At 57.9% G+C, this 56941-nt stretch carries 54 protein-coding genes, 1 tRNA gene and 1 pseudogene (2 of these 56 cut by a window edge); 28 read left to right on the top strand and 28 right to left on the bottom strand.

All coding sequences use genetic code 11. The features are described from left to right. From fdhF to N1037_05800, 4 genes are all read right to left on the bottom strand, one after another. Positions 1-2003, bottom strand: the 5' portion of a protein-coding gene (gene fdhF, locus N1037_05815; GenBank protein UWS80539.1) for a formate dehydrogenase subunit alpha. 772 nt of this gene lie to the left of the window's left edge; 2003 of the gene's 2775 nt are visible here — the first part of the coding sequence; its start codon is at positions 2001-2003; its stop codon lies beyond the left edge, outside the window. A gap of 3 nt (positions 2004-2006) precedes the next feature. Further along, entirely contained in the window at positions 2007-2144 is a 138-nt protein-coding gene (locus N1037_05810; GenBank protein ID UWS80538.1) for a hypothetical protein, read from the bottom strand. A gap of 1 nt (position 2145) precedes the next feature. Next, positions 2146-3834, bottom strand: coding sequence for an NAD(P)H-dependent oxidoreductase subunit E (locus N1037_05805; GenBank protein UWS80537.1), 1689 nt, complete (start codon positions 3832-3834; stop codon positions 2146-2148). 98 nt (positions 3835-3932) lie between these two features. Further along, a complete protein-coding gene (locus N1037_05800) occupies positions 3933-4832 on the bottom strand; it encodes a LysR family transcriptional regulator (GenBank protein UWS80536.1) in 900 nt (299 codons plus the stop codon). A 568-nt stretch (positions 4833-5400) separates the two neighbouring features. Between N1037_05800 and N1037_05795 the strand changes: the two genes are divergently transcribed. From N1037_05795 to N1037_05785, 3 genes are all read left to right on the top strand, one after another. Then, a complete protein-coding gene (locus N1037_05795) occupies positions 5401-5970 on the top strand; it encodes a hypothetical protein (GenBank protein ID UWS80535.1) in 570 nt (189 codons plus the stop codon). Between the two features lie 49 nt (positions 5971-6019). Further along, complete coding sequence (locus N1037_05790; GenBank protein UWS80534.1) at positions 6020-7864, top strand: methyl-accepting chemotaxis protein; 1845 nt, start codon at positions 6020-6022, stop codon at positions 7862-7864. A 246-nt stretch (positions 7865-8110) separates the two neighbouring features. After that, a complete protein-coding gene (locus tag N1037_05785) occupies positions 8111-8800 on the top strand; it encodes a DsbA family oxidoreductase (protein ID UWS80533.1) in 690 nt (229 codons plus the stop codon). 41 nt (positions 8801-8841) lie between these two features. Here the strand turns inward: N1037_05785 and N1037_05780 are convergent, their stop codons facing one another. Then, on the bottom strand, positions 8842-9735 hold the full coding sequence (locus tag N1037_05780; protein ID UWS80532.1) for a LysR substrate-binding domain-containing protein: 894 nt from the start codon (positions 9733-9735) through the stop codon (positions 8842-8844). Positions 9736-9832: 97 nt separating this feature from the next. Between N1037_05780 and N1037_05775 the strand changes: the two genes are divergently transcribed. Both N1037_05775 and N1037_05770 read left to right on the top strand, forming a co-directional pair. Continuing rightward, complete coding sequence (locus N1037_05775; protein ID UWS80531.1) at positions 9833-10537, top strand: SDR family oxidoreductase; 705 nt, start codon at positions 9833-9835, stop codon at positions 10535-10537. A 180-nt stretch (positions 10538-10717) separates the two neighbouring features. Further along, a complete protein-coding gene (locus tag N1037_05770; protein ID UWS80530.1) occupies positions 10718-11107 on the top strand; it encodes a hypothetical protein in 390 nt (129 codons plus the stop codon). Here the strand turns inward: N1037_05770 and N1037_05765 are convergent. Further along, positions 11091-11630, bottom strand: a complete 540-nt coding sequence (locus N1037_05765) for a YdcF family protein (GenBank protein ID UWS80529.1) — start codon at positions 11628-11630, stop codon at positions 11091-11093. The two genes, N1037_05770 and N1037_05765, sit on opposite strands and share 17 nt — an antisense overlap. Further along, positions 11627-13852 carry an excinuclease ABC subunit UvrB gene (uvrB, locus tag N1037_05760; GenBank protein UWS80528.1) on the bottom strand — a complete coding sequence of 742 codons (2226 nt, stop codon included), beginning with the start codon at positions 13850-13852 and terminating at the stop codon, positions 11627-11629. The genes N1037_05765 and uvrB overlap by 4 nt, the downstream gene beginning before the upstream one ends. A gap of 188 nt (positions 13853-14040) precedes the next feature. Between uvrB and N1037_05755 the strand changes: the two genes are divergently transcribed. The 4 genes from N1037_05755 (at position 14041) to N1037_05740 (ending at position 16324) form a co-directional block, all read left to right on the top strand. Continuing rightward, the gene (locus N1037_05755) at positions 14041-14352 is read left to right on the top strand and encodes an ETC complex I subunit (GenBank protein ID UWS80527.1); all 312 of its coding nucleotides are present in this window, start codon (positions 14041-14043) and stop codon (positions 14350-14352) included. A gap of 15 nt (positions 14353-14367) precedes the next feature. Continuing rightward, positions 14368-14841 (top strand): GNAT family N-acetyltransferase, encoded by a 474-nt coding sequence (locus tag N1037_05750; GenBank protein UWS80526.1) that lies wholly within the window; start codon positions 14368-14370, stop codon positions 14839-14841. Positions 14842-15151: 310 nt separating this feature from the next. Beyond that, positions 15152-15688, top strand: a complete 537-nt coding sequence (locus N1037_05745; GenBank protein ID UWS80525.1) for a sigma-70 family RNA polymerase sigma factor — start codon at positions 15152-15154, stop codon at positions 15686-15688. After that, positions 15689-16324, top strand: coding sequence for a ChrR family anti-sigma-E factor (locus N1037_05740; GenBank protein UWS80524.1), 636 nt, complete (start codon positions 15689-15691; stop codon positions 16322-16324). Between the two features lie 172 nt (positions 16325-16496). Here N1037_05740 and N1037_05735 read toward each other — a convergent pair whose 3' ends face one another. Beyond that, positions 16497-17222 carry an SDR family NAD(P)-dependent oxidoreductase gene (locus N1037_05735; protein ID UWS80523.1) on the bottom strand — a complete coding sequence of 242 codons (726 nt, stop codon included), beginning with the start codon at positions 17220-17222 and terminating at the stop codon, positions 16497-16499. After that, positions 17222-17986: a DUF1365 domain-containing protein gene (locus N1037_05730; GenBank protein ID UWS80522.1), complete on the bottom strand. Its 765-nt coding sequence runs from the start codon at positions 17984-17986 to the stop codon at positions 17222-17224. The genes N1037_05735 and N1037_05730 overlap by 1 nt, the downstream gene beginning before the upstream one ends. A gap of 120 nt (positions 17987-18106) precedes the next feature. Between N1037_05730 and N1037_05725 the strand changes: the two genes are divergently transcribed. From N1037_05725 to N1037_05700, 6 genes are all read left to right on the top strand, one after another. After that, positions 18107-19456 carry an FAD-dependent oxidoreductase gene (locus tag N1037_05725; GenBank protein UWS80521.1) on the top strand — a complete coding sequence of 450 codons (1350 nt, stop codon included), beginning with the start codon at positions 18107-18109 and terminating at the stop codon, positions 19454-19456. After that, complete coding sequence (locus tag N1037_05720; protein UWS80520.1) at positions 19395-20552, top strand: cyclopropane-fatty-acyl-phospholipid synthase family protein; 1158 nt, start codon at positions 19395-19397, stop codon at positions 20550-20552. Before N1037_05725 ends, N1037_05720 begins: the two co-directional genes overlap by 62 nt. Continuing rightward, positions 20545-21039, top strand: a complete 495-nt coding sequence (locus N1037_05715) for a hypothetical protein (GenBank protein ID UWS80519.1) — start codon at positions 20545-20547, stop codon at positions 21037-21039. The genes N1037_05720 and N1037_05715 overlap by 8 nt, the downstream gene beginning before the upstream one ends. Then, complete coding sequence (locus tag N1037_05710; GenBank protein UWS80518.1) at positions 21039-22262, top strand: MFS transporter; 1224 nt, start codon at positions 21039-21041, stop codon at positions 22260-22262. Before N1037_05715 ends, N1037_05710 begins: the two co-directional genes overlap by 1 nt. Beyond that, a complete protein-coding gene (locus tag N1037_05705; protein ID UWS80517.1) occupies positions 22262-22807 on the top strand; it encodes a DUF3833 domain-containing protein in 546 nt (181 codons plus the stop codon). Before N1037_05710 ends, N1037_05705 begins: the two co-directional genes overlap by 1 nt. A gap of 219 nt (positions 22808-23026) precedes the next feature. Further along, a tRNA-Arg gene (locus N1037_05700) sits at positions 23027-23104 on the top strand. A gap of 10 nt (positions 23105-23114) precedes the next feature. Here N1037_05700 and N1037_05695 read toward each other — a convergent pair. Then, the gene (locus N1037_05695) at positions 23115-23408 is read right to left on the bottom strand and encodes a site-specific integrase (protein ID UWS80516.1); all 294 of its coding nucleotides are present in this window, start codon (positions 23406-23408) and stop codon (positions 23115-23117) included. A gap of 1232 nt (positions 23409-24640) precedes the next feature. Between N1037_05695 and N1037_05690 the strand changes: the two genes are divergently transcribed. The 3 genes and pseudogenes from N1037_05690 to N1037_05680 all read left to right on the top strand — a co-directional run bounded on the left by N1037_05690 (position 24641) and on the right by N1037_05680 (position 31392). Continuing rightward, on the top strand, positions 24641-25822 hold the full coding sequence (locus N1037_05690) for a hypothetical protein (GenBank protein ID UWS80515.1): 1182 nt from the start codon (positions 24641-24643) through the stop codon (positions 25820-25822). Next, entirely contained in the window at positions 25815-30938 is a 5124-nt protein-coding gene (locus tag N1037_05685) for an AAA domain-containing protein (GenBank protein ID UWS80514.1), read from the top strand. Before N1037_05690 ends, N1037_05685 begins: the two co-directional genes overlap by 8 nt. Before the next feature lie 255 nt (positions 30939-31193). Next, positions 31194-31392: pseudogene (locus N1037_05680) on the top strand (IS3 family transposase). Positions 31393-31437: 45 nt separating this feature from the next. Here the strand turns inward: N1037_05680 and N1037_05675 are convergent. The 4 genes from N1037_05675 to N1037_05660 form a co-directional block, all read right to left on the bottom strand. After that, the gene (locus tag N1037_05675) at positions 31438-31704 is read right to left on the bottom strand and encodes a hypothetical protein (GenBank protein UWS80513.1); all 267 of its coding nucleotides are present in this window, start codon (positions 31702-31704) and stop codon (positions 31438-31440) included. A 249-nt stretch (positions 31705-31953) separates the two neighbouring features. Further along, positions 31954-32241 (bottom strand): hypothetical protein, encoded by a 288-nt coding sequence (locus N1037_05670; GenBank protein UWS80512.1) that lies wholly within the window; start codon positions 32239-32241, stop codon positions 31954-31956. A gap of 27 nt (positions 32242-32268) precedes the next feature. Continuing rightward, positions 32269-33756 carry an NAD(P)/FAD-dependent oxidoreductase gene (locus N1037_05665; protein ID UWS80511.1) on the bottom strand — a complete coding sequence of 496 codons (1488 nt, stop codon included), beginning with the start codon at positions 33754-33756 and terminating at the stop codon, positions 32269-32271. 11 nt (positions 33757-33767) lie between these two features. Next, entirely contained in the window at positions 33768-34229 is a 462-nt protein-coding gene (locus tag N1037_05660; GenBank protein ID UWS80510.1) for a cupin domain-containing protein, read from the bottom strand. 189 nt (positions 34230-34418) lie between these two features. Here N1037_05660 and N1037_05655 point away from each other — a divergent pair, with 189 nt between their 5' ends. Then, a complete protein-coding gene (locus N1037_05655; GenBank protein UWS80509.1) occupies positions 34419-35372 on the top strand; it encodes an AraC family transcriptional regulator in 954 nt (317 codons plus the stop codon). Between the two features lie 48 nt (positions 35373-35420). Here N1037_05655 and N1037_05650 read toward each other — a convergent pair whose 3' ends face one another. From N1037_05650 to phnD, 5 genes are all read right to left on the bottom strand, one after another. Beyond that, positions 35421-36323, bottom strand: coding sequence for an HAD hydrolase-like protein (locus N1037_05650; GenBank protein ID UWS80508.1), 903 nt, complete (start codon positions 36321-36323; stop codon positions 35421-35423). 58 nt (positions 36324-36381) lie between these two features. Further along, positions 36382-37194: a phosphonate ABC transporter, permease protein PhnE gene (gene phnE, locus N1037_05645; GenBank protein UWS80507.1), complete on the bottom strand. Its 813-nt coding sequence runs from the start codon at positions 37192-37194 to the stop codon at positions 36382-36384. After that, the gene (phnE, locus tag N1037_05640; GenBank protein ID UWS80506.1) at positions 37191-37985 is read right to left on the bottom strand and encodes a phosphonate ABC transporter, permease protein PhnE; all 795 of its coding nucleotides are present in this window, start codon (positions 37983-37985) and stop codon (positions 37191-37193) included. The genes phnE (N1037_05645) and phnE (N1037_05640) overlap by 4 nt, the downstream gene beginning before the upstream one ends. Next, the gene (gene phnC, locus N1037_05635; GenBank protein UWS80505.1) at positions 37982-38755 is read right to left on the bottom strand and encodes a phosphonate ABC transporter ATP-binding protein; all 774 of its coding nucleotides are present in this window, start codon (positions 38753-38755) and stop codon (positions 37982-37984) included. The genes phnE (N1037_05640) and phnC overlap by 4 nt, the downstream gene beginning before the upstream one ends. Positions 38756-38878: 123 nt before the next feature. Then, positions 38879-39859, bottom strand: coding sequence for a phosphate/phosphite/phosphonate ABC transporter substrate-binding protein (gene phnD / locus N1037_05630; protein ID UWS80504.1), 981 nt, complete (start codon positions 39857-39859; stop codon positions 38879-38881). A gap of 257 nt (positions 39860-40116) precedes the next feature. Between phnD and N1037_05625 the strand changes: the two genes are divergently transcribed. Together N1037_05625 and N1037_05620 are read left to right on the top strand one after the other, a co-directional pair. Further along, on the top strand, positions 40117-40848 hold the full coding sequence (locus tag N1037_05625; GenBank protein UWS80503.1) for a response regulator transcription factor: 732 nt from the start codon (positions 40117-40119) through the stop codon (positions 40846-40848). Beyond that, entirely contained in the window at positions 40848-43343 is a 2496-nt protein-coding gene (locus N1037_05620; protein UWS80502.1) for an ATP-binding protein, read from the top strand. Before N1037_05625 ends, N1037_05620 begins: the two co-directional genes overlap by 1 nt. Positions 43344-43411: 68 nt before the next feature. Here N1037_05620 and N1037_05615 read toward each other — a convergent pair whose 3' ends face one another. Then, positions 43412-44617 (bottom strand): YbfB/YjiJ family MFS transporter, encoded by a 1206-nt coding sequence (locus tag N1037_05615; protein ID UWS80501.1) that lies wholly within the window; start codon positions 44615-44617, stop codon positions 43412-43414. A 318-nt stretch (positions 44618-44935) separates the two neighbouring features. On the opposite strand from N1037_05615, the gene N1037_05610 reads away from it, so the two are divergent. Next, positions 44936-45442: a rhomboid family intramembrane serine protease gene (locus N1037_05610; GenBank protein ID UWS80500.1), complete on the top strand. Its 507-nt coding sequence runs from the start codon at positions 44936-44938 to the stop codon at positions 45440-45442. A gap of 76 nt (positions 45443-45518) precedes the next feature. Here N1037_05610 and N1037_05605 read toward each other — a convergent pair whose 3' ends face one another. The 3 genes from N1037_05605 to N1037_05595 all read right to left on the bottom strand — a co-directional run bounded on the left by N1037_05605 (position 45519) and on the right by N1037_05595 (position 48593). Beyond that, positions 45519-47033, bottom strand: a complete 1515-nt coding sequence (locus N1037_05605) for a tripartite tricarboxylate transporter permease (protein ID UWS80499.1) — start codon at positions 47031-47033, stop codon at positions 45519-45521. A 1-nt stretch (position 47034) separates the two neighbouring features. Then, a complete protein-coding gene (locus tag N1037_05600) occupies positions 47035-47517 on the bottom strand; it encodes a tripartite tricarboxylate transporter TctB family protein (GenBank protein ID UWS80498.1) in 483 nt (160 codons plus the stop codon). Positions 47518-47594: 77 nt separating this feature from the next. Then, the gene (locus N1037_05595; protein UWS80497.1) at positions 47595-48593 is read right to left on the bottom strand and encodes a tripartite tricarboxylate transporter substrate-binding protein; all 999 of its coding nucleotides are present in this window, start codon (positions 48591-48593) and stop codon (positions 47595-47597) included. 106 nt (positions 48594-48699) lie between these two features. On the opposite strand from N1037_05595, the gene N1037_05590 reads away from it, so the two are divergent. Genes N1037_05590 through N1037_05580 form a run of 3 tightly spaced genes read left to right on the top strand, consistent with a single transcriptional unit; the run spans position 48700 to position 51729 of the window. Continuing rightward, positions 48700-49365, top strand: a complete 666-nt coding sequence (locus tag N1037_05590; GenBank protein ID UWS80496.1) for a response regulator transcription factor — start codon at positions 48700-48702, stop codon at positions 49363-49365. Beyond that, positions 49358-50734 carry a sensor histidine kinase N-terminal domain-containing protein gene (locus N1037_05585; protein ID UWS80495.1) on the top strand — a complete coding sequence of 459 codons (1377 nt, stop codon included), beginning with the start codon at positions 49358-49360 and terminating at the stop codon, positions 50732-50734. Before N1037_05590 ends, N1037_05585 begins: the two co-directional genes overlap by 8 nt. After that, complete coding sequence (locus tag N1037_05580; protein UWS80494.1) at positions 50713-51729, top strand: ABC transporter substrate-binding protein; 1017 nt, start codon at positions 50713-50715, stop codon at positions 51727-51729. Before N1037_05585 ends, N1037_05580 begins: the two co-directional genes overlap by 22 nt. Before the next feature lie 34 nt (positions 51730-51763). Here N1037_05580 and N1037_05575 read toward each other — a convergent pair whose 3' ends face one another. Further along, positions 51764-52648, bottom strand: coding sequence for a LysR family transcriptional regulator (locus N1037_05575; protein ID UWS80493.1), 885 nt, complete (start codon positions 52646-52648; stop codon positions 51764-51766). Between the two features lie 101 nt (positions 52649-52749). On the opposite strand from N1037_05575, the gene N1037_05570 reads away from it, so the two are divergent. Then, a complete protein-coding gene (locus N1037_05570; protein ID UWS80492.1) occupies positions 52750-53820 on the top strand; it encodes an NAD(P)-dependent alcohol dehydrogenase in 1071 nt (356 codons plus the stop codon). Here the strand turns inward: N1037_05570 and comE are convergent. Continuing rightward, positions 53817-54371, bottom strand: a complete 555-nt coding sequence (gene comE / locus N1037_05565) for a sulfopyruvate decarboxylase subunit beta (GenBank protein UWS80491.1) — start codon at positions 54369-54371, stop codon at positions 53817-53819. The genes N1037_05570 and comE overlap by 4 nt on opposite strands. Beyond that, on the bottom strand, positions 54368-54874 hold the full coding sequence (locus tag N1037_05560; protein ID UWS81314.1) for a sulfopyruvate decarboxylase subunit alpha: 507 nt from the start codon (positions 54872-54874) through the stop codon (positions 54368-54370). The genes comE and N1037_05560 overlap by 4 nt, the downstream gene beginning before the upstream one ends. Before the next feature lie 201 nt (positions 54875-55075). Here N1037_05560 and N1037_05555 point away from each other — a divergent pair, with 201 nt between their 5' ends. Next, on the top strand, positions 55076-55678 hold the full coding sequence (locus N1037_05555; protein UWS80490.1) for a hypothetical protein: 603 nt from the start codon (positions 55076-55078) through the stop codon (positions 55676-55678). Positions 55679-55860: 182 nt separating this feature from the next. Here N1037_05555 and N1037_05550 read toward each other — a convergent pair whose 3' ends face one another. Together N1037_05550 and N1037_05545 are read right to left on the bottom strand one after the other, a co-directional pair. Further along, the gene (locus N1037_05550) at positions 55861-56271 is read right to left on the bottom strand and encodes a universal stress protein (GenBank protein UWS80489.1); all 411 of its coding nucleotides are present in this window, start codon (positions 56269-56271) and stop codon (positions 55861-55863) included. A 111-nt stretch (positions 56272-56382) separates the two neighbouring features. Beyond that, complete coding sequence (locus tag N1037_05545) at positions 56383-56709, bottom strand: antibiotic biosynthesis monooxygenase (protein UWS80488.1); 327 nt, start codon at positions 56707-56709, stop codon at positions 56383-56385. Between the two features lie 146 nt (positions 56710-56855). Here N1037_05545 and N1037_05540 point away from each other — a divergent pair, with 146 nt between their 5' ends. After that, a protein-coding gene (locus tag N1037_05540) for a hypothetical protein (GenBank protein UWS80487.1) crosses the window boundary here: on the top strand, positions 56856-56941 show its 5' portion. It continues 616 nt past the right edge of the window; the window shows 86 of its 702 coding nt (coding positions 1-86); it begins with the start codon at positions 56856-56858; its stop codon lies off the right edge, out of view.

The raw sequence follows: 56941 nt of genomic DNA, 5'->3' as shown, positions 1-56941 counted from the left end.
GTTTCCGTCAGGAAGATATCCTGCACGATCATCAGGTCCAGCTTGGCAAAGGCTTCGCGGGCGTGATCGGCATCAGGGTCGGACATGGCCGGGTTTTCACCCTGGATATACATACCCTTGATGTTGCCCGCATAGGCCTGGTCCACGATTTCGGTCACGGTGAGGCCTTTCTCATTGGAGAAATCCCCGCCGCCCCAGACATCGGTAAAGCTTTTGCGGATGCCGTCATCCATAACCGACTGATAATCCGGCAGGAACATCGGAATGAGGCCGGCATCAGAGGCACCCTGCACGTTGTTTTGTCCGCGCAGAGGGTGCAGACCAGCGCCCGGTTTACCGACGTTGCCGGTCATCAGTGCCAGACTGATCAGGCAGCGTGAATTGTCGGTTCCGTGGATATGCTGGGAAACCCCCATGCCCCAGAAAATCATCCCCGCATTCGCCTTGGCAAAGAGACGCGCGGTGCGGCGCAGCTGCTCTGGTTCGATGCCGCAGATTTCGGACATTTTTTCCGGGGTGAAGTCTTTTAGATGGGCCTTCTCGGCCTCCCAGTTTTCGGTGCGCAGCTTGATGTAGTCGGCGTCGTAGAGCTCTTCTTCGACGATGACATGCATGATCGCGTTCAACATCGACACATCCGCGCCGGGGCGGAATTGCAGCATCTCAGCTGCGTGGCGGCGCATGCCGACGCCGCGCGGATCCATCACAATCAGCTTGCCGCCGCGTTTGGTGAACTGTTTGAAGTAGGTCGCCGCGACGGGATGGTTTTCGATCGGGTTGGAGCCGATGATGATCGCCACATCAGCGTTTTCGATCTCGTTGAAGGTCGCGGTCACCGCGCCTGAGCCGACGTTTTCGATCAGCGCCGTCACCGATGAGGCATGGCAGAGCCGGGTACAGTGATCGACGTTGTTGTGCTTGAACCCCTGGCGGATGAACTTCTGGAAGAGATAGGCCTCTTCGTTGGTGCATTTGGCCGAGCCAAACCCCGCAACCGATTTGGGGTCTTCGTCGCGCAGGGCTTTCAGGCGGGTGCCTGCCAGCTCCATGGCTTCTTCCCAGCTGGCTTCGCGGAAATGGGTTGCCAGATCACCGGGGTCGACGTTCAGCCCCTTGGCAGGGGCATCATCGCGGCGGATCAGCGGTTTGGTCAGGCGGTGCGGATGGTGGATATAGTCAAAGCCAAAGCGGCCTTTGACACAAAGGCGGCCTTCATTGGCGGGGCCGTTGATGCCCTCCACATGTTTGACCTTGCCATCCTTGACCTTGAGGCTGACCTTGCAGCCCACCCCACAGAAGGGACAGACGCTTTCGGTTTCAGAATCAAAGTCCTGCAGATCGCCAACGCCCTGATCATCCAGCACGGCGGCGGGCATCAAGGCCCCGGTGGGGCAAGCCTGCACACATTCACCGCAGGCCACGCAGGACGAGCCGCCCATGGGATCCGCAATGTCAAAGGTTGGATAGGCGTCGTGACCCCGGCCGGCCATGCCGATGACGTCATTTACCTGAACTTCGCGACAGGCGCGCACACAAAGCCCGCAGGAGATACAGGCATCCAGGTTGACGCTCATCGCCACATGGCTGTCGTCAAGCAAGGGAATGCGGCCTTCTTCCAGTTTGGGGAAACGCGACTCGGAAACCCCGTTCAGCGCCGCCATATCCCATAGGTGCGAGGACTTATCATGCGCCTCTTCCTGCTTGGGCTGGTCCGCGACAAGCAGCTCCATCACCATTTTACGGGCGCCTTCCGCGCGGGCGTTATTGGTGGTGACCACCATGCCTGGGCTGGGTTCGCGAATGCAGGACGCCGCCAATGTGCGCTCGCCCTCGATCTCGACCATGCAGGCGCGGCAGTTGCCATCGGGGCGATAGCCCGGCTGTGGCTTGTGGCACAGATGCGGAATTTTCAAACCCCGGCCATTGGCGACTTCCCAGATGGTCAGGCCTGCTTCGGCTGTGACCTGCTCGCCATCGAGGGTGAATGTGATTTTATCGCTCATGGCTCAGACCTCTTCCATCTGGTGTGTCACGCGGAGGGCGGCGCCCGTCCCGGGGTGGGCGTGAAGCGCCCGCCCATGGGGGCGGGTCGGGCGCTGCCCGGCGAAACCCGCCGGGCGGAAGATCTCAGTTACGCTGTACATCTCAGACCTCCTCGGGGAAGTGTTTGATGGTCAGACGGATGGGATTGGGCGCAGCCTGGCCCAGGCCGCAGATCGAGGTATCAACCATGGCGGCGCTCAGTTCTTCCAGCAGACCCTGGTCCCATTTCTTTTCGCCCATCAGTTTGACGGCTTTTTCGCAGCCCACCCGGCAGGGGGTGCACTGGCCGCAGCTTTCATCTTCAAAGAAACGCAGCATGTTCAGCGCCGCATCGCGGGCCGAATCCTGGTCCGACAGCACCACAACAGCAGCAGAGCCAATGAATGTGCCATGGGGCTGCAGAGTGTCAAAATCCAAGGGCACATCATGCATCGAGGCAGGCAGTAGACCCGAAGACGGGCCACCCGGCTGATAGGCCTTGAAGGTGTGACCCTCGAGCATGCCGCCACAGGCCGCAATAATATCAGTGATGGTGGAACCCGCAGGCAGCAGATGTACGCCGGGGTTCTTGACGCGACCGGAGACCGAATAGCTGCGCAGGCCCTTGCGGCCGTTCTTTTCAACCGAATTCAGGCACTCGGGGCCTTCGCGGTTGATCTTGCAGACCCAGTACAGAGTCTCGACGTTATGCACGAGCGTTGGTCGGCCAAAGATCCCCACCTGCGCCACAAAGGGCGGACGGTGGCGTGGCTCGCCGCGTTTGCCCTCAATCGACTCGATCATGGCGCTCTCTTCGCCACAGATATAAGCCCCCGCGCCACGGCGCAGATCAATGTATCCGGGCTCGACAATGCCAGCCTGTTCCAGCGCCTTGATCTCGGTTGCCAGAATCGCCAGCACCGCAGGGTATTCATCGCGCATGTAGATAAAGGCTTTTTCAGCCTCAACCGCCCAGGCCGCCATCAGCATGCCTTCCAAGAAGACATGTGGGGTGCGCTCCAGATAGTAGCGGTCCTTGAAGGTGCCCGGCTCGCCCTCGTCACCGTTGACGGCCAGATAGCGCGTGCCTTCATTGGCGCGTACAAAGCCCCATTTGGTGCCCGATGGGAACCCCGCGCCACCCAGACCCCGCAACCCGGCCTCTTTGATCTTGGCCTGAACCGCTTCCCAGTCGCCGCCCGCACGCAGATCTTTCAGCACCGCATAGCCGCCGTCGGCCTGATAATCTGCCAAGGTTTCATAGGCAGGGACATGCACATGGGTGTCCTCTGCCGCAATGGCCGCCTGCACTTTTTCGACGGTGGCGTGGTCAATGTGGTTATGGCCGATTTCCAGCACCGGAGCGGTATCACAGCGGCCCATGCAGGGCGCCCGCAACACACGGACTTGTGACGCATCCAGGCCGTCTTCCAGGGCCTGTTTCAGCTGCTGGGCGCCGGCCATTTCGCAGGACAGGGAATCGCAAACGCGGATGGTCAGCGCGGGCGGCGGTGTCTCGCCTTCCTTGACCACATCAAAATGGGCATAGAAGGAGGCCACCTCGTAGATCTCTGCCTGGCCAGTGCGCATCTCTTCCGCCAAGGCACGGATATGCGCGGCGCTCAGATGGCCATAGGCATCCTGGATCAGGTGCAAAAACTCGATCAACAAATCCCGATTGCGGGGCCGATCACCCAGAAGTGCCAGAACCTCGCTATGTGCCTGATCCTCCAGCTGGCGACCCTTGGGCGTTTTGCGCCCCTTGCCTTTGCCGGATTTCCAGACGCCCTTGCTATTGTCCAATGGTGCCACGCTGACCTCCAAAAATTACGCACGTGCCTTTTCTCGGCAAATGTCATCAGGAAATCATATCGTCAAATTGTATGTGCGGAATGCGCAATAACGAAATCTTATTGCATAAAGGCGGCAACAACCCGGCGCAAAGAGGCGACGGTGGTCAGTTCCGGCGTGCGCTGCAGGCAGGCGAGGCAGAGCGGGCGCGCCTGCGATTCCATGTCTCCAGCGCTCATCAGGTCAAGCACACGGGTGCCGGCGATCTCTCCCAAGGCATCCGCCAGGGCCCGTGGCAGAATGGTCGCCACCGCGCCTTCGCGCGCCATAATAATCGCTGACATAAAGCCGCTGGATTCAGACATCACGTCAGGTTTGACCTCCAGGCCAGCAAAGATACGGTCGAGAATACGCCGGTTTTGCATCCCCGGCTCCAGCAGGCTGAGGGGCAGAGCAGCGGCAGCCTGCCAACTGATGCTTTCACCCAGATGCGCCACCATGGGTTCCGGGGCCAGCAACACATAGCTTTCTTCATACAGATGGGTGGTTGCGACCAATCCGGGCGGCACGCTATCGCTATAGGTCACGCCAGCGTCGATGGTACCATCCAGGATGCGCTGCTGAATCGCCATTGAGGTGGTGACATCAATATGGACCAAAACCCGTGGATGCACCTCGTGCAAGCGGTTCACCACCTGAGCCGCAAAAGCAGTCGCAGTGGGCACCACCCCCAACATCAGGGTTCCGGTCACTTCCCCCCGCGAGGCTGAAACCTCTTGCTCCAGTGCTTTGGCGTCATCCAAAATCCCGCGCGCCCGGCGCACGATCATCTCGCCTTCACCTGTCAAACCCTGAAACCGGTTGCCCCGCCGAACAATCGAGAGGCCCAGCTTTTCCTCAAGGTTGCGAATGCGCATGGAAAAGGCCGGCTGGGACATGCCGCAGTCTTTGGCCGCCTTGGCAAAATGCTTATGCCGGGCCAGAGCCGTCACCAATTGTAAATCTCTGAGTTCTATCATTCTGTCACCATAGGGCCGAGACCCAACCAGAGGCAATCGCGGCAATCTGCCCGGGACTGAAAACCCGCCAGTTTGGACAGCTCGCACCGGCCGCGCCGAAGGGCGGGAGGCCGTACTACAAGCCCCATTTGGCAAGACCGTTCACACCTGGGTCATTTGATCAAGAGTGGTCAAACCGATTCTACGCTCTCTAGTGGTTTTAGATGAGAAAACCCTCACCCTAGGCTGCATTTCACAGGGCTTAGCCGCCAGCGCCGCCGCCGCCTAAAGACCCAAAGTACGAAGAAATGTTCCTAATTTTGTGCAAATACCGCACCTAATTTCATGCGGAAAACTCACTCCCTGCACCCCAAAATGAATTTAAATGATGCAAAATCAATCAGCTATCAAGCCACTGCCACATTGGGACTTAAAACAGGCCGGTTTCAAGACAGGCCCTTTCTAACAGATGGCCCTGCCCCTCGCTGGCTCCCAATCTGCCCGGACTTGGCCAGTTAAGACCTCGGTAAGTCACAAACCATACTCTTGGACCACCCAAAATTGGACGGACACCTCTAAGGAGTGACTAATGCGTACCCTAACGATTGCATCTTTGTTTTCCCTAATCGCCATGCCCGCCTTTGCTGCAGATTATAATGCGGCAATGGAGAGCTATCTTGAAACCAGTATCCGCAACTGGGCTCAAACCCCCGTGTTGGTCGAAGCCATTGCCAACCAAAACAGTGAAACGAGTGGCATGAGCCAAGCCGATGTTGACGCTCTGGATCTCCAGTGGCGCGCTGAAGTTGGCGAGGACCAATCGGCTTTGATCAGCGACGTCCTGAGTAACGATGCTGCAGACTTCCTGCGCACTCAGATTGAATCCTCAGGTGGCCGGATCACCGAGATTTTCATCATGGATGCACAGGGGCTGAATGTCGCGGCCTCTGGCACGACATCAGACATGTGGCAAGGAGACGAAGCCAAATTTCAGATGACTTATAGCGTTGGCTCGGATGCCGTCCATTTTGGCGAGATTGAGCTGGATGAATCCAGCCAACGATATCAAGCCCAAATTTCCCTGACGATCGTTGATACGGAATCTGGTGCCGCAATTGGTGCCATGACCGTAGGCGTCGACGCTGACTCCTTGATGTAACGTTAATCCAGCAAGCAGCTCTGCGCATTTATCTAATAAAGGTTAAAAAATGAAAGCCCGCATACCCTCGATTACCCTATTCAAAGGCATGTCAGTCTTCATGAAGTGCTGCTTGCTCATCGTCGCGACCACAATGGTTGTATCTGGCGCGCTTGTGGTCCGGACCGACGCCACATTTGATGCCGCCGTTGAAAAGGGTGTGCATACCCTGGGCAATGGCGTCACCATCACTGTCGCCTCTCGCAGTGGTGGCTCCATCCGCTTTGGTGATGCCGATAGGCTTTCGGCGGATATCCTGAAAATTCTTGAACTCTCCGACGGGCGTGCCCTGTTTGGTGCGGCGATTAACAGCAAAGGCAAAGTCGTCGCCACTGCCGGGGACGCCAGTGAAGCAGATATCGAGGCCCTGACCCTTTTGGGCGTTGCTTCTGCGGAATCCGGTGCATTGGAAACCAGCGCCGACGGCTATTTCATCGCTGCACCTGCGATGGCCGGTGCCAATGCTGACGTACTGGTTGGATCGGTGGCCATGATCTGGTCGCCCGAACGCGCCTTTGCCGAGGCCGCCCCTGGCCAGACAATGACGCATATCTTTGCGGGTATTGCTTTTGTTATCATGTGTCTGCTGTCGGTATTTGCCCTGCGCAGAATTCTGTCACGCCCCCTGAAAACCGTTGGCGAGACCATCAATGTGATCGCCGATGGCGACTATACCCAGCCCGTCCCACTGCTGGACCGCCGTGACGAAATGGGCGCTATTGCCCGCACCATCGACAATTTGAAAACCCAGCTCACTGCAGCCCAGGCGGTTGAAGAAGAACGCCAGCAAGCCCAGGAAGCGCAGAAACATGTCGTCGACCGGTTGAACCGTGCCCTGCAAAGCATGTCAGAAGGTGATCTGACACAGGCCATCAATACGCCGTTCAAGGGCGAATATGAGAGCCTGCGCACCAACTATAACACCACGCTGTCTACCCTGGTTGGGATCATGAATGCGGTTGTGGAAAGCACTACCCGGATCCGCGCCAATGCAGAAGAAATCAGCCAATCCTCTGCCGATCTGTCGCAACGGACCGAAAGCCAGGCAGCCACCCTGGAAGAAACCGCTGCGGCCATGGAACAGCTCACCGTGAGCGTGAAATCCGCAGCAGAGGGTGCAAAACAGGTGGAAGTCATTGTTGAGGAGGCCCAGAGTGGCGCCAAGCAAAGTGGCCAGGTTGTCACCGATGCGGTCAATGCCATGTCCGAGATCGAGACCTCTTCGAACCAGATCTCGCAGATCATCTCGGTGATTGACGATATCTCCTTCCAGACCAACCTTCTGGCGCTCAACGCCGGGGTTGAGGCCGCCCGTGCAGGCGAAGCCGGTCGTGGGTTTGCCGTGGTTGCCTCCGAAGTGCGTGCCCTGGCGCAGCGGTCTTCCGATGCGGCACAGGAAATCAAACAATTGATCTCCGAAAGCTCGCAGCATGTTTCCAAAGGTGTGGATCTGGTCGGCAAGGCCGGCAGCGAGCTGGATAGCATCATCAGCCGCGTTGGGACAATCTCCAACCATGTGGCAGAAATTGCCCAAGGCGCCAGCGAACAGTCCACGACACTGCTGGAAATCAACACCGGCGTTTCGCAACTGGATCACGTGACCCAGCACAATGCTGCTATGGTCGAAGAAAGCACCGCTGCCAGCCAGATCCTGCGCAACGATGCAAGCGAGCTGGCCAATCAGGTTTCGGTCTTCAAGACCGGCAACGACCGGACTATGGCACCTGTCCAGTCGGCCTCTCCGGCACCTGCACCAGCAGCACATAGCGAGTTCCACGAATCCGAAGATGATTTCTTCGCCGAAGACTCCTCTTCATCCGCTCTGCCAGCGGCTGTCGGCTGGGACGATTTCTGACCCAGGCCAAAGTGCAAATCTACAAGACCGCGCAGGCCCCGGCCCGCGCGGTTTTTTATTGAACGATCTCGGCAGCCATTTTCAACTTCCAGTGATTTCGCGCGCCTCCTATGGAACTTCGCGCCCCCGCGACCTATCTTGGCCGCACCAAACAATGCCCGCGCGCCACCGCACCGCCATGGGTATTGTCTCACTCCACTGGCGCCAAAAGCCGAGCCTTCGGCAGCCGCACAAAAGGATCCCCACATGAACACGCAAGACCGGCCATCGGCACCTTCAACAGCCCAAAGCCCCGCCCCGCTGCGTATCGACGTGGTGTCCGACGTGATGTGCCCCTGGTGCATCATTGGCTACCGCCAGCTTGCCACCGCACTGGAGGCCACCGACACAGACTACGAGCTGCACTGGCATCCCTTTGAGCTGAACCCGGAGATGCCCGCCGAAGGTCAAAACCTACGGGAGCATATCGCCGAAAAATATGGCGCCACCCCCGAGCAATCCGAGCAGAACCGCGCCCAGATGACCAAACTGGGCGAAGATCTGGGCTTTGACTTTCGGTTTGAGCCCGAGATGCGGATGCACAACACCTTTGACGCCCATCAGTTGCTGCACTGGGCAGAAACGCAAAACCGCAAACACGCGTTGAAACAGGCGCTGTTCTCGGCCCATTTCACCCATCACCGGGATCTGTCGGATACCTCTGTTCTTGCTGATATCGCGACAGAGATCGGGCTGGACCGGGACACGGCCCTGGAGGTGCTGCAGGATCAGCGTTTTGCAGGCGCCGTGCGGGAGGTGCAGAATTTCTGGCGCAGCCAGGGTATCCAAGGCGTGCCCGCAGTTATCTTTGATCAAAAACACCTGGTCAGCGGCGCTCAAGGGGTTGAGAACTTTACCAATATCCTGGGACAACTGGCCGAAATCCGTCAGGGCTGAGGCCCGGCCTTATCAGGTCCGAGCGGCGTATCCCGGCAAAATCACGGGCCGCGGCGCTCATCAGGCTGGTCGGACATTTCGACCAGCCAGCGCCGGACCTGCTCCACCGCCTTGCTGCGCTTTTTGCGCGGCTCCGCCAGCAGATAAAACGCCTTGTCACCCTGCAGCACTTCGGGGGTGACCTGAACCAATGTGCCTGCTGCCAGATCGCGGGCCACCAGGAACCGGGGCACCAAGGCAAGGCCCTGGCCGGAAATGGCCGCGTCAATGGCCAGCGCCACCTGATTTAGCCGCAGCCCACGCCCTGCCTGATCTTCGACCCCCAGCTGGGCCAAAAACTGCGGCCAAAGATCGTGGCCATCATGCAGTTTTGGCAGCTCCACCAGCGCAGACGGCGCGAGCTGTGCTGCCTGCGCTCCGGCCAGATGCGGCGAGGCAACAGCGATCACATCCTGACGGAACAGACAGAGGGCCTCCAGCGCGGCCCCAAAGGGCGGCGCCCCCTGTCGGATCGCCAGATTGATCCCCTCGCTATGAAAACTGGACAGTTTTTCCGTGGCCATGATCCGCAGATCGATCTCCGGGCAGGCCTCGGAAAACGCGGGCAAGTTGGGGATCAACCATTTTGCAGCAAAGGCCGGCGTAACGCTGATCAGTACTTTTCCCGGCTCTGGTCGCAACACCTGCGTTGCCGCCCGCAGCCCGTCGAAACTGGCGGCCACCGCCGCGTGGTAGCCACGCCCCGCCGTGGAAAAGGCAAGCCCCTTGGCGTGGCGCTCAAACAGCGCCATGCCGAGATGGGCCTCCAACAGACGCACCTGTTGCGCCACGGCGCCCTGTGTCAGCCCCATCTCCTGGGCCGCGAGACGAAAGTTCAGATATCGCCCCGCAACCTCAAAGGCCCGCAGCGCGTTCAAAGGGGGGAGTACATCCATATGCCAGTAGTATTTCTACTGGCAGAAGAGATCAATTCTGAATCGTGGCCTTGTTGCGTCACACCTATGTTGTGACCAGATGAAGATGGAGATCACAATGTCTGTAGAAAAAGTAGCACTGATTACCGCTGGCGGCAGCGGCATGGGCGCGGATGCGGCCCGTCGGCTTGCGGCGGATGGCTTCAAGGTGGCCATTCTGTCCTCTTCGGGCAAAGGCCAGGCCCTGGGCGCGGAGCTGGATGGCTTTGGGGTTACCGGATCCAACCGCGACCCGCAGGCCCTGCAAAACCTGGTTGAGGGCGCTATGCAGCGCTGGGGCCGCGTCGATGTTTTGGTAAACTCTGCCGGGCACGGTCCCAAGGGGCCTGTGCTGGAAATTTCGGATGAAGACTGGCACATGGGCATAGAGGTCTATCTGATGAATGTGATCCGCCCAACCCGGCTGGTCACCCCAATCATGCAGGCCCAAGGGGGTGGCACCATCCTCAACATCTCGACCTTTGCCGCCTTTGAACCCGATCCGCTGTTCCCGACTTCGGCAATCTTCCGCGCTGGTCTGGCGGGCTTTACCAAGCTGTTTGCCGATAAATACGGCCCCGAAAACCTGCGTATGAACAATATCCTGCCAGGCTTTATCGACAGCCTGCCCGAGACCGAAGAGCGTAGAGCCCGCATTCCGCTGGGGCGCTACGGTCGCACAGAGGAAGTCTCGTCGTTGATTTCCTGGCTGGCCTCGGATCAGGCCGGCTATATGACCGCCCAGAACCTGCGCGTGGACGGAGGATTGACGCGCTCGGTCTGATCAGGATGAGGCGCATGCCCCGACAAAACTGGCTGCATGCGCCAACTCCCCTCCCTGACTGCCAGCCCGGCCTCCTGCGCCAAAAGGCCAGCGTGTCGCACCCTTGCTGGGCAAGTTGCACTTGTTCTCAGCTGCGGTTTGCTCAAACATAAGCGCTATATTTTACTGGAGGATTGTGGAATGACCTTTGCAAAAACGCTACTTGGCGCCGTTGCGGTACTGGCCCTGTCTGCCCCGTTAGCACTGGCCGATGAGCTGCTGGCCGACTATGTCGCCTTTATCGGACGCGATGATCTGCACAACTCCAAAGGTGCACGGCTCAGCGAACCCTGGCAGATCCTGCGGCAGGACCGGGCCAACTATCACCGCTTTGGCATTTCGCAGCCTGGCGATGAATGGGATCCGGTTTTTGAGAACAAGAACAATCGCGCGGTGATGGAACGAATGATCCAGCACGGGTCCATCTCTGCTTCGGCCGGGCGGGACATCGTCCGGGGCGGTGTCATGGTCCGGGTCAAGGTCTATGACGGCGGCAAGCGCGACTACGTGCGCGTCACGGTGACCCGCTAGACTGGCCTCTTTCTGAAGGTTGGCCCCTGTCTGAAGGCTGCCCCCCGTCTGAACCGCGCAGGCGCCACAGATAGTAGATCAGCGCCGGAATTTCGCGCAGCCAGAACTTCACCACTCTGCGCCCTGCAGTGCCGGTCATTGCAGGGCAATCAGCCTGCGCCGCACAGCCAAAATGGCGCGCCGTCAGCAACGCCCGCCATTTGTGATAGCGATCGGTCACAATCACGATCTCTGGCTGGCCCAAATCAGCCAGTATGGGACGGATATTGCGCAGGTTTTCCAAGGTGGAATGAGACTGATCTTCCAGCAGGATGGCAGCCTCAGGCAGGCCTTCGTCGCGACAAATCTGCCGTATGACTTCTGCCTCGCGCGGCGGGAACCGCCCCAACCCGCCACAGCAGATCACATGAGTGACCCTGCCCTGGCGAAACAGCTGTACTGCATGCAGGCTGCGGCGCCGCAATGTTGGCGAGGGCTGACCGTCGCTTTGAACAGCTGCGCCCAGAACAACCGCAACGCTCACCCGCCAAACTTCTTTTGCGATTTGCCCCGATAGGCCCGCGTTCCGGCCTTGCCCGCGCTGGAGCGACCGCGTGATTTCACTGCCGCCTCAGAAGCCTTCTCCACCGCATACTGGCGCGCCATCGGATCGTCCGACACCGCCAGATCCACCGCTTCCAGGCGCTTGACCTCGTCGCGCAGGCGCGCGGCTTCCTCAAATTCGAGGTTTTCGGCAGCCTTGCGCATCTCATCGCGCAGCCCGTTCAGGTGGGCCTCAAGATTGGCGCCATGCATCGGCTTGTCGATATTGGCGGTGACGCGGTTCATGTCCACATCCCCCTGGTACAGCCCCGCCAGAACATCCTCGACGTTCTTTTTCACCGTGGCCGGGGTGATGCCGTGCTCCAGATTGTAGGCAATCTGCTTTTCACGGCGCCGGTTGGTCTCCCCCAGGGCGCGCTCCATCGAGCCGGTGATTTTATCGGCATACATGATAACGCGACCTTCGGCGTTACGTGCGGCCCGGCCAATGGTCTGCACCAAGGAGGTCTCGGAGCGCAGAAAGCCTTCCTTGTCGGCGTCCAGAATCGCAACCAAGCCGCATTCGGGGATATCCAGCCCCTCGCGCAGAAGGTTGATACCAATCAGCACGTCAAAGGCGCCAAGGCGCAAATCGCGCAGGATTTCGATCCGCTCCAGGGTGTCGATATCCGAATGCATATAGCGCACCTTGATGCCCTGTTCATGCAGGTATTCGGTCAGATCTTCGGCCATGCGTTTGGTCAGTGTAGTGACCAGCGTGCGCATGCCATTTTCAGTCACCTTGCGGACCTCATCCAGCAGATCATCCACCTGCATCTTGACCGGGCGGATCTCGATCTCTGGCTCCAGCAGCCCCGTTGGGCGGATCACCTGTTCGGTGAAAACCCCGCCTGCCTGATCCATCTCCCAGGCCGCAGGGGTTGCGGAAACAAACACCGATTGCGGCCGCATCGCGTCCCATTCCTCGAATTTGAGCGGCCGGTTGTCCATGCAGGAGGGCAGCCGGAAGCCATGCTCTGCCAGGGTAGATTTGCGCCGGAAGTCGCCTTTGTACATGCCGCCGATCTGCGGCACCGAGACATGGCTTTCATCGGCAAAGACAATGGCATTGTCAGGGATGAATTCAAACAGGGTTGGCGGCGGCTCACCAGGGCCACGACCGGTCAGATAGCGCGAGTAGTTTTCGATACCATTGCAATGGCCAGCGGCCTCCAGCATCTCAATATCAAAGTTGCAGCGCTGTTCCAGCCGCTGCGCCTCCAGCAGTTTGCCCTCACCGTTGAATTGGTCCAGCCGCTGCTTCAGCTCTTTCTTGATGGAAATAACCGCCTGATTTAGCGTTGGTTTTGGCGTCACATAGTGAGAGTTCGCATAGACGCGGATCTGTTCAAATGCCCCTGTGCGCTCACCCGTCAGCGGGTCAAACTCGGTGATTGCCTCCAGCTCCTCGCCAAAGAAGGACAGCTTCCAGGCGCGATCTTCCAGGTGAGCGGGGAAGATTTCCAGCGTATCGCCACGCACCCGGAAAGAGCCGCGCTGAAAGGCCTGATCGTTGCGTTTGTACTGCTGCGCCACCAGGTCAGCCATCACCTGACGCTGGTCGTATTCCGCGCCGACCTTCAGATCCTGGGTCATCGCCGAATAGGTTTCAACCGAGCCGATACCGTAGATACAGCTGACCGAGGCGATGATGATCACATCGTCGCGTTCCAACAAGGCCCGCGTCGCCGAGTGGCGCATCCGGTCGATCTGTTCGTTGATCTGGCTTTCTTTCTCGATGAAGGTATCCGAGCGCGCCACATAGGCCTCGGGCTGGTAATAGTCATAAAAGGAGACAAAGTATTCCACCGCATTGTCGGGAAAGAAGCCTTTGAATTCGCCATAGAGCTGCGCCGCCAAGGTCTTGTTTGGCGCCAAAATAATCGCCGGACGCTGGGTCTCTTCGATAATCTTGGCCATGGTGAATGTCTTGCCGGTGCCGGTGGCGCCCAACAGCACCTGATTACGCTCGCCCTCTTTCACTCCGGCGCTGAGTTCCGCAATTGCGGTTGGCTGATCGCCCGCCGGCGAAAACTCGGTATGCATGACAAAGGCCTTACCGCCTTCCAGCTTGGGGCGCTGCACGGCGTCACGTTCAACCATATGCACAGACTGCTGTTCTGGCGTCTTGGCTGCGGATTTGTCTGAATGGGCGTAGGGCATCCGGCTCTCCTGTGAGTCGCGCTGATTTTGGTCTGTTTTTGTTCTTGTTCAAGGGGCATTTGTTGTAATTTCGGGTGCGGGCCTGTTGCCGCAGTGCAAAACCTGTTGAATACGCCGGATTTGTCACCTTGTAGCAAAGGCCGATTGGGCGCATAAATGCGCCAAGACGAGTCACGAGGAGAGCCCATATGCGAGCGCGGATTTACCGGCCAGCCCGAAACGCCATGACATCCGGAATGGCCAAGACCCGCAAATGGGTATTGGACTACGCCCAGGCAAGTGCACGCGAAGTCGATCCTTTGATGGGCTGGACCTCTTCCTCTGATACACAAAGCCAGGTCCGCCTGCGCTTTGACAGCAAAGAGGCCGCGCTGGAATATGCGCAGGACCACGGAATTGATGCCGAAGTGATCGAGCCAAAGGCGCGCAAGGCCAATATCCGTGACGGTGGCTATGGTGAAAACTTCGCCACCGACCGGCGCGTTCCCTGGACCCACTGACCGGCCTCCAACCGGATGGAGATCCGAACCTCAGATCCAACGCTTCCAGCGCTGCGCCCTCTTATTGAGGGCAATCAAAGCCATGGCGCTGCTGCAACCGCTGCGGACAGCGACCATACCTTTGGTGTCGAAGACCTGAGCCACCCGACCGTACGGTTCTTTGCAGCCTTTGAGGGAGAAACAGCCCTGGGCTGTGGCGCCTTCAAAGCGCTGCGTGATGGTACCGCAGAGGTGAAATCTGTGTTTGTCTGTAAAACCGCACGGGGCCGTGGGGTGGCGAAACGGCTGATGGATCATCTGGCAAGCCAAGCCACAAAGGCAGGTTTTTCGGCGCTGGTCCTGGAGACAGGATCGTCGCTGTGCCCGGAGTATGACGCCGCCCGTGCCCTATATGAACGTCTGGGCTACGCCTATTGCCCACCGATTGAAGGCTACGGCGAAGACCCGATGAGCGCCTTTATGCGGCTGCCCCTCCCTGTCACAGGCTAACAGCCACTGGCAAGTAAACACGGGCCAGCAAACACAGGCTAGTTAAACACAGGCCAGCAAACATTGGGCCGCAAAATCTTTTCAAATACCGCTGGGCGCCGCTGGTTGAGCGCTTCTGGCGTCTCTTTTGGAGATCACAGTGGCCTGAGCACGTCACCACGGCAGATTTTCTTCCTCTTTAGGTGATCCAAAATTTGCACCCACCCGTAGTGTTGTTATGATCGAGCTCGTATTAGAACATCACTCTGCTGGCCCTGCAAAAACGGGCCCTCTCAGAACAGGAAGAGCCGTGCCGCGACCAGAGCAGCCAATGTCTCAACTGACGGTCTGGCTTATCGCGGTGCGGGATCACCGGGACCGAGACGCGTTTTCCGGGCTGTTTGACTATTTTGCGCCTCGGCTCAAGGGGTTCATCATGCGCAGTGGCACCAGCGCAGCCCAGGCGGAAGAAATTGTTCAGGATGTGATGCTGACGGTTTGGCGTAAGGCGGCGATGTTTGATCCCCACCGTGCGCAGGCCTCGGCCTGGATTTATCAAATCGCCCGAAACCGTCAGATTGATATAATCCGTAAAGAAAACCGGCCAGTGCCAGACGAGTTGGCACAAGACCCCGGATCGGAACCGGATGCCAGCCAGATCCTGGCGTTTGACCAGGAGGCAGAGCAGCTCAAAACCGCCTTGGACCTGCTGCGGCCCGACCAAAAAGAGATGATCGAGAAAGCCTATATGGGGGATCTCACGCATCAGGAAATAAGCCTTCAAACCGGACTGCCATTGGGCACTGTGAAATCACGTATTCGCCTTGGCCTTGACCGTTTGCGTAAAGAACTAAAGGGGTTGCGCTAGATGCATGCAATCACACACCATATTCCAGATGATATGATGGCAGCCTATGTCGCTGGCACGCTGCCTCACCCGTTTGCAATGGTTGTTGCAACACATATTTCGCTCTGCGCGGATTGCCGGGCGGACTATGGCGCACACCAGACGCTGGGGGGCGCGGTGCTGCAGCGCACTGAAAATGTTGCGCTCTCTGGCAGCTTAAAGTCCAACGTGATGGCGCTGCTTGATGAACCGGTGCGACCTGAACCAATATATGACGCCCGCGACATCTATCCAGGCCCAGTCATGGAAGCCCTGAAAGGCCGTTCACCGCGCTGGAAGACACTGGGCATGGGGGTCAGACAAAGCATTCTGTCTGCAACAGATACAGGATCCGTGCGGCTGTTGTATATTCCGGCGGGGCAAGCTGTTCCCGACCATAGCCATAATGGCCTGGAACTGACCCTGGTTCTGCAGGGCAGCTTTAGTGATGAAACCGGGAGCTTTGGTGTGGGCGATGTTGAAATCGCGGATGAAGAGCTGGAACACACGCCCATAGCCGATGCAGGGGATGCCTGTATTTGCTTGGCGGCAACCGATGCGCCACTGCGGTTCAACGCCTTCATGCCGCGCTTGTTGCAACCCTTTTTCCGAATATAGGCTGCCCAGGAAACCGTTTGTGCACAGCTGCGCACCTGACAGGTGGTAGCGCTCGATGCACTGCATCTACTTAGCGCATTAGGGGCTGGGCTAAATAGGGATTGGGTTAAACAGGGACTGGGCTAAATAGGGACTGGCTTAAACAGGGACCGGGCGAAATGGCGCGGCCCGCCTATTTGCCGCGATAGACCAGCCAGTCGGGCAGCAGCGTCAAGGCCTTGATGGCCCATGAAAACGGTCGTGGGAAATCGGTGCGAAACCGCCGCGTTTGCATGGCCCAGAGCACATTCTCCGCTGCTGTCTCTGCGGACATCAACTGCGGCATTGAAAAATCGTTCATGTCAGTCAGGCGCGTTTTGATAAAGCCGGGATTAACAATGCGAATGGTGACACCGCTGCCGCGCAGATCGTGGCGCATCGTTTCTGCCAGGCTGATCAGCGCTGACTTGCTTGCCCCGTAGCCAACCGCTGCAGGCAATCCCTGATACCCCGCCAATGATCCAATCAACGTGATATCACCGCTCTCCTTTGCGACAAATTCAGGTAGGATATGGCCCAACACCCGCACAGCGCCGGAAAAATTCACCTCCAGCATGCCCAGGGCTGTCTGGCTGTCCCATTCCTGGCTGCGCATCGGGGCATAGGTGCCCGCGTTGTAAACCACACCATCAATCGGCCCCAGGTTTTTTACCGCGTCCTGCACCGAGGTCGCATCGGTCACGTCCATCGCCAGCGGTGTTGCTGATCCAAGAGCCCAAGCAAGCTGTTGTAACCGCTTGCCAGATCTGGCGGACAGAACCACATGCGCCCCCGCATCAACCAGCCCCTTGGCAATCTCCCGCCCCAGGCCTTCGCTTGCGCCGATCACCCAATAGGTCTTTCCCTCCAGCGTGCTCATTATCCAATACTCGACGTCTTGCTGTCAGAAATCAGCGGTTTCGGGGGTTCTGGCTTGCGCAGGAACGGCGCGCCCTTGAGCTTGAGCTTCAGGGCTTGCCAATAAATCAATGCCACAACCCGCACCGCACCCAAAGGACGGCGAATTGCCACCCTGGCCAGGCCCGCCGTTGTTGCTGGGGTTCTCAATCCATTCAAAGTGGCCAGAACCCCCTCGTCTCCATTTTCATATGAGATGCGGATATTGAAGGCGCGTTCGGTCATACCAAAGTTGAAGAGATACCGCCCGGCGACCTGCTGAAACGGCGACACATGCATCAGTTTCTCTGCCTCGATCCGGTCAGATCGCTTGATGGGGCGGAAATCGGAATGGGCGCAAAAATAGCAGTGGCGGTGGCCAAAGGTGTTGTTCACTTCTGCAATAAACGCCCGCGGTTCCCCATCAATCACGGCGATCCAAAAGCTGACAGGGTTGAAGTTGAACCACAAAAAGCTCGGCTGGGTGAGAAGCAACAGCTGCGCCTGCTCTACAGGAAAGCCGCGCTGTTGCAGTTCATTGCGAAACCACACAACCCCCTGCCCCTGCCCACGCGGCCCACCATGGTGATGGTCGTGCAGCGAGAACAGATTAAAGCGGTTGCGCGACAAAAGCGGTGGCGCCGCTTGGGTCATATCCGTCAACACATAGTCGACCCCATAGCGAAAGGCGTTGGCCAGGCTGCCACGGCGGCTGTGATAGGTTTGGGCTGATACAAGTTCAATCATGTGACCATTACGGAAAACATCGGCCTCTGGATCACCGCGCTGCGAATTTCCTTTATCAAAAGTGATCCGCTTGCCGATCCCCCCCGTATTCCTTGAAACATAATCACACATGAGGACCGCATGTTGGACCAAACCCAAGGCCCGCGCCGCAAAATAGCGATCATCGGAGGTGGCATTTCTGGACTGTCAGCAGCCTACTATCTGTCCGCCACCCATGACGTGACCCTATATGAGGCGGCACCGCGTTTGGGGGGCCATGCGCGCACGGTTTTGGCAGGGCAGTATGGCGATCAGCCGGTCGATACAGGTTTTATCGTTTTCAACTACGCCACCTATCCCTACCTCACCCGCCTGTTTCGCGACCTCGACGTGCCGGTGATCAAAAGCGAAATGAGCTTTTGCGCCAGTATCGACGATGGCAGGATCGAATATGGGCTCAACAGCCTTGCAGCGATCTCCGCACAGAAACAAAACCTGGTCCGGCCGCAATTTTACAAGATGGTGCTGGATATCTTGCGGTTTGGCAAAGAAGCCGAAGCGGCGGCGACGGATGACAGCAAAACCATTGGTGAACTGGTGGATGAGCTGGGGCTTGGGACCTGGTTCCGCGATCATTACCTCATGCCCATGTGCGGCGCGATCTGGTCTACGCCGGTGACCGATGTGGATGCCTTTCCGGCAAAGTCCCTGGTCAATTTTTTCCGCAACCACGCCCTGCTGGCCGGGACCGGACAGCACCAGTGGTGGACGGTCAAAGGCGGTAGCATCGAATATGTGCGCCGACTGGAGGCGGCCCTGCTGGCACGCGGCTGCAAAATTCATACAGGTTCACCAATCCAAACGGTAACCAGAGATACGCGCGGTGTAAGCCTGACGCCGCAGGAGCAATACAGCCAGCGCTTTGATGAGGTCGTCTTTGCCTGCCATTCGGATCAGGCACTACGCATACTGGGGCAGCAGGCCACAGCTGCTGAAAAAGCCGCCCTGGGCGCGATCCGCTACCAATCCAATACGGCCGTTCTACATTGTGACCCAGGGCAGATGCCCAAACGTCGCAGCTGTTGGTCCAGCTGGGCGTATCGCAGCCAGGATGGGGGAGTTGGCGTGACCTATTGGATGAACCGCCTGCAGAATATTCCCGAAAGCGACCCGCTGTTTGTGACCTTGAATCCGACGCGGCCCATTGCCGCCGACAAGGTCTATGACCGGGTTGAGTTCGCGCACCCGGTCTTTGACCAGGCGGCGCTCGGGGCGCAGCGCGATCTGCGTGGCCTGCAGGGCCAGAACAACAGCTGGTTCGCGGGCGCCTACAACCGTCACGGCTTTCACGAAGATGGCATCGCCAGCGCTATGCGTATTGTTCGCATGATGAATGCGCCCTCACCACTGCTTCACAAAGGATCCCAGCATGACATTGACGCACAAGGCGATGAAATCGCAATTCCTGGAAACCTGCGCGCGACTGCGTGAGGGCCGACTGACCCTGCGGACCCCCGACGGGGAGCGCTATCAGTTTGGGGATCACGGACCAGAGGCCGAAATGCAGATCCGCGATTGGGCAGCGGTCTCTGCGATGGCAGCGCATGGTCAGGTGGGATTGGGTGAGGCCTATGTTCAGGGACTGTGGGATACCCCCTCGATTGAGGGGCTGATGTCGCTTGCCATGATCAACCGCGAACATCTTGGCAGTTATGACCAGGCCAGCCCGTTCAACCGCGCCAAGTTTCGTCTTGTGGACAGGGTGCTGCGGGCCAATTCCAAACGTGGCTCCCGCAAAAATATCCGCGCGCATTATGATGTTGGAAACGAGTTTTACCAACTCTGGCTCGACGAAGGCATGACCTATTCCTCAGGTATTTTTGGCGAAACCGGCGATGATCTGGCCCAGGCACAGTCACGCAAAAACGAACGGGTCTTGTCCCGTCTCACCACCGGCGAACGTGTGCTGGAAATCGGCTGTGGGTGGGGTGGCTTTGCAGAACAGGCCAGCGCCGAGGGCCGCGATGTGACAGGCGTCACCATTTCACGCAACCAGCACAGCTATGCCGATTGCCGTCTTGATGGCCGCGCCGACATTCAGCTGCGGGACTACCGCGATGTGCAGGGAACATTCGACAATATCGTCTCTATCGAGATGATCGAAGCGGTGGGCGAAAAATACTGGCCCAGCTACTTTTCGGCCCTGAAACAGAACCTGTCGGCAGGTGGCCGCGTCATGCTGCAGGCCATCACGGTACCGGATTCGTTTTTTGAAACCTACCGCACCTCCTCCGATTACATCCGGCAATATGTTTTCCCCGGCGGCATGCTGTTGTCGGATCGGGTGATTGAAAGCCAGGCCACTGCGGCGGGCCTGCAGGTGAAAAACAGTTTTGCCTTTGGCCAGGACTACGGCAAAACCTGCCGGATTTGGGCTGAACGTCTGGTCGCGCAGCAACGCAAGATCAAAGAACAGGGCTATGACGAAGGGTTTTTCCGCAACTGGCAGTACTACCTTGAAATCTGCGCTGCCTCCTTTGCGATTGGGCACACGAATGTCGTCCAGGTCGAGCTGGCCCATGCGTAGCCTGATACTCGGCCTCTGCATCTGGCTGGCGCCGTTTGTTGCGGCAACCAGCCAGGCCAGCAACCTGCCAAACGGCGCCGAGCAACGCGGCGAGGCAGCCTTTAGGTTTCTGGGACTTCAGATCTACACCGCGCGATTGTTCACCAAAGGCGGCCTGCCCCTGGACTGGTCGCAGGATTTTGGTCTGGAGCTGACCTATAAGCGCAATCTCAGCCAGTCTGATCTGGTAGAGGCCACCCTGCGCGAAATGGACCGCATGGGCAATGCCCTGCCCATTCGCGGGCAGCTGGAAAACTGTTATCAGGCTGTCCGCCCAGGGGACACATATCTGGCCGTCAGCAACGGCCCGGACCAGCTCACCTTCTGGCGCAATGATGTGGCGGTTTGCACGCTGTCTCATGCGGGTATCAAAACCCGGTTCATGGAGATCTTTCTGGGTGAAAACAGCCGCTCGGAGCGCTTTACACAGGCGCTGCTGGGGCAGTGATGCTGTATCCAAGGATTAGCCTTTATGCCCTGATGCTGGCCAGTGCCGGGATCCCTTTGTACATTCACTTGCCACAGTATGCCGCCACCGATCTTGGCATCGGGCTTGGGGCCTTGGGGGGTGTTTTGCTGGCCATCCGGCTGTTTGATCTGGTGCAGGACCCGCTGATCGGCTGGGCCGTGGATCGATGGCCGCAAAAGCAGTCCAGCTTTGCTTGGCTCGCCGCCGGTGGGCTGGCCGTGGGGTTTCCGCTTTTGTTTGGACTACAAGCCAGCCCCTATGTGTTGGCCAAGATGATCCCCATCCTGTTGCTGCTGTTCTCCGCCTACAGCCTGGGTATGATCTTGCTCTATGGGCGCAGTACTACCCTTGCCAAATCTGCTGAACCGCGTGCTGTAATGACGCTGGCCGCATTCCGCGAAAGCGGCATGCTGATCGGTGTGATTTTGGCAGCGATTGCTCCGGCTCTCTTGGTTGGCATGGGGGCTGCGGGACAGGGCTATGGGGCATTTGGCCTGCTGCTGGGTGCAGTGGCAATCGTCACCGCCCTGCTGACCAGACCGGTCTGGTCACAGCCTGCGGTGGCCGGTCGCCCCCTGAGCTATGCCTCCCTGTCCCAGTCCGGGGCCACCAGTCTGCTGATCCTGGCGGTCCTGAACAGTCTGCCGGTGGCCCTGACCTCCACCTTGTTTCTGTTTTTTGTACAAGACTACCTGAACTTACCAAAACTGGCAGGGCCACTGCTGGTTCTGTTCTTCCTGTCCGCCGGTCTCAGCGTGCCCTTGTGGACCCTGGTCAGCCACAGGATCGGAGCCAAAGCCACGCTGTTGATCGCCATGCCTTTGGCCATTGCCAGCTTTGTCGGAGCCGGGTTTCTAAATCCGGGAAACGCCTATGGCTTTGCTCTGATCTGTCTGGCGTCAGGGGCGGCGCTGGGGGCGGACATGCTGCTGTTGCCTGCCCTGTTCAGCATTGCCCTGACCAAAGCAGGCCTAAGCGCGGGAACGGCCTTCGGTATTTGGTCCTTTGCCGGAAAACTTGCCCTGGCCCTTGCAGCCGCAGTCACTTTGCCACTGCTACAGGCATTTGGCTTTACCCCTGGCACGCACAACACGCCAGAGGCGCTGTCGGCGCTTGTCGCGGCCTATGCGATCCTTCCTTGTGTCCTGAAATCCGCAGCCTTTTGCTATGCTCTACGGCTGCCCAGTGAAAGCTCCTCCTGATGAAATTGCTTGTCGCCTGCCTCGTGATCTTTCTTGTGGCCATAGTTGCCAAAACCTACCTCTTTAGTTTCCGGTTCCAATCACCACAGGATTACGCTGGAACCGGCCCGCAGTTTGATCTCAAGACCCATCTATCTGGCGAGATCCTGTCCGAAGGGTTGATCTTTGGCCCAAATGGCAAGATGACCAACAGCTTTGTAGCAAAAATGGTCGGCACCTGGGACGGGGACACGGGCACCCTGAGCGAAGAATTCACCTATTCCAATGGGAAAACCCAAAGCCGGAAATGGTATCTGACCCTCGGACCAAACAACACCTTTACCGCCACAGCTGATGACCTGGTGGGAGAGGCACAGGGAGTGGTTTCCGGGTCAACCGTCCGCTTGCGCTATGAGATCATTCTTCCCGAAGATTCCGGGGGACACACCTTGCAGGCCACAGACTGGATGTACCTTACCGCCGATGGCGCGATCATGAACAAGTCAGAGATGCGCAAATTTGGCCTGAAGGTCGCGGAACTGGTCGCGACAATGAGACCAAACTAAAAACCGCCCAAGCCATGGCCCCAGATTGAAGGTCATGCAGAATTTTCAAGGCACCTCTGAAACGGCGACCCCAATTGAAACGACAGCCCTAATTGTCGCCGGCAGTCTGTTGCCAGCGGGTAAGGTTGCGAACGTAAATTCTTTTTTTCGGGCCGCCATTCCATTTCTCTAGCAAGTTGACAAGGCAGAGGATTTGACTGATACAGCCGAGACAAGTGCGGGCCGTTAGCTCAGCTGGATTAGAGCAGGGAACTTCTAATTCTCAGGTCGGGGGTTCGAGTCCTCCACGGCTCGCCATTTCCTCCCATTATTCCCGTCCTTTCATATGCTTATCTGCGATCTTGGCGAACTTTCCTGTTCGGTTCGTCACATTTTTATTTCCGTTTGGGCGGGCAATCAGCTTTTCCATTGCAGAATTCGCCAATGCTTCGCGACCGGCTGCTTCGGTATAGAGCTGCACCAAAGCCAGTGTTTTGTGGCCGGTTACAGATGCGATTTCATGCGTGGTGGCTTGGGCCTCTGCCAATCTGCGGGCACAGGCTTTACACAAGCCATGTGAGCTGCATTTGGGCAGGCCTGCTTCATTGCACCAGTCCCGCATCGCATTGCCCAATCCGGCCGCAGAGCGTATATTGCCATTGCTTGTTGCCAGCTAGGACCCGGCATCCAAGACTTCTGCCAGATCGGCGTGAAGGGGGATGCTTACCTTGATACCACCCGAACGGGATGTTTTCTGACGGCGATATTCAATTCGGTCGCCACGCAAGTTTTCAGGACCAAGTTGCACGGCATCCACGCGGGCCGCGCCAGTGTAGAGCATCAAGGTAACTGCTTGGTGGGCCAATGTGCCGGGTTTGTAGACCGCAAAAACTGCGCGATCTCTTTTTCTTCCCAAGAATGAAAACCAGTCCCGGTGTTACAATAGGGTTTAGTCGCCCGAACGGGATTGTCCCCACGCCAATCCAAGCTGATAGCGTGATCCAATAGCTGGATCAATCGCTTGCGAAGGTTATTCGCTGCGGCAGGGGTTTCCGCTTTTTCCGCAAGCATCGCCTGGACGTGGCGGCGTTCAACCAGGCCCGATAGCAGGCCGTAGACTTGCACAGTTCGGACTCACAAGGTCCGGATACGACCCAAGTAAGCCACGCCGTTTCCAATGGCGATCGTCGAGGCTTCAAACCCCAGCACACTTTCACCGAAGGGCACGACATTTAACAGAACCGTCACGACAAGTCCGTTCACGAAGGCGCCCACGAATGCGGTTGGTGACTCCGCATAAACCTCGCGGAACCGGACGTTCGCCAACCCGACTGACACCGGTGGATAGGTCCGTGTTGTGGAGAGTATCACGATCGCAATGCAATATAGCATCCCCGACGCCATTATGAGGCGGCAACGCCGACCTCAAAGAGAACCATGAACCCGATGAGACCGAAATATACCCTTGAATTAACGGCCACAGGTAGAGAACATTAGTCGTGACGAGCAAGAAAGCCATGATGTGGTGCACATCAGCCTTTTGCTTGCACTGTGCTGAAACTGAAACAACGCCTTCCCTGCTGCCTTCCAGCCACCGACAAATGCTAGTTATTCGCGGCAAGAACAGACCTCCGAAGCTAGAATATCCGTCCGTTCGTAGTTCACACTGGTCTGAACGTTGCTGGGCCTCTGCGCGATTATTGCGAAAATTGGGCAAGACTGGGACAGTTGTCCCCGGTCAGGAGCCTCTTGCGGCTTGATGATGGTTGGTCAGTTCCTTATTGCCATGGGTGGGCAATATTATGCTCCCTTCATTTTTGACCAGATCATTCAGTTCTTACGCGAGAAAAGCCTTTGTCCGAAATCCCGCCATTCCTGAATTACCACAACGCGCTCGCCGATTTTTTGCAGCACGAAGAGGCCGATATCTGGGCCTGGTTTGCCTCTGACAAATTGACAGAACAGGCCTTTGATGAAAACCGACTGATGTTGCTGAAAAATGCAGTGCGATTGGACGCAGGGTCGCATGACAGATTGTTTGCTATCGCGGGCGAAGTGAAAGAAACGCTTGCGATTGACGTGCCGCTCAACCTTTTTCAGGGCACGGGAAGTCACCGGAATGCTGCGTTGATCTATACTCCCAATGAGATCAACATCATGTTCGAGGGCGAGACCATTGATATCCTCAGCGACGCTGAGTTGCGCAGCCTGCTGGGCCATGAGATGGCGCATTACCTGCACAAGACCCGCGAGGATGGGCGGTATTTCACGGCTGATCGGATGCTGGGGTGGATTTGCGGGGAAAACGGATCACACCCTGCGCATCTGCAGTCGCTCTGGCTGTCGCAGATCTATCAGGAGATTTTTGCTGACCGGGTCGGGCTTATGGTCTGTGAGGACCGGGATGCAGCAATTTCCTTGCTGATCAAGGTTGGGTCCGGGCTGAAGAAGTTTTCGGTTGAAACCTATCTCGAACAGGCCGCGGAGGCGCTTGATCTGAACAAGAAGGACGGCTCGCAGGGGGGGACACATCCCGAAACCTACATCCGTGCGATTGCTCTTGCCGATTGGGCCAAGGACAAAGAGACCGCCGACGCGCGTCTTCCGAAGTTGGTGGAAGGTGATGATCGGTTGGAACGGCTGGACCTGCTGGCGCAGCGCAAACTGACCGATCTGACGCGCCTGATGATCCAGAAATTTCTGAGCGCCGATTGGGCTCAGTCTGAGGAGATCGAGGCGCACGCCCGCGCCTACTTCCCAGATTTTGACCGCACAACGATCCCATCCGAAGACACGGACCTGTCCCGCCTGACTGAGGCAAGCGAGGATGTGAAGGATTACATGGCATCGGTTCTGCTAGATTTTGCAGCGGCGGATCCGGATCTTGAAGACGACCCCTTGTTAGAGGCAATGCAGTTTGCCGACAAGTACGGGCTGTCGGATGCGATTACCCCGCGCATCATCAAGGACCTTGGTGTGCCCAAGAAAAAGCTAGCGTCACTGCGCAAGGCGCTTGTGGAGGTGCCCAATGATTGATGTTGCCAAACATGGTTTCTTTGAGCTTCTTGAAAGCTGGAATGAGACGCATTCAATCGGGAATGAGGACCTGTTGGCCGCCGTTTTACCCCTGATGCAGCAGGTCGCAGAGGCGCATGATGCCGGGCAAGTGGCTCCGTTGTTTCCCCTGGCTAAGCTAAAAACGGATCATGGCCATCTGTTCTTTATTCAGTCGGAAGCAAGAGCACCGGCATCGGCCCGCGCAGTTCGCAGCCGCAAGGATTTGCAGGCCAAGAGCGGCATCAAGGTCGTGAGTGAGCTCAGGGTGACTTCTGATGATGCGATCGGCACAGAAGTGCATGACGCAAAAGTTGCAGAGGATGCCGAAGCCAGCCCGTGTTTTTTGACCCAGTACCGATCCTGGGAAATCGAAGCGGGCCATCACGACCCGATCACTGATATCTATGGGCTGGGAATGATCATCGGTTCGCTGGCGACCGGTCTTGACTTTCGGCAGAAGGAGCAGCTCGAAACCTTTACCCGCTACCGCAGTGATCTGGCCCAGTTGAACAATCGGCTTAGCCCGGTGATCTGTCGCGCAATCGAGCGCATGACAGAGTTGGAACGGTTTAACCGAGCACAGGACATGCCCACCCTGATCCGCGCGTTTGAAAACCATCGCATGATCGGGTCGGTTTTTGACAATGAACTGACAACGAGCGCTTCATTCGGGGCAGAGGCCGATTTGCCAAGAGGTGAGTTGCTTAAGCGTTTGCGCGCACGGCTATATGATATGACCAGGCGCAATCGGCTGATCTACCACAAGCCTGTCTCGACCGAATTGAACCTGACAGAAACTTCCGTGCCTTTGGTGATGAATTTTCAGGCGATCAAATCCGAAGACCTGTTCACCGCCGATGGCCGTGCCATGCAAATGCTGCTGTCGGGCAAAGAAGTTGCCTTGCGGGATTACATTCGATTTGAAGAGATGCAGTTTGCGCCATCAGTCCTGTCCAAGCTACGCTCAGAAAGTGCGCGGGTTGCGCGGGAATATGGCGCAGCTCCACTACGCTTGGTGCCCGTATTCCTGCGTTGGTATGATTTGAAGAACGACCCGCATGTGCCGATTTCCTCGCCGCTGCTGTTGCTGCGGGCAGAATTGAAGCGCCGCAAGGGGGTAAAGGATGTCTTCACCCTAAAAGCGCTTGATACAGTGGCCGAGGTCAATCCAGCGTTGTCCTTTGCGCTGGAAAAGCTGTTTGGCACCAAACTGCCCAGAACGGTGGATATGTCCCAACCGGAGGCTCTGCAGGATCTCTATCAACTTATCGAGACCCAGATTTTGTCCAGCGAGCCCGGTGTACGCCTGGAATATGCCGACAAACCACGCATCAAGGTATTGCACCAGAAGGTGCGCCGCCGACTAGATCAGTTTAACAAGCGCCGCGTTGGCATGGTTAAAGGCAGGCGGGCGCGATCTGGGTTGCGCTATTCCTATGAGCATCCGGGGTTTAACCCGCTGGGGCTACAGCTATTCAAAGAATATGTTACCCCCGCACAGGCTCCCAATCAGGCCGTGATGGGGCGCGCACTTCCGCGGATGTTCAGTACCTCTCACGTGGTCGACCCTGCGATGACAGAACGTGAGGCGACAACCTTTTCTGCGGCGCAGGACACTGATGGACGCTTTAACTGGAGCTTTGATCTTTGCTCGGTAACCCTTGCCAACTTTAACTATCGAAAAATGTCGCTGGTGCGGGATTATGATTCCGTCTTGGCAGGTGAATTGCCGCCAAATGCGACCTTTGATCTGCTCTTCAATGACCGCAATTTTGATACCGGCAGCATTCCCAGCCTGCCCAAACCGGAACACCGCTATCCAGTCATCGAAATGGATCCCAGTCAGGAAAAGTCGGTTCTGAATGCCCGCAGTGGGGAAAGCTATGTCATTCAGGGCCCGCCGGGTACGGGCAAATCACAGACCATCACCAACCTGATTGCGGACTTCATCGGGCAAGGGAAACGTGTGCTGTTCGTTTGTGAAAAACGCGCCGCTCTTGATGTGGTGTTCAACCGTTTGACGGGTGTGGGCCTTGGGGCTCTGTGTAGTCTTGTGCACGACAGTCAGCAAAACAAGCGCGATTTCATTCAAGAGCTGGAAGAGATCTACACGCGCTGGACCAGTGAAGCTCGTCCAACGACCATGGCCATGCTGACGGATGAACGTACGGCACTGCTACGACGTATTTCAGAAGCGCTGGCTGATGTGCGCGTGCACATCAAGGCCATGTCCTCCGCGGCGGTTGGGACCAATGAAGCGCTTTATTCCGTGATTGACCGCGCGCTGAGCGCCCCTGCCATGGGTTTGGATGATAATGATCGGGACCTGTTGCCTGATCTGTCCGATTGGTTGGAGTATGAGGATGCAGTAGATCGCGCGCTGACCGGAACCAAAGGCTTGGCAGGGGGGCAATGTCTGTCACAACGGCCCGAAAGACTGTTGACCCCGGCACTTTGGGCGGATGACAAGACCCTGGATCAGGTGCCGGAACGAGCCGCAAATCTGGCGTCACGCGCCAAGCGGTTGAGCGGGATAGATGCCGATCTGTTTGGTGAGATCACCACCACGGGTGCTGGCTTTGCGCAAATTCAGTTTGCTGCGCGCGTTGCCGCAATGGCGGAGGTGGGACAACTAGGCCTGCTGGACCCTGCAAGCCGCGAAAGCCGCCGGTTCAAAGGCGAATTGCGTCTGGTAGAGGAGAAAAAGCGTGCCTTGGCTGCGGCAACTGAAAAAGCATCCGCCTGGACCGAGAGACTGACCCCGGATGAAACCAAAACAGCGCTGCGGCTGGCGCAGGACAAGGAAGGCAAGCTCCTGTCATTCCTGTCTGGCCCTTGGCGGCAATTGAAGAAAACCATTTCGGCACGCACCCGGACGGTGGATGCCGCAGTTGCACCCTCTGTGGTTGATCTTTTGTCGCAGCTTGATGCTGAACATACAGCCAAAGAGGCCCTGGCTGAAACCAAGCGGCAAGCTGCTGGGCGATATGGATTTGACGATTTTGGGGCCCTGTCCAAACTGGTCGCAGAACGGGCCGCAGGGAGGATGGCAGAAGGAGCCGCAGCAGACCCGATCCTGGCCAAGGTGGTGAGCGATCCGGCCAATTCGGAGCGTCAGGTGCTGGCTTTGGCCCGCCACGCTCCGGTGGTCGAAGGGCTGTTGGAAGAGGCAACCGGTCTGATTGATGGGCTGGATACATTGGCATTGTCTGATTTGGCCCCGGCGCTTGATGCGCTCGCACTAAGTCGGCCGCATTTGCGTGATCTGAAGTTCATGTTGCAGCCGCTGGCAGAAGCGCCTGCATCGATCTGGCATTGTTTGCGCAACCTCGATTTACCCACAGATCAGTTGCACGCAGAAATCCTGTCAGAGACGGTGCGCCGTAGCCTGCTCCAGACCCCTGGCCTGACAGCTATTGATCATTCCATGCTGGAACGGGCGCGCACAAAGATCGCAGAAAGCCGGAAGGCGCTTCAAGAGGTCAATGCGTCCTTGCTGGAACTGCGCGCTATGGAAACCTTTGACAGCCATATCGCGTTGACTGCTGAAATGGATCGCAACCTGTCGATGGAAGACCGGGCGCGCAAATCATCCTATGCCAAGGCGCGTCGGGCATTAGAACATGAATTCAAAAAGACCCGCGCCTATCGGTCGCCACGTGAAATGTTAGGTGGTCCTGCCGGAGCATTGATACCGGACATCAAGCCGATCTGGTTGATGAGCCCGCTTTCTGTGGCGGATGTCCTGCCACTTGATTCCGATCTGTTTGATGTGGTGATCTTCGACGAGGCATCGCAAATTCCAGTAGAAGATGCGGTGCCAACATTGATGCGTGCGCCGCAGATCATCGTTGTGGGAGATGAGATGCAACTGCCGCCGTCGAGATTCTTTGGCAGTAGTGACGCTGCCGAGGAGTTTGATGATGCTGAAGAAGATCTCAACTTTGAGTTGGAGCAGGACAGCTTTCTGACCCTTGCGGCGGAACGGTTGAAATCGACCATGCTCAGCTGGCACTATCGATCGCGCAGCGAGGAGCTGATAAGCTTTTCCAACGGGGCCTTTTACAATGGGCAATTGTTGACCATTCCGGCTACACACAACCGGCAGCAGCAACCTCAGATCGATGTGTTGGACGCAGGAGCTCCTCCGCTAACCGCATCCGAGGTTTTGGCGCGTCCGATTTCCTACCATATGATCAATGACGGTGTTTATGCCCTGCGGCGAAACGCCGAAGAAGCGCGCTATATCGCCCATCTGCTGCGCGACATCCTTGCTCAGAAAAGTCAAAAAACCATTGGCATCGTTGCCTTCTCGGAGGCGCAGCAATCCGAGATTGAAAATGCTTTGAGAGATCTGGCACGTACTGACAAGGACTTTTCTCGCAAGCTCGAAACTGAATTTGAACGCGAAAGAGATGGCGAATTCATCGGGCTTTTCGTAAAGAACCTCGAAAATGTGCAGGGCGACGAACGAGACATCATTTTGCTGTCGATCTGCTATGCTCCGCCGGAAAATGGCAAGATGCGGATGAACTTTGGCCCCATCAACAAGGTCGGAGGCGAAAAGCGTCTGAATGTCATCTTTTCGCGTGCGAAGGAAAACATGATCGTTGTGTCGTCGATCACCTCCGAGCAGATCACCAACGACTATAATGCAGGTGCCAACGCGCTGAAGACTTTCCTGCGGTATGCGCAACTTGCCTCAACCGGAGATAAGCAAGGAGCAGGTCTGGCGCTTAAGGCGGTGATGAGCAATGCGGACCGGAGCGAAAAACCTGTAAATGCGGCCGCAGAACAGATTGCCGCAGCCTTGCAAGAGCGCGAATTTGTTGCGGTGGTCAACCACGGCATGTCCCGCTTTTGCGTCGATGTCGCCGTCCGCCAGGCAGATGAAGCCGACTTTAAGCTGGCCATTCTGATCGATAGCAAAGAGACCTATGCGACCCATGCCACTTTAGAAGTTTTGACTGAACGTGCCATTCTGCTGGAAGCTTTTGGATGGAAGGCTGTGACCGTCACCTTGCGGGAATGGCGGGACAATCCTACGGGGGTTGTTGAAGTGGTAAGGGCGTACTTAGAAGGCGAACCTAATTGAATGCGGAATAAGGCTTCCATCAGCCTCGCGCTGAAAAGGGATGTTTCTTATGAGAAGGTCCGAACATTTCGATGCCCAAATCTCGCAGTTCGCCTGCAAAAAAATCTGGAAAAATGACCGAAACATACAGCGTTGCGAGCGAGCCTAGGATGAAAGAGACCTGACCTAAGTAGGTTTAAAACAAATATTGTGACCGTGTCACTGAAGGTCCGCTTTAGGAAAAGGGCAAGACTTTGCAAAGTGCGCAACCTGCGCATAAACGGTCTCAACAAAACTAAGCTGGTCCATCGCCAAGGACCGTGGCGCAACATGCAGGATCTGGAAATCGCAACACTCTGCTGGGTCGATTGGTTCAATCACCGGCGCCTGTTCGACCCCATCGGAAACATCCCAAACAGCGGAGGCTGAACAGAACTTCGATGCGCAGCGTGACGTGCTCGATATGGTTGCGTAAAATGAAGCTATAGGTCTCCGGTAAAACCGGGGCGATTCATGTTGCCTAATCGGCCAACTGGCTGCAAAGGGCGGAATTGGGCGATGTCATGCTGTCAAGAATGGTGAAATGGTTGTGACCCTTTTCGACAACCAGATTGGTATCCGCATCCAGGCCATCCCACATCATCGCCAGAAGCTGCGATTGGCGCAAAAATTCTGGCCGTTCCGCGCCACCAACCCAGGCTGTGACCTTGGCCCCAGCAATCGGTCGTCGCAAGGCGGCGCTTTCGGCAGCGGCTTCCGCCTCCGTCAGCTTTAGGGTCGCGTTCATCGCAGTACGCAATAAAGGGCGCAGATCGTGCAATCCGCTGATTGATAACGTCTTTTCAATTCTGGCAGATGTTTTGGGTGGTAGCAGGCTGTCGCAACAGATCATTCGGGTCGCAAGATGTCCCCCCGCCGAATGGCCTACCAGCCGAATGGGGCCATCAACGCGGTGTCCAACGGCCTCGATGGCTGTAGCGATTTGTTTGGTTATTTCTGAAATCCGCGCCACTGGTGTCAGGGTGTAGCTGGGAATTCAGACCACCCAGCCATGCGCCCGCGCGCCTTCTGCCAGATCAGTCCAATAGGATTTGTCCAGCCGCATCCAAAACCCGCCATGCACAAAAACCAGAACGCCACGGGGCGGGGTGTCCGGCCAGATCAGATCAAATACTTCCCGCGCGCTGTCGCCATATGAAATATCGCTGTCGATCCGCACCGGTCCCTTGCGGTAATCTGCAGCGCGCGCTGCCCAGAAACCGGGCAGCGCATCAGAGCCTTTGACATGCCCCATGTTGTTGAAGGCATCATCCCAATCGCGCATGTCACTATACTCCGTTTTTGTCATCCGTTACCCGGCCTGATACTTGGGCGCCGAAGCCAGGAATTCACCATAGGCGTCCGCATCGGGAAACGAGAACTGTTCAGCCAGAGGGTTTGACCGCTTGGTCTTGGTTGCCCCCATATCCGCCAGCAATTCATCAAAATGCTTGAAATGGAACGGGGCCGAACACAGGCCGCCATAGACCTGAGCAGCCGGACGTTCCTTGCGCCGCCAGTTCAGCATCATATCGATATTGCTGTTCATCTCATCCGCACTTGGTTGTTGAGCAAGTTGTCCATCCGCATAGCGCACCAGCCAGTTGGCAATCATTTCCGCCGACAAAATGGTACAGAAACTGGAGTTGAAACCGACAAATCCCACCTCAGGCAGATCCGGGTTCACCGACAGGCGATAGACCCGGTACTGACCGTCGCTTTCCATCAGCTTTTCGCGGTATGCCTCGGGCAAAACAGGAACCCCCAGTTTCCACCCCACGGCCAGAACCGAAACATCACATTTTACCCGCTCTCCGTTGGTGAAGACCACGCTGTCACCTTCATAGTGGTCTATCGACCCCTGAACGAGGTTCAGCTTGCCGGATTTCAGCGTTTCAAAGAATCCCGGCGTGACCAGCGGCAGCGAACAAGAGGCTTCTTTCTCGATCGGTGTATCCGGCACCATGTTCCATTTCTTCAGCCCCAATTGCAGCTTCAGCATGGTTTCCAGCCCGCGGAAATTGGCCCAGACCAGCGGCTTGGTGACTGCGGCAAACAGCTTTTGCAGTGGGCTCCGCCCCCAACTGTTAAACTGCATCTCCTGCGCGCGCATATAGAGCAGGTGTTTGAAGTTGATGCCGCCAATGAAGTAAGGCACCCGCCACACGTTCTTGCGGTAGACCATGGTCACCTGTTTGGCCCCATGATCCGCCGCGTTCACCGCAATATCGGTTGAAGACTTTGAGCCCCCCAAAACCACCACATGCTTGCCCCGTGCGGTCTCTGAATCGGTATACTCCGAGGAGTGCATGACCTGCCCCCCCTGCGCGATAAATGCCTCCTGTCCGGGGTGGGAAATGATGTTCTTATAGGAAAATTGTCCGGTACAGATCGCAACAAAGTCAAAGTCTTGCTTGCGGGTTCGCCCTGCACTCTCCAGCGTCAGCGTCCAGCCCGGCTTGCCATCGGCGCGCCGCTCCATTCCCACCACATCCGTGTGCAGCTGATACAGCCGACCAAGCTTGTGCTTGGCGGCATAGGAGTGGATATAGGCGTGCACCTGCGGACCCTTTGGCCATTGCGGATAGGCATCCGGCATCGCCATATCGGTAAAGCGATACAGCTCCTTTGGGCTTTGTGTTTGCACACCAGGGTAGGAGCGCGACAATTCCCAGACGCCGCCAAAATCGTGACTGCGTTCAAACCCGATGACGCGGTGGCCTTTTTCGTCAAATGCCTTGGCTGCGGCTAGGCCCGCAACACCGCCGCCAATGACGGCAACTGTTTTTCTACTCACCATCTGGGCTCTCCTTACGCCTCTGGGGGTGGCGGCAGAAAGTCCACCTCATGCAGGGCGGAGATACGCACCAGTTCTTCTGGCTCCGTTACCCCATCCAAGGCACAGAACAGATCATAGATCTTGCGCGACGGAGCCACGCCAAAGACGCATTTTGCCTCGGCCCCTGATCGGTTAAAAACTCCATGCGCCAGGCCCATCGGCATGCGGATCAAATCGCTTGGTCCGGCTTTGTTGGGTTTTACATTGCCCTCTTCATAGCCAAAATCCACTTCCAGGTTGCCCTCGACGACCAGGATCCATTCATCCTGGGTCGGATGAACATGCGGCGGGACAAAGGTGTCTGCAGGCACCACCGCGTGCCAGATCATGGCATTGTCCGAGTGCAGTTTGGGGGTGTAAATCTGGCCTACGACGTTCCATACGGCGCCTTCGAGACCTGTGTCGGTTGACGTAACTCCGGCTGTTTCTTTCATGTTATTTTTCCCTGTTATGACAAAATGTCACAAACAGCGTACTGCGCAGTCTCGGTTTGCTTTGTCCAAATTGCGCAAAAAAATGCATTCTCAAAAGTGCTTGCTTTAAGTTTAAAACTTTTTAGGCTGCTTGGGATGGGACCTGTATTCCTAAGCAAATCGGCTGACCCCCTGCGCAGGCACCGCCTGTTGCGGTCAACTGACGTTGACCTTGTGCGCGCCTCAGTAGCTGAACAATTCTGCGATCACGATCTGATCCCAGGTGCCGCGCATGACAGATTTGACGCCTGTCATAGCCAGGCCCAAGGTCAAAGCCTGTCGCTGAATTACATGCGGTATGGCTGTGATGTGACGATCAACCCCGGAGAGCTGAGTGACTTTTATCTTGTGCAAATTCCACTGCTTGGCGCCGCCAAGGTCCGCAATGGACGCAAGACGGTAGAGGCAACACACAGAACCGGGTCGGTTCTCAACCCAACGCGCGACACCCATATGGTTTGGTATGGGGGCTGTGAGAAACTGTTGCTTCAGATTGACGCCACCGCGTTGCACCAGATGGCCGAGCGAATTTTGGGGCATGCGCTGTCTCATCCCATCGTTTTCGACCCCGAGGTCCAGTTGGAATCACCTGCGCTACAAAGCTGGGAAAGAAAATTCCGGGCTGCCGTCTCTGTGGCCGACCAAAAAGGCGCCTTCGGAGACAGCCAGCATAAGCACCAAACCCTGTTCGAAGAGGAATTGATGACAGGGTTTCTGATGGCGCAACCCAGCACTGTGCATCATCTGATGACCCAGGCCCAACCACAGGTGTCGTCACCGCAGATCAATCGCGCCCGCACCTATATCCTGGAAAACCTGACCGATCCGATCACCGTGGCCCAGATCGCAGCTGCCGCAGGCTGCAGTATCCGCAGCTTGCAACTGAGTTTTCAACAAAGCCTTGGCTGCACCCCGGTTGGCTTTCTTCAACGACAACGCCTGAACCATGCGCATCTGCTGGCACAGTCGCTGCCCAAAGACACCCTGGTCAGTGGCATCGCCTATGAAGCCGGCTTTTTTCATCTGGGCCGGTTTTCCATTGCCTACCGTGAGGTATTTGGCTGCTCTCCCAGGGACACCCTGGCGCAGAACCGGTTCTCCTAAGACCCGACAGCGTTAGCGACCCACCGCTCCAGACAGACCACGACGTCTTCAGGTCGTGGCAACCACCCAATCCGGGCGGATCCCAGAACTGCGAATAAAGGGCGCGACATCGTGGCCGCGAAACAAACCGTGATCCGTAATAAGGATGGTGCCAATACCGGCCGCTGCGCCGCCCAGAACGTCGGTGTGCAGCGTATCGCCCACCATGGCGATGCGGTGGCGGGGGATGCCCGCCAGCCGGTTCAGGGCGACCTCAAAGGCATTGCCATAGGGTTTGCCATAGAACGCGGCCCGCAGGCCCGTTTGGGCAATGATGTCATGTGCAATCAGGCCAGGTTCCAACGACAGCCCCTCCTCACGCGGGGCGACCAGATCCGGGTTGGCGACAACCAGCGGCCGGGGGCGGTGGTGCAGCGCCTGCACCACCGCAGCGGTATCAGCCTCGCGCCAACGGGCAGAGGACAGCAGCAGGATCCCACCGGCAGTGTTCAGCAGGTCAGGATTGTCAGCCAAATGGGCAATCCGGGCCGTGGCCGGCGCATCGCTGAAATCATCGCCCTGGGCCGCGGCTGCGGCCCAAACCTGTGACGGTGGCAATGTGGGAAGATTGGCAAAAGCAACATCACGGCTGGAGACCACCTCAGAGGCGTCAAAGTCAAAGCCAAGCCGATGGTATTTTGCCAGAATTTCGCCGCGCGTATAGCTGGCCGCATTGGTCAGAACGATCAGCCGTTTGCCCAAAGCGCGCAGCGCAGCCATCTGCTCCACCGCGCCCTCGATGGCCGTTTCGCCCCGGTTCAAAACCCCAAAGGCATCCAGAATATAGGCGTCAAAATCTGGCGCTGTATCGCTGAGATCGCGCCCGGTGCGGGAATCCTGACAAAAGGCTGCACTGGGCAAGGCTGCCCGCAGGCTCTCATAGCGTTGAAAAGCCCATTTTGTGTCGATCATTGGGGGTGCCTTGAAACTAAATACATCTGGCGGCCAGCAGGACTGGCCGCCAAAAGGCTTATAGGATTTTCTTGCGCATGTAAGAGGAAACCACCTCTCCGAAGACAACAAGCGCCAGGATAGTCAGCAACACCATCGAGACCTCGGGCCAGTTGAAGGTATCAATTGCCCCCTGCAGGATCATGCCGATGCCCCCCGCGCCTACCAGTCCCAGCACCGTGGATTCCCGCAGGTTGATGTCCCAGCGCAGGATCGAAATGGCAAAAAAGGCGGGCATCACTTGCGGCACAATGGCGTAGAGCACGATCTTGAACCGCGAGGCTCCGCAGGCCTCCAGGGCCTCGACGGGCTTGTGATCAATCTCTTCGATGGCTTCCCCCAGCAGTTTGCCCAGAAAGCCGATAGAGCGGAACATGATGGCGACAATGCCCGCAACAATGCCTGGACCAAAGATAGCCACAAAGAGCAGCGCCCAGATAATGGTGTTGACCGAACGGGACGATACCAGGATGAAGCGGCCAATCCACAGGGTCACCCGGTTCGGGGTGGTGTTCTGCGCCGAAATATAGGCAACCGGCAGCGACACCACGACGGCAAACATGGTGGCCAGTGTGGCGATGTTCACGGTCTGCCAGATGGCCTCCAGGATCGACGGCAGATTGCTGGGATCTGGTGGCATCATCCGGCCAAAGAGATCGCCCATTTGTGTCGGCGCGTCCCAGACCCATTCCCAGATTACGTCAATACTGCTGAGAGCCCAGGCCACGATCAGCAGGGTGAACATCAAACCGCCATAGCGCATCAGACGCTGGCGCAGGGTAAAGCGGGACCAATGGTCAAGTGTCTGCTGCAAAGGTTGACTGTCCATCATGCGATCCGCTTTCTGATAAATCCGCTCACCGCCTCTGACACCAGAATGACGCCGACAATGACCATGGTGATGGCCAGGGCAAAATCATAATCGTAACGGCCAAAGGCATTGGCCAGGGTGGCACCAATGCCCCCTGCCCCAACAATCCCAACCACGGCAGAGGCGCGCAAGTTGCTGTCCAACTGGTAGATGCCCAGGCCCACAAGCCGTGGCATGATCTGGGGCATCACTGCGTAGACCAGGGTAGAGAGAAAACCCGCGCCAACCGAGCGCATCGCCTCGACTTGGCCAAAGTCGATCTCTTCGATCCGTTCGGCCAGCAGTTTGGCCACAAAGCCAATGGAATAGACCACCAGCGTCAAGGCGCCGGCAAAGGGGCCAAAGCCAACCGCTTTGACAAAGATGATGGCGACAATCACCGGGTGAAAGCTGCGCGCCACGATAATGATGCCACGCCCCAGAAAGTAGATCGGCTTGATCGAGATATTGCGCGCCGCCATAAAGGCCAGCGGCACCGACAGGGCAATGCCGCCCACGGTTGCCAGAATGGCAATCTTCAGGCTTTCCAGAAAGCCGTCGATCAACAGGCCAGAGCGTTCAAAGTTTGGCGGAAAAGCCCCGTTAAAGATCCGCTGCGCCCGGCGCATCCCGTCAGAGACCCGATCCCAATCAATCGGCAATGTGGCCAGGGTGGCAACAACATAGATGGCAAGCGCGGCATAGATCCCGTAGCGAAGCGTCGGGTTTTTGATAAAAGCCGGCTTGCGCCAGCTGGTTCTATCGGTGCTCATGCCACGGCTCCGACTTCGGCGCGATCCATGGCCGGCACCCCGGCATAGATTTCATCCATTTCAGGCTTGTCCAGCTTGCCCGGCAGGTCATCAAAAATGATCCGTCCGTAGCGCATGCCGACAATGCGGTCGCTGTATTCTTTGGCTTCGGTGACATTGTGGATGTTGATGATCACCGGCAATTTCAGCTCAGAGGCCAGATCGCGCAGCAGTGACATGATCTGCTCGGAGGTCTTCGGGTCGAGCGAGGCCGTAGGCTCATCCGCCAACAGAATTTCTGGGCGCTGCATCAAGGCGCGCACCACGCCGACCCGCTGACGTTCGCCGCCCGACAGCTCATCTGCGCGTTTATCGGCGTAATGGGCAATGCCAACCCGCTCCATCAGTTCATAGGCGTGGCGGATGTCGTCGCGCGGATAGCGGCGGGTCAACGCCGCCCAGGTGGAAATATACCCCAAACGGCCCGACTGGACGTTTTCCATCACCGTCAGACGGTCAATCAGATTGAAGCTCTGAAACACCATACCAATGCGGCGGCGCGCAGTGCGCAACTCGCGGCGGTTCAGGGTGGTGAATTCGGTGCCGTTCAGATCAATGGAGCCTGATGTGGGCTCAACCAGCCGATTGATGCAGCGCAAAAGCGTGCTTTTGCCAGCCCCGGAAGAGCCGATAACGGAGGTCAACTGATCGCCTTCGACGGTCAGGTCTAGCTCCTTGAGCACAGGATCGCCGGAGCCATATCGTTTGGTCAGCTTTGAGATTTTTAGCATTGGGGGTCCTCGGGCATAGCGCAGCCGTGCCAATGGCGCGCGCCGCAGCGGGACGCACCAGGCTGGAAAAAATGGTCCCGGACAACGATCGCGCGCTGTCCGGGGTGTTTTGGAAGGGTCTGTTTACTTACCAGCGAGCCCTTGCGGCGTGTATTCCACACCGTTGGATTTCTGGATCTGGCGGATGACCGCCCATTGATCCTGGTAGGTGATTGGAATGAATTTGCTCACGCCGGAGAATTCGTCCCCCAGCTTGGTGCCGGCAAAGTCAAAGGTGAAGAAGGCTTCTTTGATCTTATCGGCCAGCGCCGGGTCCAGGTTGTGGGCCAGGTTAAAGGAGGTGGTTGGGAAGGGATCGCTTTCCCAGATCATCCGCACATCCTCAGCGTCGTAAAGTCCACGTTCTGCCATGCGCTCAACCACTTCGGATGCAACGGGGGCCGCGTCATAATCACCTGCCACAACACCCAGCATGGATTGATCGTGAGAGCCGGAATAGGTCACTTCGTAGTCTTTGTCAGGCTCCACACCCAGCGTTGGGAACAAGGCCCGTGGCGCCTGGTTGCCTGAGTTGGAGGTGGGCGAGGTATGTGCAACCCGGCGGCCTGCCAGGTCTTTCACTTCCTTGATGTCGCTGTCTGCCTGGGTAAAGACCTGCAGCTTATAGCCAAACTGGCCGTCCTCTGCGCCCATGATGGCAAAGGGCACCGCCCCGGCAAGGTTCACCGCAAAGGGTGTTGGCCCGGTAGAGAAACCCGCCACATGCAAGCGGCCCGAGCGCATGGCCTCCACCTCGGCGGAATTGGATTGCACCGCAAAGAACTGCACATTCTTGCCGGTAACCTCTTCCATATGGGAAATGAAGGGCGCCCAGATATCTGCATAAACCGCCGGATCCTCAACCGGAGTATAGGCAAAAACCAGGGTGTCCGGGTTGCGCAGCTCTGCCGGGTCGGTTGGGGTATCCGCAACCAGATCACCGTTGGCGTCACAATAGAGTTCGTCCAGCGCGCCACGGTCGGCGCAGTCTGCGGCGGCAGCGGCAAAAGCGCTCGCCGACAGGATGCCCAGTGCTGTTGCAGCTCGGGTAATAAATGGTGTCATGGTGTCCTCCCTTTTCACGCACGCCTTTAGACGGTCCTCCCAAGGCAATGCGCTGACCCGCCCAAGGTAGGAGCCCACAGCGCGCGGAAGCGAGTCCGCGTCTGTTAATGGAACAGACGAAAAGCCAGTTTAATGTTAACAATGTTACAAACCCGGTTGCGCGGGCTTAAAATCTGGCATGATCTGCGTCACTGGATCGGTGATAGTCAAAGCCCAGTGGCCGTCTGATGCCGCAGGAAGACACAGAAAGAGGGTGCATGCATATGAGCAAAGCCGAGCCGCTCATTGCTATTGTGGATGACGACGAAAGCGTGCGCACCACCCTTTCCGCCTTAATGCGCGAAAGCGGGTTTGAGGCCCTCAGCTGTCCCGACATCGCGTCGTTTATGGCGCTGGGAGACCCGCCGCCGGTGGATTTGGCCCTGATTGACCTGCGTTTGCGGGGCGAGTCTGGCTTGACCCTGGCCATCCACATCCGCGAACGCTACGAAATTCCCATTGTGATGCTGACCGGAGTGGGAGACGAGATCGACAAGATCATCGGCCTGGAAACTGGCGCCGATGACTATCTGATCAAGCCTTTCAACCCGCGCGAACTGGTCGCGCGCATTCGGGCCGTGCTGCGCCGCTATGGGCATGGCGGCGCAAAACCCACCAGCGCGGCCTCCGGGCAGGGCATTGTTTTTGGCAGCAAGCGCATTGATATTCAAACCCGTCGGGTGCTGGACGCCGAGGGCGAAGAAATCCCGCTGACCAATGCAGAATACCGCCTGCTGGAGTATTTTGCCCGCAACCCCAACCGGGTCATCCCGCGGCCGGAACTGTTGCAAGAACTTGGCTCTGATATGCAGCGCTATGTGGATCGTACCATTGATGTGCTGATCCTGCGCCTACGCCGCAAGATCGAGCCCGTTGCCTCCAAACCGGTGCATCTGCAGACCCGCCGCGCCCAGGGGTATATTTTCCACCTATCACCAGAAGGCCAGTGATGCCCACGCTGTCAAACCTGAGTGTCCGGTTTCGCCTGTCGGCCGCAATTGCGGTTCTGTTTGGCCTGATCCTGTTGGTCAGCCTGATTGGCTTTTTGGTGCTGAACCGGACTGAACTGTGGATGAACGTGCTGCATAAGGACACCCTGGCAGAGGTTTCCGAAGCCTTGGATCTGTCACGTGAATCTGCAGATCTGGCAACCTCGGCACCGTTTTTATATGCGCTTTTTCCGCCGTTTCAGCTGGAACAGGAAAAGGCCAAGGTTTTGACCAACCTGGACCGGATTGAGGCGCTTTCGGCCGACGACCCTGCCCTGGACCTGCCAGTGGCACGGCTGCGGTTTGCCATTGATGATCTGACAACGGCCCTGGCACCGCAGACCGAACGGCAGGCCGCGCTGGATGCCATTGATCGCGACATGGTGCGGCTGAACCAGCGGGTGCGGCGGTTTACCGGGGATCGCACCTTGCCGCTGGCAGAGCGGGAAGTCTGGTCTGGTCTGCAACAGCTGACCGCCAGTGCAATTGGGGCGGGACGGGCCAATGCGCTCATCGAGCTGGGAGAAGCGCACCGTCGCTATACAAAGCAGCGCGCGGCCTTACTGGCGCAGCTCCTGCCGGTTCATGGGGCGACATTTGCCGAGATTGAGCAGACCGCCCAGCGCGGCGAAAGCCTGTTTGTTCTGAAGCATCGCGATTTGGCGGCGCGGCTTGATGCGGAAAACGCGCTGTTTCGCATCCGGCAAGAAGCCCGCCGTGTCAGCACTTTTGCCGGGGCAAAAGTCGCTCAGGCGGAAAACCGTCTGTCACAGGCCCGCGCAGAGACCTCCAGCAACCTGGCCATTGCCAAAAACGCCTTTTTGGCCCTCACCGCCGCGAGCCTGTTGGTGGCGATCACCTCATCGCTCTATGTGTCACGCTATGTGGCGGGCAATCTGCAACGCATTGCTGAGGCCATGCGCAGGCTTGCAGCCGGCAACCACCGTACAGACCCGCCACAGGGACCAAACTCCGACGATGAAATTGGCCAGCTCTACGCGGCCTTTCATGTGTTTCGCGAAAGCGCCCGCAAGCTGGAGCGCCGAACCCGCCAGATTGGTCATCAGAACGCGCTTTTTTCGCGGGTGTTTCGTAATATCAAGGATGGTGCGGCGATTGCCTCTTCCAAGGGGTGGATCGAGGCCGAAAACGACAATCTGCGCCAGCTGCTACGGCTGCCCCCTGCGCAAGGTAGTGCCCATGCGCGGGTGCCTGATCTGATAGCGGCGTCCGGTTTTGCTCGGCGCACCTCGGCGAGCGAACATGGCGGGTTTGAAGAATATGCCGACCCTTCCGGCAACGTGTTGGAACTGCGCCGCTCACCTTTGCCAAATGGCGAAGAGGTCTGGCTACTGTCCGAAACCACAGAACGGAAACGGGTGGAGCAACGTCTGGAAGAAATTCGCCGGGTCGAGGCGCTGGGTAAGGTCTCTGGCGAAGTTGCCCATGATTTTGGCAATATCCTGTCTAGCATCTCTGGCAATCTGCACCTTCTTGAAACGGCGGATGCCGAAGATGCCCGGCATCTGCATACCCGTCTCAGATCCGCCCTGGATCTGGGTATTTCGCTGACAGAGCGGCTGCTGGCATTTGCCCGCAAACAACATCTGGAACCCCAGGTGACCGACATTGGCGTGCTGATCGAAGGCATGGCCGATCTGTTGGAAATTGCGGTGCCAAGTTCGGTGTCGATGGAATTTGAAATTCCACCAGATCCGGTGCTTGCCAGGGTGGATCCGGGGCAGCTGGAAAGCGCAGTGCTGAACCTCTGCGTCAATGCCGGTCAGGCCATAGGTGAGACCGGGCATATTCGCGTCTGCGTGACAGATGACAACGGGGCACAGCTGTCAATCCACGACGATGGCTGCGGCATGTCACCCGAGGTACTGCGCCACGCAACAGAGCCGTTTTATTCCAACCGCAACGATGGCAGCGGCACCGGGTTGGGTCTGTCGATGGTCGACGGCTTTGTCCATCAATCTGGCGGCCAGCTCAGCCTCAGCTCGCGCACAGAGCCCCCGCAGCAAGGCACCATAGTGACACTCAAATTCCCGGCGCTGACAGCAGAAACCAACCAATCCAATGAAATGCTGACACCCGGAACCGCATTGGTGATTGATGACGACCCCACCTACCTGGCCTCTGCGTCAGAGGCCTTGGAACGTTTGGGCTATATTGTTGTTCGGGCCGGACGTTTTAGCGACGGCACTGCGCAGCTGCACCGCCTGCCGCGGCTGGACCTGGTGCTGAGTGACCTGAATCTGGACAATGGCGCATCCGGCTGGGACATTCTGCACCTTGCCCATCGGCTGTTTCCCAAGTGCCGACTGGCCCTCATGTCGACCCGCGAAACATACCGTGTTCCACAGGAGCTTGAGGCGGTGGCGCGGCCAGCAAAACTGCAAAAACCCTTTACGGATGCGATGATGCGCAAACTGGTGGCATCCAAAGGGTGACTTACATCCGGTAGGGTCGGACCACCTATCCAGACAGTGAAGATAGCCAGTGGTGCAGCCTGACCCGCTTAAAGCGGTTTTTGCAGCAAGGCGAGCACAGCACCCGCCAACAACAGACCAGCAGCGGCCAGTAGGCTGACGCCGATACTGTTAAACAGATCCCCAACCAATCCAGCGCCATAGGGGCCAAGGGTCTGCGCGACAGCAAACACAACAGTAAAAAGACTGATCGCCCCGGCCCAGCTTTCAGGCGGCAGGTTCTGGCGGGCAAAGTTGGTGACGGCCCCCGGCGCCATAAAGACCGACAGGCCAAAGACCACCGCCGAAATAAGCAGCGCGGGTCCGCTGGGCAGCACCACCGGCAGGGCGGATCCAATCGCGATGCCGGTCAGGATAAGGGCCAGCGGCACGCCAGAATTATAGCGGACCAGAATGGGCCGCCAAACCAGCGGCGACACGCAGATGCAAAGGCCAAGCATGACCCAGACCAGGGCAATAAACCCGGCGCTCGCCGCCTGTTCGGTCATCCAGGCTGACAAAAAGGTGAGATAGACAATATAGCCCAACCCAAACCCTGCATATCCTGCAAGCTCAGGCAGCATTCTGCGCACCGGCAAAGGTGCGGATCGCAGGGGTTTCTGCACTGCTGGCCGCAGTTGCAGCGCCGCCCACAGGCCCAGGGGCAGAAACGACAGGCTGACCGCGCCAGTCGCAATCCAGCCCATGGGCCAGGATCCGGGGCCAAACCGATCAAGCATCAGCGGCAGTGCTGCACCGGTCAACACGATGCCAACCCCGCCGCCTGATCCAAACAGGATCGCGATGGCCAGCGCGTTGCGCCGCGCATCGTTTTGAAACAGCCCCGCAGCCAGTGCCCCGGCAGAGGAAAAGGACATCGCGCCCAGAGTGCCCGCCAGAACACGCCAGAGCGTCTGCCACCACAGCGCCGCGTTCAGCCCGGTGGCCAGGATTGCTATGGTGGTGGTGACCAGACCAAATGCAAACAAGCGCGACGGTGAAATATGCCGGATCAACACCATGGTCAGGATCGCTCCGGCAACATAGCCCAGCGCATTGGCGGTGTTCAGCCATCCCGCCTGGGCATAGTTCCACCCCATCTCGGCTTTCATCGCAGGCAACATCACCCCATAGGCAAACCTGGCAAATCCATTGGTGACAGTAACCCCCAGCGCCAGCCCCGTCAGCACCAGCCAGGGGCGGGTTGGACCTGCATTGATGGCAGGACCATCCGGTGATGTTGTTGAAAGAGACATAGAAGCCTTGCTTTGTGCGACGTTCCTGAACCTGGAACCCCATCCGCCGCAAGCTGCCAATGATAGGCCGCCCAAGCAAGCCAATTTATGCACTTGGGCGTGGTTTGTCACCGCGTCGTGACAACGCCGGACCGGCCAGTGTTCAGAGAGTTGGTCCAAAGAACACCCCACAACAGGCGCTACTGCCAAGCCTGTCACGGGCTGCAACCTGGCTATCAATAGAGTATTTCTTGCCGCCGCGGGCTGTGCTACCCAACCGGTGAAACAGATAGTGCACGGGTGGTGGTTTTGGAACGGTTCCTTTGGCTGGCAGTCGTATTGGCGATAATCTGGGTGGTCGAGGTGGTGAACCTGGTCTCTGGCTACGCGCTCAACCCAGTATTCGGACTGCTCCCCCGCTCCATTGGCGGTTTGGACGGGATCCTGTTCATGCCGTTTCTGCACGGCTCTTTGAGCCACGCTGCCGCCAATACCGCCCCATTGGTCATTCTCGGCGGCCTTCTGGCGGCCACCGCCCCGAGGCTGGTTTTCAAGGCTTCGGTGCTTATCACCGTGCTAGGCGGTTTCGGCGTCTGGCTCTTTGGTGCATCCGCGATACATGTGGGAGCCTCGGGGTTGATCTTTGGCTGGTTCGGATTTTTGCTCACCCGGGGGGTGATGACCCGGCAACTGGTGCCTCTGCTGGTCACCATTGGGGTGGCCCTGGTATATGGCACGATGATCTGGGGGATCCTGCCGGGACAACCCGGTGTCAGCTGGGAGGCCCATCTGTTTGGCTGTGCCGCGGGGATCTTTGCAGGCTACAGCCTGAGCCGCCGAGCCTAAGTTCAGAATTCCAAACCTTTTGGTTCCAAGGCGGCCACAGCCCGGGGGGTTGCCCGGGCTGTGGCCTGCTTTTGGGTCAGTCTCCCTCTGCCACGCCCTGCGCCCGCAGCCGGGCCCGACGTGCGCGGTAGCTGGGCAGCAGCACCAGCAGCGCCGCACAGACCAACAAGCCCAGCGTCAGCGGCCGCTCCCAGATAAAGGCGGCGCCATCATAGAGCTGCATGGAGCGCGAAAAGTTATCTTCGAGCATGCCGCCCAGGATGAAGCCGATCAGCAGCGGCGCCAGCGGATAATCGGCAAAGCGCAGCGCCGTGGCACAGACCCCAAAGCCCACCAGCAGCAACAGCTCGGTTGCGTTGTTCTGGCCGATATAGGCCCCCATCAGGGTAAAGAAGAGAATGAAGGGGATCAGATAACTGCGCGGAACCGACAGCACCTTGGCAATATAGGGGATCAGCGGCAGGTTCAGGATCAGCAGTACCAGGTTGCCAATGAACATCGACATGATCACCGCCCAGAACACTTCTGGCTGGTCGATCATCAACCGCGGCCCCGGCGTCACGTTCAGCGCAACCAAAGCCCCCAGCAAAATCGCCGTGGTGCCAGAGCCCGGAATACCCAGGGTCAGCAGCGGTACAAAGGATCCGGTGCAGGCGGCGTTATTGGCGCTTTCTGGCGCTGCCAGCCCCTTGATCGAGCCTTTGCCAAATTGATCCTGTTCCTGCTTGGGCGCCAGGCTGCGCTCTACCGCATAGCCCAGAAAGCTGGCGATGGTGGCCCCCGCCCCCGGCAGGACACCAATAAAGAAGCCCTGGATGGACTGCCGCCCGATGACTGGCGCAATGGATTTTGCCTCTGCCCGGCTGATGCGCAGATCGGTGATCGCGCCGCTATCGGCATCCTGCGCGGTTTTGGGCTTTAGCACCAGAAACAGCGCCTCTGGCAGGGCAAACATCGCCATTGCCAGGGTGATAAACCCAAACCCCGACTGAAGATCCATCAACCCCATGGTGAACCGTGGCAGATTGAACAGCGCGCCTTCGCCAACGGTGGCCATGATCAATCCCAACGTGGTCATCAACAGCGCCTTGGCCACCTGTCCGGTGCCGGCAAAGGCGGCAATCGCCGACAGACCAACAACCATCAGGGCAAAATACTCGGGCGAGTGAAACAACAGCGCCACCGAAGACAAGGCCGGGGCAAAGATCATCAGCAGCAGCGCACCAATGGTGCCGCCGGCAAAGCTGGCGATGGCAGCAATGGTCAGCGCCTTGCCCGCCTTGCCTTGCCGCGCCATCGGATAGCCATCAAAACTGGAGGCGACAGTTCCCGCCACCCCCGGCGCATTCAGCAGGATTGACGAGGTCGAGCCGCCAAAGATGGCGCCGTAATAGACCCCCGCCAGCAGGATCAGAGCCGCCGACGGATCCCCCATCGAGATCGCCACCGGGATCATGATGGCAATGATCGACATCGGCCCCAGCCCCGGCAACATGCCGATAAAGGTGCCGATCAGGCAGCCGCCAATCACCATCAGCAGATTCTGTACCGAGAGGGCCGTTTGCAGGCCAATTAACAGTCCTTCAAGCATATCAACCTCCCCAGAAACCAGGCAGCGGGCGCATGTAGATACCCAAGACCTGCTGAACTAAATACCAAACCACCAGAGTCGCTATCAGGGCAATCGGCAGCAGATAGCGCCAGCCCCGTTCGCCCAGAATAGCGGCCCCGAGAATAAGAAAGGCAGAGGTCGAGACAATAAACCCGACAGGGCGCAGGCACAGCGCATAGGCTACCATCAGCCCCAGCAGCATCAGTGCCTGGCTCAGATGATAGTCCCCCAACCGGCGGTAATTGATCTCGGCGGGCTTTTCCTCGCTCTTTTCCAGTCCAAACAGGATGGTACAGCAGGCGATCACGCCAAGAATGGACAGAACCTTGGGAAAGGTGCTGGGCCAGATCGGGTTGCGTTTCATGAACGGCGCAAGACTGCTGTCCATGGTGAACCAGGCCGTATATCCATAGGCCAGACAAATACTTAACAGGATCAGTGCGATCCAGCGATCAAGAGCCATTTTCCCCTCCCTGCCCTTCAAAGGTGACAAGGCGGTAGCCCGCCTTGCCACATGTCGTTTGCTCACCCAGTTGGGTGCTACAGGAAGCCCAGCTTTTTCATCAGATCGCCAATGACTTGTTCCTGTTCTTCCAGGAAGCCTTTGAAATCATCGCCTGAGTTATGGATGTTGACCCAACCATTGCGGGCGCGGACCTCTTCCCACTCGGGCGTGTCATACATCTTGGCCAGGGCGTCCTGATACATCGCCAGCTTGTCCTCAGACAGGCCGGGAGCCGCAAAGAAGCCGCGCCAGTTGACAAAGCTGGTGTCGATGCCCTGCTCCTTCATGGTCATCACATCCGGCGCCACGCCAACGCGCGCGTCAGAGGTGACACCGATGATTTTGACTTCCCCGGCATTGGCCAGGTTAATCGCCTCGGAAAATCCCGTCGACAGGGCTGCGATCTCGCCCGAAAGCAGCGCCGCCATGGCCTTACCGCCGGCGTCATAGGGAATATATTTAACCTCCAGCGCGTCTTTGCCTGCAGCCTCCATCACCATGGCTGCAACCAGATGATCCATACCGCCCGGAACAGAGCCGCCACCAATGGCGGTTTTCGATGGGTTGGCATCATAGGCCGCCAGCAGATCGCTCATGGAATTCACCGGGCTGTCCTTGCCGACAACAATGGCGGCGTAATCGCCGATGGTTCCAGCCACCAGCGTCAGATCGCGAAAGTTATGCGGGAACACCCCGGTAAGCGAGCGGATCACGATCGGGGTCGAGTTGACCATCAAGGTGCCGTGGTTGCTCTCGGCATTTTCGATCAAATAGCCGATGGCCTTGCCGCCGCCGCCGCCGGACATGTTTTCATAGGACGCAGTTGCCACCAGCCCCGCCTTGGTCAGGGCCTCACCCGTTCCACGTGCAGTGCCGTCCCAACCGCCACCGGCCCCACCGGGGATCAGAAAGTGAATGCTCTCAAGCGTTTTATGGCCCTCGGCCAAGACCGGAGTGGCCAGGCTCCCAACCAGGCTCAAGGTCGCAACTACACTCGCTATCAGGGCGCGACGGCCCATCTTGATTGTCATCATGATTTCCTCCCATTTGACAACTGTCCGAAAGGCGGCTCAGTTGAGAGAGACAAACATGAGAAGCTGTCACCGAGCTGTCACGCGATGAAAAAAGTGAAAAGAGCGCATGAAATTCCTTTTGGTCGAAGACAATATGGATCTGGCAAAAGCGATTTGTGCACGTATGCACCTGGATGGCCATACCATTGATCATGCAGGAAGAATTGACGATGCAATCGCCTTTTCGCAGACCGGAGATTACGATCTGATCCTGCTCGACATCATGCTGCCTGACGGCGACGGCCGCAGCTTTCTCAAACAGCATAGGGAGCAGAAACGCGACACAGCTGTGATTGTTCTGACCGCCCGGTCGCAGGTCTCGGACAGAATCAGCGTGCTGGATCTGGGCGCCGATGACTACATAACCAAACCCTTTGATCACGAAGAACTGCAGGCGCGTTGTCGGGCGGTGTTGCGCCGTAAGACCGGCACATCGCAGGCGGTTTTGCAGCTTGCCGACGTGAGTTTCAACCCGGTCGCCGGGGTGGTCACCGTCTGTGACAAAGTGGTGAATCTGCGCAATCGAGAGTTGCGTTTGCTGGAAGTGTTGTTCAATGCGCCGGGGCAAATTTTCCCCAAGCAGAAACTGGCGGACCGGCTGTTTTCCTACGACGAGGATGTCTCGGAGAATGCTGTTGAGGTCTATATCGCGCGGCTGCGCAAACATCTCGAAGGCTCTGGCCTAAAGATCACCACCCACCGCGGGCTAGGCTATCGGCTGGACCATGATTGACCCCCCGCAAATCTCGGGTTCCCTGCGCAACCGGCTGGCTGTGACCCTTATCGGCGGGGCCTCACTGTTGGCTTTGCTGCTGTTTCTGGTGGTCAGAAACTACGCTGCCCAAATCGCGCAACAGGGGCAAGACAGCATCCTCGGGGCCTCGGTCTCCTCTATTCTGGATGCCGCCGTGCTGCGTGATGATCAGGTGGAGATCGACTTTCCCTATGCCTCTTTTTCGATGCTGACCACACCAGCCCATGACCGGGTATTTTACGCCATCTACCGGGATGACCAATTGCTGTCGGGCTATGCGGATCTGCCGCGGCCAGACAGTGCTGACAGCCCCGACAGCGGCGAACGCCATTATCAAACCGCTGCGTTCATCGGCAAGCCCATCCGTATCTCAACCGCCTCGCGCACCCTGCTCGGCGCCGACGTCAAAACCCACATCACCGTTTCCGTGGCGCAGACCCAGGACGCGCTCTCGGACCGGCTGAATGCCATCTCGCGCAATGTTGCCTCCTTTGGCATGGGCTTCTTTGTGTTGGTGGTGCTGTTGTCCTTTTGGGTCACCTCCATCACCATTGCGCCGCTCAATCGCCTCGCCACCTCGGTCGCCCGGCGCGGCCCCCAGGATCTAAGCCCCGTTAGCAAACCCGTGCCCACCGAGATGCTGCCGCTGGTGGGGGCTCTCAACAGGTTAATGGCCCGGCTCAATCAATCGCTGACCCAATCCGAAGACTTCATCGCCGAGGCAGCCCATCGGGTGCGCACCCCGCTTGCCACGGTGCGCTCCTATGCCGAAACCACCCTCCAGCGGGTCGACAAAGAGCAAAACCGCCAGGCGCTCAGGTCGATGATCCGGGCCATCGACGAAAGCTCGCGCGCGGCGGGGCAACTGCTGGATCACGCCATGATCACCTTTCGCGCCGACCAGCTGGAATACCAGCAATTGGATCTGGTCGATCTGGTACAGGATCTGGTGCTGCGCCTCGCGCCGGTTGCGGAAATGAAAGACATTGATCTGCGGTTTCATGTAGATCAGCCGGTCCACTGTCAGGGCGATCCCATCCTACTGCAAAATGCCATTCGCAACCTGATCGACAATGCCTTGAAGTATTCCCCAAGCGAAAGCACCATAGACATTCGGGTGACCGCTCACCCCCGGCCACAGGTGGAAATCCGTGATCAGGGGCCTGGGTTTCCCCCCGATGAAATCTCCGATCTGGCCCTGCGGTTTTCACGCGGCAATAACGCAGCCGGGACAATCGGCTCAGGCCTGGGGCTGACGATTGCGCAGGATGTCGCCATTGCCCATGGTGGAAAGCTAACCCTGTCCAACCTTACAGGAGGCGGCGCATGCGTGTTATTTTCGCTCTGATACTCGCCCTTCTGCCACTGATGACAGCTGCACAGGCCCAGAACACCTGGGAAGAGCGGGTAATGTTTCGCGGCAGTAATGGCGGCCAGACACTCAGGATTCTATCGAGCACCGACGGATCCTTTTTTGCGCCCATCATCACCAGCTTCCTTGCCCAGCGGCCCGATCTGTCCATCGAATACTTTGTCTCGGGAACAGCTGAGATTGACCGCATTTTCCGCCAGGATCCCAGCCAGTTTGATCTGGTCATTTCCAGCGCCATGGATTTGCAGTTCAAGCTGGCCAATGATGGACATGCTTTGGCGATTGAAGATGTCACCACACCCGATTGGGCCCAGTGGCGGCAGAGCCTGTTTGCCTTTACCACGGAACCCGCAGCCATTGTCATCCGGCGCGCCGATTTTGCCGGTCATCCACTGCCACAAACCCGCCAGGACCTGATCCAGGCCCTGCGCAGCCGCCCCGAGATCTTCCGCAACAGGTTAGGGACCTACGACATTCGCCATTCCGGGCTGGGGTATCTTTTTGCCACCCAGGATGCCCGAGCCTCTGAAACCTATTGGCGGCTGATGGAGGTCATGGGCAATCTGGGCACCCATCTGTATTGCTGTTCCGGCGATATGATCACCGACCTGCAAAATGGTAAGATCGCTGTCGCCTATAATGTGCTTGGCAGCTATGCCTCCGCCCGCACCACCGACACCGATGATCTGGCCGTCATTCTGCCCGCTGATTTCCCCATCACCATGATGCGCAGCGGCTTTGTTTCCGCCGGAACCACACAGCCAGGGCACGCCGGGGATTTTATTCGCCATCTACTCAAAATCCAGTCCGCCCCATTGGACCCCGGGGCTTTTCCCTTGCCGCCCCTGATACCGGAATCCGGCTCCCCGCCCCAATCGGCAATCACGCTGGGGCCTGCCCTAATGACCTATCTGGACAGGCTCAAACGGCGCACCTTTCTGAAAGAATGGATCAGCGCCGTTATTCAATAGATGGCCCTAAGGAAAGAACGGCCCTACCGGTAGGTCAGGTTCCGATAAAATCTGCGCGCCGTTCCTGCAGGGCGGCGTGCAGATAATCCACCAGCAGGCGCACGCGTAAAACCCGGCGCAGATCACCATGCAACAGCAACCAGGTAGAACGGTCCTGGTTCAGTTCTGTGCCCGGCACCCGCTGCAATTCGGGGAATTCTTTTTGCACCCAGCTGGCTAAAAAGGTCATCCCGGCCCCAGCCCGCGCCATGTGCAAATGCATCTGCGGGTCGGGAATGGCGTGGCGTATCTTGGCCTCGGGAAAAGGCGAGCTGGCGATCATGTCCAACAGGCTTGGTTCCGCCCCATAGCCGATCCAGCTCAACCCCTGGCCCTTTGGCCCGGCGCCGGGCAAGACCCGTTCGATATAGTCCCGCGCCGCATATATCCCCAGCGACAGTGGGAACAGGCGACGGCCAACTGCCGCGTCCTCGACCTGCAGAACATGGCGGATCGAGACATCGGTTTCGTGGTTTTCAATGGACTCGATGCCAAAGGACAGGCTCAGATCAATGTGAATATCCGGGTAGAGCTTGCTGAATTCGGCGAGGATCGGCGCCAAAAGATAATGCGCCGTCATCGGATCCGCAGACAAGCGCACTCTCCCGGTCGCCTCCCGGTCCAACCCCTGCACCGCATTAAACCCTTTGAGCAAAGTCGCCTCTGCCTCCAGCGCTTGCGGCAGCAGCGCCCGCCCGGCGGCGGTCAAATGCAGCCCATCACCACCGCGCCGAAACAGTTGCACCCGCAGCCCGGCCTCCAGGGCCTCTACCTGACGGCGCAGGGTGGCATGGGTGCTGTCGATGGCCTCTGCTGCGGCCCGAAGCGAGCCATGCCTGGCGACAGCCAAAAAGGCGGGGAGCGGTTTCCAATCCAACATGCCGGAACATTATCAATCCATGCTGGATCATTTCAAGCCATTTTCGGAACGCAAATAATCCGCCATGCAGCCCCCGAACTCCGACTGAGTAAGGCAGAGCGATGACTGAAACATATCATGCATGGGCGATCCCGCGCTACGGCTACCCTGAGGTGCTGGAGCCTGTGACCCCGCCGCGACAACCCCCAACGGGGCGGCAACTGCAGATCGAGATCAAGGCCTCCGCCGTGACCCGTGCGGATTGCATGATGCGCACAGGCGTGCCGCGATTTGCCCGCGCCTTCCTTGGCCTGTCCCGCCCGCGCAACAATCTGGTTGGCACCGGCCTGTCCGGTGTGATCACCGCAATCGGCCCTGGGGTCAAACGCTTTGCTGTTGGCGATGCCGTCTTTGGAGAAAGCGGTCTTTCGTTTGGAGCCAATGCCAGCCATATCTGCCTGGAAGAGGACGCGCTGCTGCTGCAGAAACCCGACAGCCTGCCCCATGCACAGGCCAGCACGCTCTGCGATGGGCCGTTGACCTCGCTGCATTTTCTGACGCAGGTGGCCCAGCTGCACCCCGGCCAGCGCCTGCTGGTGCTGGGGGGCTCTGGCAGCTTGGGCAGTGCGGCCATCCAGATCGCCCGCCATCTGGGCGCCGAAGTCACCGCCACCTGCAGCACCCGCAACGCAGCGCAGGTCAGCGCTCTGGGGGCCCAGCAGGTGATTGACTACACCCGGCTTGATATCGCGGACACGGCCGAAACATTTGACGTGATCTATGACACCCTAGGCGCGTCTTCTTTTGGGCGGCTCAAGCACAATCTGGCAGCGGGCGGGCGGTATCTCTGTCCGGTTCTGGACGCAAAACTGCTTTGCGCTGCGCTGGCGACCTGGCTCTGGGGGGGACGCAGGGCACAGTTTTCAGCGGCGGGCCTGCAGCCCGTGCACCAGCTGCGGGACTTGCTGACCCAGCTGCTGGTGCTAACGCGCAGCGGCGTTTTGACACCTCTCATGGACCGGCACTATGGGTTGGACGAGCTGATCGCCGCCCATCGCTACGTGGACACCGGACGCAAGGTTGGCAATGTCGTGGTGATGGGATCAAGACCCGGATCAACGACCCAGTCGCAGCCACTGCCAGCCCCGCCGCCCCCGGCCATCCCCGGTGCGAAGGACCGGGACCAGGGTTAGGCCTGCACTGCCTTCATGAACCGATCCCGGATCACTACAGGGTCCAGCGGGATCACCGGCATCTTGGCATTACCACTGTCACATTTGACCACCAGAACCGTTGCCTTACCGGCCTCTAACGCCTGTTTCAGCGCCGCGCCGGTGTCGACGTCCTGAACCTCAACCACTCTGTCACAGCCTGCGGCCCGTGCCATGCCGGCAAGACAGGTTTTTTTGCCGGTATAGGTCGGCTGATCCCCGGTCGAGCCATAAGAACCATTGTCGATGATCATCAGAATATAATTGGGCGGCGCGTTATTGCCGATTGTTGGCAGGGTGCCCAGGTTGGTCAGCACCGAGCCATCGCCATCAATCACCACCACCGGTTTGGGCTGCGCCAGCGCTAGCCCCAGGCCAATCGAAGAGGCCAGCCCCATGGTGCCAAGCATATAGAAATTGCTTGGTTGATCGTCGATGGCGTGAAGTTCCTGGCTGGGAATGCCGATATTACAGACGACGAGCTGATCCCGCAGCAAGGGCGCGATCTCGGAAAGGATTTCAGAACGGATCATTGTTCGCCATAGCCTCCCCAGAAATTGGCATCGGTTAGGATGGCCACTGGTTTATTGCACATGAAGGTGTGTTTCAGGATCATGTCGAACTCCTCCATGTCGGACTGTTTGTGGAAATGATAGGTCGGAATATTCAACTGCGCCAACAGGGCCTTGGTGTGCAGCGCCATCTCGACCTGACAGGCCACCGGTTCACGCAGCTCACCGCGATAGGAGATCAGCATCGGCAGGGGCATCCGGTAGTATTGGATCAAGGTCGCCAGCGTATTGATGGTCACCCCGATCGCCGTGTTCTGCATGATGATTGCCGGACGCTTGCCCCCCATCCAGGCTCCGGCACACAGCCCCATGCCCTCGTCCTCTTTGTTGGCGGGAATATGAAAAACCTCGTCGCGCGTCTCAACTTCCTCGATCACCCCGGCCAGCTGTTTGCAGGGAACTGTGGTGACAAATGAAATGTCGTTGGCAATAAGATCATCCACGATTTTCTTGTCGATGTTCATTTTGGACATGCCTTTCCTTGAGCCCTTCCCCCTTGCTCTACCACAAGTTCTGCCCGGTGGCATCGTTTCACATCTCCAGGCTCGGGGGGGGTATCTGCGGGTCCCGCACCCGGCTTCAGGGCATCTTGCCACAGTTCGTTTTCATGCTACCCTTTCCCTGTTCTGAGGCCAGAATTTCGGCCTATATTGAGGAGTTTTTTTATGAGTAGTTTGAAACGAATTGCGATCTCAGCCCCCCTGGTTGCCCTGTTTTCCCTTGCACAGTCGCCTGTTTTTGCTGGCGGTGATGGGGGTGGGGGTGGGACCAGCGCCTCATACGGGCTAAGCAACGCTGCAACCAAATCTGTGGTGAATACACTGTCACGGGGGACATCACGTTGCAGGAAACAACCCGCCGCCTACCGCTACGATTGCTATCGCTGGGTTTACCGGCGCGCCGCAAACCAGTTGCGAAACAATGACGCCTATTCCGAAGCCCAGCAAGCGCTGGAACAGGTCGAACGCAGCCTGGAAGCGGTGATTGCACAGAACCGCGACACCACGCAGCCCAAACGCAGGCGTGCTCTTGAAACCTATACGCCGGTCAAACCCGCCGCCATCCCAAGGGTAAAGCGCGCCACCATACAGGCGTTGGAAAAGGCCGAAACCATTTTGCTGCGGTCACCCACAAACAAACAAGAGCATTACACCCGCATCGCAGAAGCGATAAATTCCAACAAGGTTCTGTTGCGCTCTGCCCTGTTGCCGGGCGGCATGATCCGTTTGGCTCAGACCTTGGTCTCAGGCTTTCTGCGCCACGGCTGACGCGCTGCCTACCTGCGGCCTTGCCGCCTGAGACATCCCAGCGCGCAATGACCTGACAGGCGCGGCGGCAAAGCAAAACCTCTGCCGCCGCCCTTACCTTGCAGCCTGTGCTAAAACGATGGCGTCAAACCTGCGCCATGCAGCCTGTGCAGCGCCACAGGCCCAGGAAAAGGCCAATAGCGTTACCGGACCACATGCACCGCACAGGCTGCATGGCGCACCACCTGGCTGGCAGTGGAGCCCAGCAGCAAATCCTGCATGCCTGGACGGTGAGATGAGATAATCACCAGATCGGGTTTGTTTGTCTCTGCCCAGTCAAGAATGGAACGCCCTGAGTGGCCTTCTATGACCAGGCTGCTGGCAGCGTTTGGCAGGGTTTTGGCGAGAGCAGCCAGCTCGGCCTCCAGCGCCTTGCGGGTTTCTGCCATATAGTCAGCGGACATATAGGAAATCGCATAGGCCGGAACCTGTTCGACCACATGCAACAGCGTGATCTTAGCCTCTGGTGTGGCCAAGATCTGCGCCAGCTTAAGCGATGCTGAGACATCCCGGTCTGGGTCAAACGAAATTGGTACGAGAATATTATGATACATGAAAAGCCTCCTTGGCTACTCGCCTAAATCAAAGCATGACCCCGGATCATCCTATGGACCTTGATCCAAATCAGGGGTTTTGCCTTTTGTGAATGTGTCCCGACCTTGAGGTCAAACCGCCTCAAATGTCGCTGCGACCTCATACATGACAGGCTCGAAACTGCGGCACAATTCATTGATTTTCCGGTTGCGCTCGCGCATCTCTGAGGAGCGTAGCATCGCCATGAAATCCTCGCGGCTGCGCCATTGTGAATAGTTTGCAATCCGCGTTTGGGCATCATTCACATGCAGCCCCGCAGCAATAAATCCGGGCTGTTTCGATATGAACGCGCCATAGGCATCCGTGAGCGCATCCAAGAGATCCTGGCAGGTTCCCGGCGTCATTTCAAAGGTCGTGATAACCGTTTGGATCTCCGCACCATCGGTAATTTTAGGCATTGGCTTCTCCCTGGTTGTTTCGCTACCTGTGACAAGCCTACGATGATTACGCTGAGAAACGGACTCGTTTTTCAGCAGGCGATTGTCAGCGTGGGATGATCACACGTATAACAGGATCATGCTACCGACAACTCTCCGATAAGGCCATGCTCCGCCCTGCACATCTGCTTCTGGCGCTTTGGGCCACAATCCTGCCTCTGGCTGCCAGTGCCGGAGCCTGGAAGCGCCCTGT

The organism is Phaeobacter sp. G2, assembly GCA_025163595.1.
GTDB lineage: Bacteria > Pseudomonadota > Alphaproteobacteria > Rhodobacterales > Rhodobacteraceae > Pseudophaeobacter.
This window is presented reverse-complemented; position numbering and strand designations above follow the sequence as displayed.

Bases quoted from the DNA above. Each gene is read 5' to 3' on its own strand.
- N1037_05810 (UWS80538.1), bottom strand. From the start codon at position 2,144: ATGTACAGCGTAACTGAGATCTTCCGCCCGGCGGGTTTCGCCGGGCAG.
- N1037_05800 (UWS80536.1), bottom strand. From the start codon at position 4,832: ATGATAGAACTCAGAGATTTACAATTGGTGACGGCTCTGGCCCGGCAT.
- N1037_05795 (UWS80535.1), top strand. From the start codon at position 5,401: ATGCGTACCCTAACGATTGCATCTTTGTTTTCCCTAATCGCCATGCCC.
- N1037_05790 (UWS80534.1), top strand. From the start codon at position 6,020: ATGAAAGCCCGCATACCCTCGATTACCCTATTCAAAGGCATGTCAGTC.
- N1037_05785 (UWS80533.1), top strand. From the start codon at position 8,111: ATGAACACGCAAGACCGGCCATCGGCACCTTCAACAGCCCAAAGCCCC.
- N1037_05780 (UWS80532.1), bottom strand. From the start codon at position 9,735: ATGGATGTACTCCCCCCTTTGAACGCGCTGCGGGCCTTTGAGGTTGCG.
- N1037_05775 (UWS80531.1), top strand. From the start codon at position 9,833: ATGTCTGTAGAAAAAGTAGCACTGATTACCGCTGGCGGCAGCGGCATG.
- N1037_05770 (UWS80530.1), top strand. From the start codon at position 10,718: ATGACCTTTGCAAAAACGCTACTTGGCGCCGTTGCGGTACTGGCCCTG.
- uvrB (UWS80528.1), bottom strand. From the start codon at position 13,852: ATGCCCTACGCCCATTCAGACAAATCCGCAGCCAAGACGCCAGAACAG.
- N1037_05755 (UWS80527.1), top strand. From the start codon at position 14,041: ATGCGAGCGCGGATTTACCGGCCAGCCCGAAACGCCATGACATCCGGA.
- N1037_05750 (UWS80526.1), top strand. From the start codon at position 14,368: ATGGAGATCCGAACCTCAGATCCAACGCTTCCAGCGCTGCGCCCTCTT.
- N1037_05745 (UWS80525.1), top strand. From the start codon at position 15,152: ATGTCTCAACTGACGGTCTGGCTTATCGCGGTGCGGGATCACCGGGAC.
- N1037_05740 (UWS80524.1), top strand. From the start codon at position 15,689: ATGCATGCAATCACACACCATATTCCAGATGATATGATGGCAGCCTAT.
- N1037_05735 (UWS80523.1), bottom strand. From the start codon at position 17,222: ATGAGCACGCTGGAGGGAAAGACCTATTGGGTGATCGGCGCAAGCGAA.
- N1037_05730 (UWS80522.1), bottom strand. From the start codon at position 17,986: ATGATTGAACTTGTATCAGCCCAAACCTATCACAGCCGCCGTGGCAGC.
- N1037_05725 (UWS80521.1), top strand. From the start codon at position 18,107: ATGTTGGACCAAACCCAAGGCCCGCGCCGCAAAATAGCGATCATCGGA.
- N1037_05720 (UWS80520.1), top strand. From the start codon at position 19,395: ATGACATTGACGCACAAGGCGATGAAATCGCAATTCCTGGAAACCTGC.
- N1037_05715 (UWS80519.1), top strand. From the start codon at position 20,545: ATGCGTAGCCTGATACTCGGCCTCTGCATCTGGCTGGCGCCGTTTGTT.
- N1037_05710 (UWS80518.1), top strand. From the start codon at position 21,039: ATGCTGTATCCAAGGATTAGCCTTTATGCCCTGATGCTGGCCAGTGCC.
- N1037_05705 (UWS80517.1), top strand. From the start codon at position 22,262: ATGAAATTGCTTGTCGCCTGCCTCGTGATCTTTCTTGTGGCCATAGTT.
- N1037_05695 (UWS80516.1), bottom strand. From the start codon at position 23,408: ATGCGGGACTGGTGCAATGAAGCAGGCCTGCCCAAATGCAGCTCACAT.
- N1037_05685 (UWS80514.1), top strand. From the start codon at position 25,815: ATGATTGATGTTGCCAAACATGGTTTCTTTGAGCTTCTTGAAAGCTGG.
- N1037_05675 (UWS80513.1), bottom strand. From the start codon at position 31,704: ATGAACGCGACCCTAAAGCTGACGGAGGCGGAAGCCGCTGCCGAAAGC.
- N1037_05670 (UWS80512.1), bottom strand. From the start codon at position 32,241: ATGCGCGATTGGGATGATGCCTTCAACAACATGGGGCATGTCAAAGGC.
- N1037_05665 (UWS80511.1), bottom strand. From the start codon at position 33,756: ATGGTGAGTAGAAAAACAGTTGCCGTCATTGGCGGCGGTGTTGCGGGC.
- N1037_05660 (UWS80510.1), bottom strand. From the start codon at position 34,229: ATGAAAGAAACAGCCGGAGTTACGTCAACCGACACAGGTCTCGAAGGC.
- N1037_05650 (UWS80508.1), bottom strand. From the start codon at position 36,323: ATGATCGACACAAAATGGGCTTTTCAACGCTATGAGAGCCTGCGGGCA.
- phnE (UWS80507.1), bottom strand. From the start codon at position 37,194: ATGATGGACAGTCAACCTTTGCAGCAGACACTTGACCATTGGTCCCGC.
- phnE (UWS80506.1), bottom strand. From the start codon at position 37,985: ATGAGCACCGATAGAACCAGCTGGCGCAAGCCGGCTTTTATCAAAAAC.
- phnC (UWS80505.1), bottom strand. From the start codon at position 38,755: ATGCTAAAAATCTCAAAGCTGACCAAACGATATGGCTCCGGCGATCCT.
- phnD (UWS80504.1), bottom strand. From the start codon at position 39,859: ATGACACCATTTATTACCCGAGCTGCAACAGCACTGGGCATCCTGTCG.
- N1037_05625 (UWS80503.1), top strand. From the start codon at position 40,117: ATGCATATGAGCAAAGCCGAGCCGCTCATTGCTATTGTGGATGACGAC.
- N1037_05620 (UWS80502.1), top strand. From the start codon at position 40,848: ATGCCCACGCTGTCAAACCTGAGTGTCCGGTTTCGCCTGTCGGCCGCA.
- N1037_05615 (UWS80501.1), bottom strand. From the start codon at position 44,617: ATGTCTCTTTCAACAACATCACCGGATGGTCCTGCCATCAATGCAGGT.
- N1037_05605 (UWS80499.1), bottom strand. From the start codon at position 47,033: ATGCTTGAAGGACTGTTAATTGGCCTGCAAACGGCCCTCTCGGTACAG.
- N1037_05600 (UWS80498.1), bottom strand. From the start codon at position 47,517: ATGGCTCTTGATCGCTGGATCGCACTGATCCTGTTAAGTATTTGTCTG.
- N1037_05595 (UWS80497.1), bottom strand. From the start codon at position 48,593: ATGATGACAATCAAGATGGGCCGTCGCGCCCTGATAGCGAGTGTAGTT.
- N1037_05590 (UWS80496.1), top strand. From the start codon at position 48,700: ATGAAATTCCTTTTGGTCGAAGACAATATGGATCTGGCAAAAGCGATT.
- N1037_05585 (UWS80495.1), top strand. From the start codon at position 49,358: ATGATTGACCCCCCGCAAATCTCGGGTTCCCTGCGCAACCGGCTGGCT.
- N1037_05580 (UWS80494.1), top strand. From the start codon at position 50,713: ATGCGTGTTATTTTCGCTCTGATACTCGCCCTTCTGCCACTGATGACA.
- N1037_05575 (UWS80493.1), bottom strand. From the start codon at position 52,648: ATGTTGGATTGGAAACCGCTCCCCGCCTTTTTGGCTGTCGCCAGGCAT.
- N1037_05570 (UWS80492.1), top strand. From the start codon at position 52,750: ATGACTGAAACATATCATGCATGGGCGATCCCGCGCTACGGCTACCCT.
- comE (UWS80491.1), bottom strand. From the start codon at position 54,371: ATGATCCGTTCTGAAATCCTTTCCGAGATCGCGCCCTTGCTGCGGGAT.
- N1037_05560 (UWS81314.1), bottom strand. From the start codon at position 54,874: ATGAACATCGACAAGAAAATCGTGGATGATCTTATTGCCAACGACATT.
- N1037_05555 (UWS80490.1), top strand. From the start codon at position 55,076: ATGAGTAGTTTGAAACGAATTGCGATCTCAGCCCCCCTGGTTGCCCTG.
- N1037_05550 (UWS80489.1), bottom strand. From the start codon at position 56,271: ATGTATCATAATATTCTCGTACCAATTTCGTTTGACCCAGACCGGGAT.
- N1037_05545 (UWS80488.1), bottom strand. From the start codon at position 56,709: ATGCCTAAAATTACCGATGGTGCGGAGATCCAAACGGTTATCACGACC.